Origin of the sequence: Paenibacillus antibioticophila (assembly GCF_000455265.1) — a bacterium.
In the GTDB taxonomy this organism is placed as follows: domain Bacteria; phylum Bacillota; class Bacilli; order Paenibacillales; family Paenibacillaceae; genus Fontibacillus; species Fontibacillus antibioticophila.
The window spans coordinates 1-54978 of sequence record NZ_HG005144.1; the positions used below are offsets into that span (position 1 = coordinate 1).

The window sequence follows — 54978 nt, forward strand, 5'->3', positions numbered from 1 at the left end:
GAAGGTAAATTATCTGGTATTAGCTACCGTTTCCGGTAGTTATCCCAGTCTTACGGGCAGGTTGCCTACGTGTTACTCACCCGTCCGCCGCTAACTCTCAGGAGTGCAAGCACTCCTGAGAGTCCGCTCGACTTGCATGTATTAGGCACGCCGCCAGCGTTCGTCCTGAGCCAGGATCAAACTCTCCAATAAAGTGTTTGACTTGCTCATTTCAAAACTGACGAGAATTATTCATTCTCTATTTAATACTCACTCGTTGTTCAGTTTTCAAAGATCAACTCGCGATGTTTAATCGCTTCATTTCATCACCGCGCTGTCTCAGCGGCGACTTTTATAATATACCATACTTCATTCGGTTTTTGCAAGAGTTTTTTCAGAAGTTTTTTCTCCTCTGTGATCATCCTGCAAGAACCGCATGTTCTGCAAAAAAAGCGGAACGTTTGATAATTTACCACATGCCCGCCTATGAAGTCAAATCCAATTATATCCTATTGTTTATTTAATGTGAACTACCCTCTTCGGGCATATTTAGACAATTCCTTGGAAGGCGCAAAGCGGGCGTACATCCGAAAGACGGTTTTATAACGATTAGCAATAGCGCGGCGAATATCTTGGTCTAGCCGCTGGTCGCTCAGATCCAGCAGCATCTCATCCAATTCCTTACGAAGAACATAATCGAGCTCCTTGCATTCTTTATCATTAAACATCATTCCCAGCATAACCACACAGCTCCTCTTTCGACGAAATAGCGATTGTAACAGGATATAGGCAGCATCAATTAGCGCTCGTATGCACTCGCATGTATGTACTCTTGGGTAATGATTAACCCGTTACCTTTCCCAATAAACCTGTTTCCATAGAACCGCTTTACTGTTATGCTCACTTTCTGGAAATTTTATGACTCCCTATTTCATTAAATTGTAAGTAATCACACTTTCGATCCCCGCCGCAAGCAAGAGAAGGATCACAATCCAGAACGCCCCTCGTACCGCTGAAGCAAGAAAGCCGCGCCATACCACACTTTTCTCCCTCTCTTCTCTTGCACCTCCTAATTCCCCCAGCCATTTCAGAACCATATAACCAAACTGCATTCCGAATCCGGCCGCAATGATAATTGCAGGAATCTCGATAATCCCATGCGGCAGCAGGCCATAAAATATTAAATGAAACACATCCTCACCCTGGCGCCCTAGCTCTGATACCAGGTAACCGATCACCATTCCGTTCATGACCAGGAACAGTACCGGATACACGCCGAACAACGCACCTAGGAAGATAACAGCGACCGACTTTATGGCATTATTGAGGAAAATAAATTTAAAGAAACCCTGCTCCGGAGAGGGTGACTCCGATAGTCTCTGGCTATGCTCCTGCATTTGCTCAATCGCCGGATTGACCCACCGTCCAATAGTCTCGGCACCTGCAGTACCAATGATGACACCTGCCGCGAACAGTATTAACGCAGTCAGCATCATTTTCCGATACCGATGCAAATCCTTCATAAAGTAGCCAAACGAAAGCTTCATAAATAAATCCTCCAATTCATTCTTCAGGGTCATATTTCAAATTAGTACGAGCATAAAGTAGTACAAGCGGATCCATCAAATCCACCAATTCAATCTTAATGAATGAGGGGGCAACCATCCATGAACAATTTCTTCTACGTCCTTAACGGGAAGAAGATCAAACGGTATTTCTTCGTTTTTGCTGCGGCCCTATTTGCGGCCGGAATTATCTATGTGGAGAAGAATCATGTCACCGTATTCTCCGAGGAGAGCAGCGGTGCAGCGATCTACAGTATTTCCACCGAGAAAAAAGTTATCGCCCTCACCTTCGATATCAGTTGGGGAGATAAACGAGCCGAGCCGATCCTTAAGGTATTAAAAGACAAGAATATTAACAAGGCAACCTTCTTCTTATCTTCTCCTTGGAGCAAGAGTCACCCGGAGCTGGTCAAGGCGATTCAGACCCAAGGCTATGAGATTGGGAGCCACGGTCATAAACATACGAATTACAGCGAACTGAGCGATGAAGAGATTAAGAAGCAATTAACCGCCGCTCATACTATTTTAACCGATGTAACTGGAAAAGCACCTATGCTCCTGCGACTCCCGAACGGGGATTTCGATAAGCGCGTGCTGAAGACTGCCGACGAGCTGGGTTATACAGTCATCCAATGGGACACCGATTCACAGGACTGGATGAATAAAGGCGTAGATACGATTGTCAAAAGGGTCGTGAGCAAGGCGCATCCCGGCGATATTGTCCTGATGCACGCCAGTGATTCCGTGGAGCAAACCCACGAAGCATTGCCCCTCATTATTGATCAGCTTCGGGAAAAGGGCTATGAGTTCGTCACCGTCAGCGATCTTCTTCAAGAAGCCGGTGTAAGCGGTTCTCAGGTGCGTGACCAGGCCTGGCTTCAGCAGCAGCTGGATATTGCCTCAGGGATGTAAAGGTAAAAAAAGAGCCGGCTTCATGGAGGATACCCCTCATTTGCCCGGCTCAAATGCATTTCATTCATTTACCAACCCCTGCTGCCGCGGGGGTTTATATGTATTTTGCGGCTTAAGCACACGATGGAGAATCAAGATTTGGTAAGCATTGCAGGCAATAAGCGGTGCGGCGATCCATAATGTAGCCTGGTCAACGCCAATCTTCAGTACACCGACAATTTCAAGTATTGTAAAGGCGGTCATGAAGAACAGTGTTGGAATCCATGCGGAGCTATGGGTCATCTTCACCTTGAAATAAGCAACCCCAACAGCAATAACAAGCAGGATCACCCCAAAGATGATATCTGACGTCCCCTTTCCCTCCCGGCCGACAAACAGTCGAAAAAACATCAATTCAAGCCACGCCAGCACAGCAAGCCCCAGCTGTATATATTGCCAGGTTCTGCGGGAGAATACACCATTGCCCATGTAATTAAGCATCAGATAGGCAAAAAATCCCATCTGGGAATACACGCTGACCATAGCGCCAACCCCAAGCAGCACGGCGATATTCACGAGAATGTCTGTCGCTCCGTTCATATCCAAAGTGTCGGTCCATTGCATAAGCAGGCCAACAATCAGCGATCCCGCCGCCCCTACCGCTAACGTCGTCCAGAATAAGTACATCCAATTTTTCAAGTTCAAATGTCACACCCCCACTAAAGAAATATTTTACCAATGATCCCGTTAAAAAACCATGGGGGCGAAAGGATAAATCTTTTTCTGCAGCCGCATAATAACCACAGTGACGATGAGCGAAAGGAGGATTGAACCATGAAAAGACTGCGCTTAAGCAGGTTCTGGTTCATTTGCATACTTGTATTATCTATCATGCTGACAGCCTGCGGCTCTGACCAAGGAGGCTCTTCTTCTTCCCAAGGTGGACTTGGCTATAAGGATACAAAATCCATGGTTATCGATATTTTAAAGACGGAAGATGGCAAGCGGGCCATTTATGAAGCGTTAAGCGGGAGCAACAGCGTGTCCGGTTCAGCCAATCACGATCAGAATAATTCGGAATCCGGCAATTCAGAGGACAGCTCCAAGTCAGGTGAATCCTCAGGAGGCTCGGAATCCGGCAGCGGGCAACAAAGCGGGTCAACGCTTGGGGTACGCATGATTCTGCCCGGACAGTCCTCCGATCAGATCCGTATGGCCGTCAAGGAGACCATAACTTCCCCGGAGTATAAGGCTGAGTTGGAGAAGATTATGACGGATCCGCAATTCGCGGGTGATTTTGCCAAGGCCGTTAATTCCCAGAGCAAGCAGCTTCATATGGAACTGATAAAGGACCCGACCTATCAAAAGTCCATTGGAGAGATCATGAAATCACCGGAGGTCATGAAGATGTTTCTTGACTTGACGAAAACTTCGGACTACCGTAAGCAAACTATGACAGTTATGCAGGAAGCCATGCAGAGTCCTCTGTTCAAGATGGAGGTCATGGAGCTTCTAAAGACGGTCGTGCAGCAACAGTTGCTGCCGAATGTTGAGAAGCAGCCGAAGTCCGGTGAGAAGGAGGGAGGACAAGAGGAAGATCAGGGGCAGTCCGGCGGAGGCAGCGGCGGAGAAAACGAACAGGATCAAGGTTCTTGATTTAGTTAAAGTTAAAAAGAAGACTGCTCCGTTAAGGATCAGTCTTCTTCACATTTGGCGATGACTTTGAGTGCTGCCTCAGTATACATCTGCCCCGCACCTGATTCCGCCTTATAGACAGAGGGAGAAAAATCAGGCTCGGAAGGATGATTATCCGGCGCCCCCAATGGCACTTGAGCAAGCAGCTCCGTCTGCAGTGTCTCCGCCAGACGAGCCCCGCCGCCTCTGCCGAACACATAGTCCCGCTTGCCGCAGCCTCCGCACTCATAGTAAGCCATATTTTCAACTACACCAAGCACCTCATGATCGGTCTTGAGAGCCATCGCCCCTGCCCTAGCAGCTACAAAGGCTGCAGTAGCATGAGGCGTGGTGACGATAATCTCCTTGCTGTGCGGAAGCATCTGATGGACATCAAGAGCAACATCCCCTGTTCCGGGCGGCAAATCGAGAAGCATATAATCCAGCTCCCCCCAAGCAACATCTGCGAAGAATTGATTGAGCATTTTGCCCAGCATGGGTCCCCGCCAGATCACAGGATTATTGTCCTGAATAAAAAATCCCATGGACATCACCTTCACCCCGAAACGCTCCACCGGAATAATTGCGCCATCCTCGACCTGAGGTACAGTCTCGATTCCCATCATGTCAGGTACGCTGAATCCATAAATATCCGCATCGATCAAGCCAATCCGCTTCCCCATACGGGCCAGCGCCACTGCAAGGTTAACAGAGACCGTGGATTTTCCCACGCCCCCCTTGCCACTGGCGATTGCGATAAACTTCACTCCGGAGTCAGGGTCAAGAATTGACACGTTCTCTAACCCGGCCGCATGTCCCTTGGGCTGTGTTTGCGCCTGCTCCCTAGCAGCAGTGGCAGTCGCGTTCAGATCTTGTCCAGCCTGTTCGCGTTCCAAATCAGAGGCCTCCCGGAAACGAAGATGAATATCCTTAATCCCGGCATCCGCAAGTCTTGCGCGAATCTGCTCCTCTACAAGCCGCCGGCTGTTGCCTTCCTTATCCAGACATACGACGGTAAGCGATATCCGCTCCTCCTTGATCATGATATCCCGGATCCATTGCATCTCAACCAGGCTACGCTGCAAAGAAGGCTCAGCGACTGGACGAAGTATGGCCTCAAGTTGCTCCCTTGTCATCAATAACAGCACCTCGACTTTATCGTTATCCTCATAAGGACTCTATGATGAGTTATTATATCATTTCTTGTCAGACTGTGCCGAGGTTCCGCTGCGTTCTCCGGAAGTATATCTCAGGATTCCTTGGTATATCGAGGCGGCCACCTTCTGCTGATAAGATTCATTGCCCAACAGCGATGCCTCCTCCGGATTGGATAGGAAGCCGACTTCGACAAGCGCAGCTGGGATCGTCACGGCTTCCAGAATGTAGACCGACTTATCGGACTGCTTGGCTACCCGGTCCGTATTCTCGAGATTACGTCTCAACTCTTCCTGAATCAGGTCGGCCAGCGTAGGGCTGTCGCCATGATTGGGGTAATAGAAGGTTTGAGCTCCACGCCAGCGCGGCGAAGGGATGCTGTTCATATGAATACTGATAAATAGCCGAGCCTGCTGCTCTTCAATGAACCTCACCCGCCGCTTGAGATCCTCCGTCTTTCGATTCTTATAGCCCTTTGTACCCGAATCAGCCAAATCCCGATCCTCTTCCCGGGTCATCACCACAATAGCGCCTGCCTGTTGCAGATAATCCCGTAAATATAAAGACACCGCGAGATTAATGTCCTTCTCGATCACTCCCTGCTCACTGACAGCCCCGCCATCCGCTCCTCCATGACCGGCATCCAGCACAATCGTCTGACCGGCAAGCGGCAGACTCCAATATTGGGATACACGTTGCGCAGGCACCTCATAGAGGGCCAGGCCAATTAATAAGCCGATAAGGCCGAGCGCGATAAATCCCTTCTGAATATGTCCAAAATGAATCCACAGTTCCGGCTTGTGTTTGGAGCCCATAAAAAAGCCACCTCCGTCCCATAATGACATTAATCATCATATGGGACGAGGTGGACAAATATACCGGGTTCACCGGACTTAGATAACGACTTGATGACTCATGCCCTCGATCAGTACCCGAGCCACTTCTGGACGGGTAAACTCAGGCGGCGGGCAGATGCCCTCCCGAAGCAGCCCTCTTACCTTAGTTCCGGACAAGGTCATATGATCCTCCTTCGGATGCGGGCAGGTTTTGCTGGAGGCCATGTTCCCGCATTTCGTGCAGAAGAAGCTGTGTTCAAAAAATAATGGCGAGATTCCCAGCTCCTCCGGTGTAAAGTTCGAGAAGATTTCCTGCGCTTCATAAGTGCCATAATAATCGCCGACTCCGGCGTGATCCCGTCCGACGATAAAGTGGGTACAGCCGTAATTTTTGCGAACCATAGCATGGAATATAGCTTCTCTAGGTCCCGCATAACGCATGGCCGCCGGAAAGACACCCAGAAAAGTACGATCTGCAGGATAATAATGATCCAGCAACACAAGGTAACTCTTCATACGCACATCAGCCGGAACGTCATCCGACTTCGTCTCTCCCACAAGCGGATTCAGGAACAGTCCGTCCACAATCTCCAGCGCGCTCTTCTGGATATATTCATGAGCCCGGTGAACCGGGTTGCGGGTCTGGAAACCGACAACCTTGTTCCAACCCTTCTCGGCAAAAATTTTCCGCGTCTCTGCCGGGTCATAATAGAACTCGCCAAAGCGATCAGGCTTCGGACGGTTCAGTACAGTTACCTCCCCGCCAACATAGATCGGCGAGCGTTCCAGCAATTTCTTCACTCCGGGATGCTCATTGTCATCCGTCTTAAACACATGTACCGCCTCTTCAAGCGGATCGACACGATAAACATCGGCAACCTCCAGCAAGCCGTAAATAACTCCGTCCTGCTCGCCCGTTAAGGCCACTTTCTTGCCCGGAGTTAGCGAAGCGGACTGCTCCTCACTAACCGATAAAGTAATCGGAATGCTCCATACGGTTCCATTAGCCAGACGCATGTTCTTGACTACAGATCGATAATCCTGTTCTGTCATAAATCCGGTCAATGGCGAGAAAGCGCCGACACCGATGAGATCTAGATCGGAAATAGCCCATGGCGTAATCGCAATGGCTTCCAGCTCCGCAGCTTCCCTAAGCAGTCGTTCACGTTCATCCCCGGAGGCCAGTCTGTTAATCAGCTTGCCTCCGTGTGGTAAGATTGCCGTCATGGTTGTCTCTCCTTTATTTATGAAGTCCGCATTCTGTCTTGTCAGAGCCTGACCAGCGTCCTGCTCTTGGATCCTCGCCAGGCATGACCTGACGTGTGCAGTATTCGCAGCCAATGCTTGGATAATTGCGGTCATGCAGCGGGTTATAAATGACATTATTATCGCGGATATATTGCCAAACATCCTCGCTGGTCCAGCCTGCGATCGGATTGAATTTAACCAGCCCGAACTTGGTGTCATATTCAATCTTCTTGGCATTTGCCCGGGTAGGCGCCTGATCTCTGCGAATTCCTGTAATCCATGCATCATATTGAGACAAGATCCGGGTTAAAGGTTCAACCTTGCGAATGTTGCAGCAGGCATTAGCGTCTGACTTCCATAGCTCATCGCCGAATTGCTGTGCCTGCTCCTCCGGGGTAATCTTCGGGGATACGCGCACAAAGGCTAATTCATAGCGATTCGCGAGGGCATCCCGAGTATCATAGGTCTCTTTAAAGTGAAAGTCCGTGTCCAGATAGAATATATCTGTCTTGGGGCTAATCTTCTGCAGCATATCTACAAGTACCACATCCTCAGCGCCAAAGCTGCATGCAAAGGTAATGTTCGGAAATGTCCGGATCGCCCATGCAATGATCTCCTCCGGGGATGCGGTTTCCAGTTCTTCCGCCTTAGTGCGAATAAGGTCTTCCTTTTCAAGCAAATTCATTATCGACCCTCCATCTCCTTGAATAGCATGATAGCATATAAAACCGACTAAACAGATTAGAATTATAGTTTATAGTATAGTGGTTTACCGCTGTAAGTCAATAAAAAAGACCCGACATTTGAAATGTCAGGTCTTATCATTTTGTTGCAAATGATTATTCTGCAATCGTTATAGCCTTCGTAGATGTATCACCGATCTCAGCCATATCGTCCAAAGCCGCTTCTACAAGGGCATGGAAATTATTCGAAGAGGTTGTAGCGCCAGTAATGACATCTACGTCACCGATCAATTGCTTATCGATCAGTTGTTGTTCAAGCTCGGCTGTATATTTCTCAGGATAAGTTCCGGATTGCGGCTCCATCGCTGCTTTATATTCTGCGTTTTCTGTTTTCATCGCGCCTTCTTCATTCACATAATCAAAATTCACAGAATCAATCTTATGGTCCTTGATTACCAATTCGATAAACGGCTTCCAGCCATGTGCGTCGAATGCATCAGCCTCTACCTTGTAGGTACCATCTTCATACAGGTTCACCACTGCATCGCTTGTATCGCCGGTCTTTGCTTTTTCAAGCGCTGCGGCAGCAAGCTCGTTGAAGTTTCTGGAGGAATGCGTTGCACCGGATACTACATCCACTTTATCCGCAGACTGCACACTTACCAGATTCTCTCCGAGCTTATCGAATGCTTCACGAGGAGTCATTTTATTGACATTCTCAAACGCCTTTGAATAGTTCTCGTCATTGGTTCTCAAGTCACCGTTTTCGTTCGTGTAATCGTAGTAGGCCTTCTCCACCTTACCGTCTTTCACAGTAATTTCTACGTAAGCTATCCAGTTGCGAACATCCTTACGATCGTAGATGCCCTTGTAAGTACCGTCTACATACGTACCTGCGCTTGTCTCTGTCGTGGCAGGTGGATTGGCACCGTTATCCGCGCCATCAGCAGCATTGTTAGTTGCTTTATTGCCGCCGCAGGCTGTCAGTGCAGCCATAAGCAATACTACCGTGCTAATCAAGATCGCTTTCTTCATGTTTTATCCCCCATTGAATAAAATTGTTGATATTGGAAGTTTATCACCAGTTATTCTAATCGTATGTGAAAATAATCACCTATTATGTGAAAAAATGCTCATTGTATACATAAAAAACCTCCGTGCCAAAATTGGCCGGAGGCTCTGCATTCCTGTGGTCCAGGAATATTAACGTTTCGAGAATTGTGGTGCGCGACGAGCGGCTTTGAGACCGTATTTCTTACGTTCCTTCATACGTGGATCACGAGTCAGGAAGCCCGCTTTCTTCAGAGCAGGACGGAATTCAGGGTCAGCCTTCAGCAATGCACGGGAAATACCGTGACGGATTGCGCCTGCTTGACCAGAGATACCGCCGCCATGAGCGATTACGATTACATCGTAGTTGCCCAATGTTTCAGTCAGGTTCAAAGGTTGTTTAACGATCAGTTTGAGAGTTTCCAAACCGAAATATTCGTTGATATCGCGTTTATTGATGACAATGCGTCCTTCACCCGGTACAAGGCGAACACGAGCTACCGAATGTTTACGACGACCTGTCCCATAGTATTGTACTTGTGCCATGAAACTGTCCTCCCTTTTAATTATCCGCGAAGTTCGTAAACTTCAGGTTTTTGTGCTGCATGTGGATGCTCTGTGCCGGCATAAACTTTCAGTCTGAGCTTCATCTTCTCGCCTTGACGAGTCTTAGGCAGCATACCGAATACAGCAGATTCAAGTACACGCTCAGGTTTTGTATTCAAAAGATCCTTGGCTACAGTAACTTTCAAGCCGCCTGGATGCAGGGAGTGACGATAGTACTTCTTGTTCTCCAGCTTCTTGCCAGTCAAAGTAATCTTCTCAGCATTGATGATGATAACGAAGTCACCGCCATCAACGTGTGGAGTAAATTGTGGTTTGTGCTTGCCGCGGATCAGAGCAGCGGCTTCACTTGCCAAACGGCCAAGTGTCTTGCCTTCGGCATCAATAATGTGCCAATTGCGCTCAACTTCGTTTGGCTTCGCCATATAGGTGGTACGCATGTAAAGATCCTCCTTCATTCTCGTCCGAAATGGTTCATGGATGCGAGTCTCAAGCCGATGTAACAGCTGGATTGCCCGCGTTCACACTTTATCTTCGATCGTTGTCATATTCGTAGTTAGGTAGTTCTCAGTTCTTGCAATGCGGTCTTCTCAACTGGGGGCCGTGGGATAGCCGTCAAGAAAACACAACTTATATTTTACAGTAACGAACGCACTTCCGCAAGTATTTTTAATCAAAAAGATCCCCAAACACGTCCAGCACATTTTTCTTCTTTTTATGCTTAGGATAGCCTTTATAATTCTCCTTATAGTTGCGATCCTGAGGGTATCCCTGATTCTGCGGATAGCCTTGGTTTGGCGGATAGTTTGGATGCTGCTGCTGATGTCTAGGGTCCATCTGTTGACCATATCCGTCATATCCCCGGCTTTCTTCCCATTCTCGATAAGACGGTCGAATATCATTGATCTCCTTGAGCAACTTCTCCAGTTCCCCGCGGTCCAGCCAGACTCCTTTACAATCAGGGCATACATCAATCAATACTCCGTCCTTCTCAACCTCACGCATCCGGACATCATTGCATACTGGACATTTCATGAGCTCGTCCTCCGTTAATTAGAATAATTTTGTTCTTGTACTAATTACGAAGAAACTCAGCTGCGGTTGCAGCATTTTACTCATCGTCCTCGTGATCTTCTGTATCGGTCCATTCGGATTGCTCAGATGCCGGCGAGCTGAAATCATATTCCACATTCCATAGCATAAGACCCTTGCTCTCTGCCGTCGGTCCAGCGGCTGCGCGATCTTTCGCCGCAAGGATGCTTTTCATATCCTCCGGGGTCCGTTTGCCCTCTCCCATCTGAAGCAACGTGCCCACAATAATACGCACCATATGCTGCAGAAAGCCATTCCCTGTCACATATAGGTGAATGACTCCCTGCTCATGACTTCCTGCCGCAAGCTCGCTCTGCTCGACCTCAAGGCGCGCCTCAAGGATAGTCCGAACATGGCTCGTCTTCGTGGAGTGTCTGGAGGCAAAGGAGGTGAAGTCATAGGTTCCAACGAGGTGCTCCAATCCCTGACGCATCGCCTCCACGTCAAGCTTGCCGGGATGGTGCAGCTGATATCTCCTGACAAAAATATCAGGGACACGGTTCCCGTTGATCGAATAACGATACGTCTTCCGCTTCGCTGAACGTCTGGCGTGGAACTCCAGCGGCACCTCGATGATTTCGATTATTCTTATGTCTTCCGGAAGACGGCCATTCAGGGCAAGGCGCCATCTCTCCAGCGGAATAATAGAATTCGTATGAAAGTGAAACACCTGTGCCCTGGCATGAACGCCGGCATCCGTACGTCCCGAGCCATGGATCTTGATCGCTTCTCCCGTCAATTGAAGCAAAGCATGCTCAATCGCATCCTGTACCGTATTTCCTCCTGGCTGCGTCTGAAATCCGTAATAGGCCGTGCCGTCATAGCTGACCGTTGCCAATAAATTGCGCAAGCAAATTCACCCCCGCATTCCTATATAGGTTGAACTAATACCTTTTACGTTTAGAGGGCAACGTGTAGAGTGTTCTTACGATCGCTGTTGTTCGCGGATTTCTCTGATTGAACTAAGATATGATACGGTAGAAATCCACTCGCAAAGGCGAACGCTTCCGCTTCTTCAGCACACTCCACACTTTTGCCCCTTTCTACGTAGTTTTTAGTTCAACCTATATAGTTAACTATTCATACAATAAAATAACAAAAAACTCTCTACGGCCAAGCCTTTAGCGGCAAGCCGTCAGAGAGTTTAACGTTGCTTAGGGATCCTCCCCTAATTAAGCACGGTCTACCAATTCCAAGTAAACCATAGGGGCGGAGTCGCCGCGGCGTGGTCCAAGCTTCAGGATACGAGTGTATCCGCCTGGACGCTCGGAGTAGCGAGGTGCAATTTCCGAGAACAGCTTCTGGATTGCATCCTGCTGACCGTCGATTGATTCGCGGCGCACATATGCAGCCACTTGACGACGAGCATGCAGATCTCCACGCTTAGCCTTGGTGATCAGCTTTTCAGCGATCGAGCGAATTTCCTTCGCTTTCGCTTCCGTTGTTTGGATGCGTTCGTATAAGAACAGGTCGGTTACCAGATCACGGAACAAAGCTTTACGCGCACTGGAATCGCGGCCCAACTTTTGATATGCCATGAGTTTTCCCTCCTTCGCTAGAACGATTCAAGCAGGATTATTCTTCCGTACGAAGACCCAAACCAAGCTCTTCAAGCTTCTCTTGAACTTCCTCCAAAGACTTGCGACCAAGGTTGCGCACCTTCATCATATCTTCTTCCGTCTTCGTGGTCAGTTCTTGTACCGTGTTAATTCCGGCACGCTTGAGGCAGTTATAGGAACGAACGGAGAGATCGAGCTCTTCAATCGTCATTTCAAGAACTTTTTCTTTCTTGTCTTCTTCTTTTTCGACCATGATTTCCGCGTCCTTCGCTTCGTCCGTTAACCCGACGAACAGGAAGAGATGCTCGGTCAAAATCTTGGCACCGAGACTTACCGCTTCTTCAGGTCTGATGCTGCCATCGGTCCATACTTCAAGCGTCAGCTTGTCGTAGTTGGTCACTTGGCCAACACGTGTATTTTCTACTACGTAATTGACGCGAGCAATCGGGGTATAGATCGAATCGACAGGAATGACACCAATCGGTTGATCATCCCGTTTATTCCGATCTGCCTGAACATAACCACGACCGCGGCCGGCATAAATGCGCATGTGAAGTCTGGAGCCCGGCTCCAAGGTTGCAATGTGAAGATCCGGGTTCAAAATTTCGACATCGCTGTCCGCACGGATATCTCCCGCCGTAATGACGCCTTCGCCTTCCGCATCGATTTCGAGAATCTTCTCTTCATCGGAGTGGATTTTGAGCGAAAGTGCCTTCAGGTTCAGAATGATTTCCGTGACGTCTTCCATTACACCTGGAATGGTCGCGAATTCATGCAGAACACCATCGATTTGGACCGAGGTTACCGCAGCACCCGGTAGAGAAGAGAGCAAAATCCGGCGAAGCGAGTTGCCCAGTGTCGTGCCATATCCACGCTCAAGTGGTTCTACTACAAATTTCCCATAGGTGCCGTTATCGCTAACTTCTACGGTCTCGATTTTCGGCTTTTCGATTTCTATCACGAAAGTACCCCTCCTTCAAACGTCGTTCCTTACAAACGGTCATGTGATTCTTGAAGTCTATCATGTAGTATGCCTAAACAACCATTGTTACCAATTATGATGTTGTTATACCACACTAGAGGCGGCTTCAATTATACACGACGGCGTTTTGGAGGACGGCAACCGTTATGAGGAATTGGAGTCACGTCTTTAATCATGTTTACTTCAAGGCCCGCAGCTTGCAAGGAGCGGATAGCGGCTTCACGGCCGGCTCCAGGACCTTTAACCATAACTTCGACGCTCTTCATGCCATGTTCCATAGCGGCTTTTGCAGCCGATTCCGCAGCCATTTGAGCGGCGAACGGAGTCGATTTACGGGAACCCTTAAATCCAAGACCGCCGGAGCTTGCCCAGGAAATTGCGTTACCGTGCGGATCCGTAATGGTGACGATCGTGTTATTGAAGGTGGAGCGGATATGTGCCACACCGGATTCAATATTTTTACGGTCACGACGTTTTGTACGTACGACCTTTTTTGGTTTAGCCATTGTCTGTTATCCCTCCTTCTTATTTCTTCTTGTTCGCTACTGTACGACGAGGACCCTTACGAGTACGAGCATTCGTCTTAGTACGTTGTCCGCGAACAGGCAAGCCGCGACGATGACGAACACCGCGGTAGCAGCCAATTTCAATCAGACGCTTAATATTTAAGGAAATTTCACGACGCAGGTCACCTTCAACCTTAACCGTTTTGTCGATCGTTTCGCGTAGTTTGCTAACCTCATCTTCCGTCAAATCACGAACACGAGTGTTCGGACTGATGCCTGTCTCGGACAGGATTTTCTGGGAAGTCGTTTTACCGATTCCGAAAATGTAAGTCAAGGCGATCTCAACGCGCTTATCACGTGGCAAATCCACACCAGCTATACGTGCCATTTTACGCTACACCCCCTTCTTTAACCTTGTTTTTGTTTGTGTTTCGGATTTTCGCAAATCACCATAACATTGCCTTTGCGACGAATGACTTTGCATTTTTCGCAGATAGGCTTCACAGAAGGTCTTACCTTCATGTTGATTACCTCCTAAAAGTTTTACGAATGTAAAACTAGCTTCGAAAGCCTTTGCTTAGTTTAGCGGAGCAAATTCTCTTCGTAAGGATCAGCTCTGCTTTACGAATGTAAAACCCGTATTGGGAGCACATTTAGATGTTCTAAATTACTCAACCTGAATATCATAACACATATTTATTCCAAATGGTATTGGAATCTATTTACGATACGTAATACGACCTTTAGTTAGGTCATAAGGCGACAATTGAACAACAACTTTGTCTCCTGTCAGAATCCGGATAAAGTGCATACGCAGCTTGCCGGATACATGAGCAAGAATTTGATGTCCGTTTTCCAGTTCTACTTTAAAGGTAGCATTCGGCAACGGCTCAATAACCGTACCTTCGACTTCAATTACATCTTCCTTGGCCACTGTCATTCCCCTTTCTCTTCGGCATTGGAGCCCTCAGCCTGACGAAATGCTTGAACCGCGTAACGCAGCTTGGCATTTGTCACTCTGCCGCTCTCTTGCAAACTATGAACAACTTCGCTGCTGATCATCGGCTGGAGGTTAAGGTGCTGAATGTTTTTACGTTTAGGTTGATCGAATTTGCGTTTGTCTCCGTCTGCAATGAGGACGAATTTCTCATCCACAATTCCGACGATCACATAAACCGCTTCAGCATCTCTGCCCTTTAAAGCTTTCACCAATTGACCGATCTGCGCCTCTGTGCTGTGCTTCAAGCTCATCACCTACGCATCCAGTTTAGTGAAAATCTCAAGACCATCCGGCGTAACTGCTACTGTATGCTCAAAATGAGCGCACAGTGATCCGTCAACCGTTACCACAGTCCAATTATCTTCCAACGTTCTTACGTACCGTTTACCGGCGTTAACCATCGGCTCGATTGCCAGTACCATGCCAGGCTTAAGCCGTGGCCCCCGATCCGGACTTCCGTAGTTCGGAATTTGCGGCTCCTCATGCAGATCCTTGCCGATCCCGTGACCGACATATTCCCGCACGACGGAGAATCCCGCATCCTCAATGAACTGCTGGATCGCATGCGAAATAGTATACAAGCGTACATCAGGTTTGACCAGTGCCAGACCGGCATAGAGGGAGCCTTCAGTCACATCCAGAAGCCGCTGGGCTTCTTCGGATATTTGACCTACCGGATATGTCCAAGCCGAGTCTCCATGGAAACCACGGAATTCCGCACCGATATCAAGCGTGATGATGTCGCCTTCGTTCAATTTGCGTTTGCCGGGAAAACCGTGTACCAATTCTTCATTGACTGAAGCACAGATGCTAGAAGGAAAACCGTTATATCCCTTGAAAGAAGGCACCGCATGTTGACTGCGAATGAATTTATCGGCGATCTGATCGAGTTCCCCCGTCGTAATTCCCGGCTCAATCGACTTAGCAATCAGTCTGTGCGTTTCCGCTACAATTCGTCCCGCTTCGCGCATAAAGCCCAGTTCCGTTTCGGATTTACAAATGATCATTACACCTAACCTCGCAGTATGGACACGATTTCTTCTGAAACCGCTCCGATTTCCTGTTCTCCATCTACTTGACGCAACAGGCCCTTATCTTCATAAAACTTGAGGAGAGGTGCCGTTTTGTTGATATATTCGTCCAGCCGTGTTCCTACGCTCTCTTCGTTATCATCGGAACGTTGGTACAACTCACCGCCGCACTTATCACAAACACCTTCCTGAACAGGAGGATTGAAGATCACATGATAAGTAGCTCCGCAAGCTTTGCAAAGGCGGCGCCCGGTCAGACGAGCCAGCAGCTTGTTACGGTCTACCTTCAGGTTGATGACATGATCCAGCTTCTTTCCTAATCCGCCAAGCAGTTCCTCCAGCGATTCCGCTTGCGAAAGGGTTCTTGGAAAACCGTCCAATAAGAAACCTTTTTCGCAATCGGACTGCTGCAGACGTTCGCGAACAATACCGACTGTTACATCATCAGGCACCAGAAGTCCTTGATCCATGTATTCCTTCGCCTTGAGCCCCACAGGGGTTCCCTGCTTGATGGCCAGACGAAACGCATCCCCGGTAGAGATGTGCGGAATACCGAACTGGTTCACAATGACTTCTGCTTGTGTCCCTTTCCCTGCTCCAGGAGGCCCCATGAATAGAATGTTCATGTCTATCACTCCCTCCAGATTACAATCCATTTCAAGAAACATAACAATAGGCGCCAGGAGCGATCTCTTGCGAGCTCAGACCTGGTACCTATCGCTTACTTATTAATAAAGCCTTTGTAGTGACGCTTGATCAACTGGCTTTCAATCGTCTTCATCGTATCAAGTGCAACCCCGATCACGATCAGAATCGAAGTACCGCCGATCTGTACACTTTGAGGCAGGTTAGCCAAAGCTCCCAAGCCTACAGGAAGTACGGAGATCGCTGCAAGGAACAACGCGCCTGTCATGGTCAAACGAGTCAATACCTTGGTCAGGTATACCTCGGTTGTTTTGCCAGGACGGATTCCCGGAATATATCCGCCGTTCTTCTTCATGTTCTCAGCCATCTGCTGCGGATTCATCTGTACGAAGGTATAGAAGAATGTGAAGCCGATGATCATGACAACGTAGAGCACCATGCCTAAAGGCTGGCTGGTGGACAGATGCTGGGTAATCCATTGTGCCCAGTTCATATGCGCCCAGAAGCTGGCGAGGACAACCGGGAATTGCAGCAGCGATACAGCGAAGATTACCGGAATAACGCCGGCTGCATTGATTTTCAATGGAATATGCGTATTTTGTCCGCCATACATTTTGTTGCCCACAACACGCTTGGCATATTGCACCGGAATTTTCCGGATCGCCTGTTGAATGTAGATTACGCCGATGACAATCAACACACACACAAGAAGAATTCCGATCGATTTGACCACATTCATGAAGGTTTGGCCTTCAATAATGAATTCTGACATCGCAATCGTCTCAATATGGCCTGGAATACCAGCCACGATCCCGGCGAAGATAATCAGCGAGATTCCGTTGCCGATTCCCTTTTCCGTAATCTGCTCACCGAGCCACATCAGGAACGAAGTACCTGCTGTCAATACGATAGCAATCACCAGATAATCGGCAAAGGTAGCATTTGGTACCATTTCGATGTTATACATGCGGTTAAAGCCGATCGAAGTTGCAAAAGCTTGAATCAACGCAAGCACAACTGTACCGTAACGGGTAACCTGAGCCATTTTCTTCTTGCCGTGTTCTCCTTGCTTCGCCCATTCCGCAAACTTCGGAATGACGTCCATGGAGAGGAGCTGAACAATGATGGAAGCCGTGATGTATGGCATAATCCCGAGGGCAAAAATCGAGAAGTTCTTCAGTGCGCCGCCCGAGAAAGTATTCAGAAGCCCGAACAAGTTTTCAGCACCAGCGTTGCTGGAATTCTGAAATACGGAAGCATCCACACCAGGAACCGGAACGAAGGAACCGATCCGGAAAATAATGAATACGAACAGGGTGAATAGGATCCGGTTACGGAGATCCTGAACGTGCCAAATGTTCTTCAACGTTTTAAACATTAGATCACCTCGGTTTTACCGCCGGCAGCCTCGATTTTCTCTACCGCAGATTGAGAGAACTTATTCGCTTTAACTGTCAGCTTGACAGTTACTTCGCCATTGCCAAGGATCTTGATTCCGCTCAGCGCGTTCTTCACGATTCCTTGTTCGAACAACAGTTCAGGAGTTACTTCCGTACCCGCAGCAAAGTTGTTAAGTTCTTCGATGTTCACAATCGCGTACTCTTTCCGCGTAGGATTGTTAAATCCGCGTTTTGGCAAGCGACGATACAACGGGTTTTGTCCGCCTTCGAAGCCCGGACGTACACCACCGCCGGAACGAGCATTTTGACCTTTATGGCCACGTGTAGATGTTTTACCCATGCCGCTACCAGTACCGCGTCCAACACGCTTACGCTCATGACGGGAGCCTGCAGCTGGGGAGAGCTCATGTAACTTCATCGTTCGTTGCACCTCCTTATTAGATGTTGATTCACTGAGTAGTACAGTGACTATTCAGTGATTTCTTGAACAGAAACCAGGTGGCTTACTTGATTAACCATGCCACGGATGGCTGGGTTATCGTTGTGAACCACGGACTGATTGATTTTGCGAAGTCCCAAAGTTTTTACGGTAGTACGTTGGTTCTCCGGACGACCGATCAAACTACGCACGAGGGTAATTTGCAGTTTAGCCATGAGATTCCCTCCTTAACCGAGAAGTTCTTCGACGGTTTTACCGCGCAATTTCGCAACATCCTCAGCACGCTTCAGACGGGACAAGCCCTCCAAAGTCGCATTGACCATGTTGATGGAATTCGAAGAACCCAGTGATTTTGTCAAAATGTCGCCTACGCCTGCCAGCTCAAGTACCGCACGAACAGGACCGCCTGCGATAACCCCGGTACCTTCGGAAGCCGGCTTCAACAGCACGCGGCCTGCACCGAAATGTCCGGTAACAAGGTGAGGAATAGTTGTTCCTACAAGCGGAACATGCACAAGATTCTTCTTGGCATCTTCAATTCCTTTACGGATCGCATCAGGAACTTCGCCAGCTTTACCGATACCAGCGCCAACCCAGCCTTTGCCGTCACCGACAACAACAAGTGCGCTGAAGCTGAAACGACGTCCGCCTTTTACTACTTTAGCTACGCGGTTAATATTTACAACTCTTTCTGTCAGTTCTAAAGTGTTAGGATCTACACGCAAGTCGTTAACCTCCTTTTTAAAATAATATTAGAATTCAAGACCTGCTTCGCGAGCTGCATCAGCCAATGCTTGAATCCGTCCATGGTACAAGTATCCTCCGCGGTCAAAAACAACAACCTTCACGCCTTTTTCCGTAGCGCGCTTAGCAACCAGTTCTCCGACTTTACGTGCGGATTCGACATTGCCGCCATTGTTGATTTCGCTGCTGATTTCCTTGTCAACTGTCGACGCGGATACCAGGGTTACACCCGCTACATCATCGATCAATTGAGCATAGATATGTTTGGAAGAACGGTATACGTTCAATCTAGGACGTTCAGCCGTTCCTTGGATTTTCTTACGTACACGCAAATGTCTTTTCAGACGTGCTTTGTTCTTATCGCCTTTTGTAATCATGACTTCCATTTCACTCCCTTCGGTTTACCTTCACGCCATGCGCGGCCGTACAAGTCAAGAAGCAAGAAGAAGCAGCCTTCGATGATCAGGCTTATTTCTTCTTACCAGCTTTACCTTCTTTACGGATGATACGTTCGCCTTCGTACTTAATCCCTTTGCCCTTGTAAGGTTCAGGTGCACGAACCGCACGGATATTCGCAGCGTACTCGCCTACGCGCTCTTTATTGATTCCGCTCACGATGATTTTCGTGTTGGATGGAACTTCAAACGTAATCCCAGCTTCCGGCGTGATTTCAACCGGATGAGAGTAGCCTACGTTCAGAACCAGTTTCTCACCGGATTTGCTGGCACGGTAACCGACACCAACAAGCTCGAGAGTCTTGGTGAAGCCTTCGGTTACTCCGCTCACCATATTGTTCACTACGCTACGGGTTGTACCGTGCAGGGAACGATGTAATTTATTGTCGGAAGGACGCTCGACAAGGATTTGGTTGTCTTCAACCGAAACCTTCATGTCCTTGTGAAGCTCACGGGTCAAAGTGCCTTTAGGGCCTTTTACCGTAATGACACTATTATTAAGTGTGATATCCACACCACTTGGTACTGTAATTGGTTTGCGACCAATACGAGACATTTGCTGCACCTCCTTGTTTTGTGACGTTAATTACCAAACGTAGCAGACAACTTCGCCGCCGGCTTTCGCCTGACGAGCTTCCTTGTCCGTCATAACTCCCTTGGACGTGGAGACAATCGCGATTCCCAAACCGCCGAGTACACGAGGAACTTCATTGCTCTTCGTATACACGCGAAGGCCAGGCTTACTGATTCTCTTAAGTCCAGTAATAACGCGCTCATTGTTCGGGCCGTATTTCAGGAAAATACGAATCAACCCTTGTTTGTTGTCATCGATATATTCTGCGTCACGAATGAAACCTTCACGCTTCAGAATTTCAGCGATTTGCTTCTTAATCGTGGATGCAGGCAGTTCTACTGTTTCGTGGCGAACCGTGTTCGCGTTACGAATACGAGTAAGCATATCTGCAATAGGATCAGACATAGTCATTAGTGTAAACCTCCTTCCCGTTGTTGATGGATTACCAGCTTGCTTTTTTCACGCCAGGAATCTGGCCTTTATAAGCTAATTCACGGAAACAAATTCTGCAAATTTTGTACTTTTGCAATACCGAATGTGGACGACCGCAACGCTCGCAACGGGTGTAAGCCCGTACTTTGAATTTCGGAGTGCGTTGCTGTTTAACTTTCATCGAAGTTTTTGCCACTTAGCCTGACACCTCCTAAATAGTATCGGAGAAAAAATGATTCTTATTTCGCAAAAGGCATTCCGAGTCCGCCCAGCAATTCGCGGGATTCTTCGTCGGTCTTAGCCGTAGTTACGATAACGATATCCATACCGCGCACTTTATCAACCTTGTCATACTCGATTTCCGGGAAGATCAATTGTTCCTTCAAACCGAGTGTATAGTTACCGCGGCCGTCAAATGCTTTCGTCGATACGCCTTGGAAGTCACGAACGCGTGGAAGCGTTACGTTGAACAACTTGTCGAGGAAGTAATACATACGCTCACCGCGCAACGTTACTTTCACACCGATCGGCATATTCTCACGAAGCTTGAAGCCTGCGATCGACTTCTTCGCACGAGTGATAACCGGCTTTTGACCAGAAATCAACTGCATGTCGTTCACAGCGGAATCAAGTACTTTCGAGTTGGCAACAGCGTCGCCTACACCCATGTTGATAACAACCTTCTCGACTTTAGGCACTTGCATTACAGTTGTATAGTTGAATTTTTGAATCAAAGCAGGTGTAACTTCGTTCAAAAAACGTTCTTTCAATCTTGCCATGAATCATGGACCTCCTTTCTTCTCGTTCCTGGATTAATCGATCACTTCTCCGGATCTCTTCGCAACGCGAACCTTCTTGCCGTTGTCCAATACCTTGTAACCGATACGGGTTACTTTTCCGCTCTTAGGATCAACGTGCATAACGTTCGATACGTGAATCGGAGCTTCCTTTTCGATGATGCCGCCTTGCGGGTTGAGTTGGTTCGGCTTCTGGTGTTTCTTCACCATGTTCACACCTTCAACCAGCACGCGGTTTTCACGTGGATAAGCAGCGATAACGCGGCCCTTCTTGCCTTTGTCCTTACCGGAGATCACGATAACGTTATCGTCCTTCTTGACATGCAGCTTGTTGTTGTGGGATTCCAGAACTTTTTTCAATCTTGGCATTTCACTTACACCTCCTGTTTCGTCGGCTTATTAAACAATCCCCTTACGCCGGGGCGTATTAGATAACTTCCGGAGCCAAGGAAACGATTTTCATGAAATCTCTGTCGCGCAGTTCACGAGCAACAGGTCCGAAAATACGAGTACCGCGTGGGCTCTTGTCTTCTTTCACTACCACCGCTGCGTTCTCATCAAATGCGATGTAAGAACCGTCTTTACGGCGAACTGAACGCTTTGTGCGAACAACAACCGCTTTGACTACATCACCTTTTTTGACAACGCCCCCTGGTGTTGCTTGTTTCACAGAGCATACGATCAGGTCACCGATTTGAGCCGTGCGACGACCCGTACCGCCCAGAACACGAATACACATCAATTCCTTCGCGCCGGAGTTGTCTGCAACTTGCAAACGTGTAAATGGTTGAATCATGGAAAGTTCCTCCTTTCAGTCTAAGCTATCCTGCTATTAGATGATTACTGCTTTCTCAACGATTTCAACGAGTCTCCAACGCTTGTCTTTAGACAAAGGACGAGTCTCAGCAATCTTCACAGTATCACCGATTTGCGCAGTGTTGTTCTCATCATGCGCTTTGAATTTCTTCGTATACTTAATGCGTTTGTGGTACAGATCATGCTTCTTATAGGTTTCAACAGCAACGACGATTGTCTTATCCATCTTGTCGCTGACGACTTTACCAATTTGCACTTTACGGCTGTTGCGCTCTTCGCTCATGGTTAGCCTCCTTCCTGGACTTAGGCGCTTTGCTTCACGCTGCGCGCGTTAATTAACTGATGATCCCAAGTTCTCTTTCACGTAATACGGTTTTAGCACGAGCTATTTCCTTACGCACATCGCGGATCCGAGTCGGGTTGTCAAGTTGGCCCGTAGCCAATTGAAAACGAAGGTTAAAGAGTTCTTCTTTAAAGCCTGCGACTTTTTGTTCAATCTCAGCAGTGGTTAAGTTGCGAAGTTCATTAGCTTTCATTTGCTTCACCACCCAATTCTTCACGTTTCACAAACTTCGTTTTGATCGGCAGTTTGTGGGCGGCAAGACGCATAGCTTCACGCGCGATTTCCTCCGGTACACCGGCAAGCTCGAACATGATCTTACCAGGCTTCACAACTGCGACCCATTTTTCTACGTTACCTTTACCGCTACCCATCCGGACTTCAAGAGGCTTTTGAGTAATCGGCTTGTCAGGGAAAATCTTAATCCATACTTTACCGCCACGCTTGATGTAACGAGTCATCGCGATACGCGCTGCTTCGATTTGACGGTTCGTAATCCAAGTAGGCTCCAAAGCTTGCAAGCCGTATTCACCGAAGTTCAATTCAGTGCCGCCTTTAGCTTGGCCTCTCATATTACCGCGTTGTTGCTTGCGGTGTTTTACACGTTTAGGTACCAACATGATTAGTTGCCTCCTTCCTGAACAGCTTGTTGTTTCTTAGCCGTAGGAAGAACCTCTCCACGATAGATCCATACTTTTACGCCGATACGTCCATAAGTCGTATGAGCTTCTGCCGTACCGTAATCAATGTCGGCGCGGAGCGTATGAAGTGGAACAGTTCCTTCACTGTAGCCTTCTGTACGAGCAATTTCAGCACCGCCGAGACGACCGCTGACTGCTGTCTTAATCCCTTTTGCTCCCGAACGCATTGTTCTTTGAATCGCTTGTTTCAGCGCACGACGGAAAGAAACACGACGTTCCAGTTGTTGTGCAATGCTTTCTGCGACAAGAATCGCGTCAAGATCAGGGTGTTTGATTTCGGAAATGTTGATGTGAACTTTTTTGCCGCCAGCGATCTTAGTGATCTCATTGCGGAGGTTTTCAACTTCCGAACCGCCTTTACCGATTACCATACCCGGCTTTGCAGTGTGGATAGTCACGTTCACGCGACTTGCCGCTCTCTCGATCTCAATACGAGATACAGCGGAGTCTTTCAATTTATTTTTCAAGTATTCACGGATTTTCACGTCTTCAAGCAGAAGATCACCAAAATCTTTGCCTGCGTACCATTTCGATTCCCAATCACGGATAATACCTACCCGCAATCCGACCGGATTTACCTTTTGGCCCACACGTTTTCCCTCCTTATTTTTCGGATACCACCAAAGTAATGTGGCTGGTGCGTTTGTTGATCCGGCTTGCACGTCCCATTGCACGAGGGCGGAAACGCTTCATTGTCGGACCTTGGTTTACGTAAGCCTGTGTAACAACCAATTTATTTACATCCATAGAATAGTTATGTTCAGCATTGGCAATCGCCGAGTTCAAAAGCTTCTCCACAATCGGGGAAGCCGCCTTTGGCGTGTGGCGGAGAATCGCGATCGCGTCGCCAACTTGCTTGCCGCGGATCAAATCGACAACGAGTTGAGCCTTACGCGGGGCGATGCGCACTTGATTTGCAGATGCTTTAGCTTCCATGTGTGTTACCTCCTCTCAAACGAAGAACTTATCGTTATTAGCGTCTCGTTTTCTTATCGTCGTCCGTATGACCTTTGTAGGTACGCGTTGGAGCGAACTCACCCAACTTGTGTCCAACCATATCCTCAGTCACATAAACCGGAACATGCTTGCGGCCGTCATATACACCGAACGTATGGCCAATGAATTGCGGGAAGATGGTGGAACGACGGGACCAAGTCTTGATCACGACCTTCTTGTTCGAAGCGTTCACTTCTTCCACTTTCTTGAGCAGGTATCCATCGATAAATGGACCTTTTTTAAGACTGCGACTCATTTATTTATCCTCCCTTCGTTACGCTGCTTGAATCCTCAGTTCATCCCCTGCCGCGAAGCGATCCGCTAAGCGCGGATTACTTCGTGCGGCGGCGAACGATATATTTATCGGATGCTTTACCTTTTTTACGAGTCTTGTAACCAAGGGTCGGTTTGCCCCAAGGAGACAATGGAGATTTACGTCCGATCGGAGCGCGGCCTTCACCACCACCGTGAGGGTGATCGTTAGGGTTCATGACGACACCGCGAACTTCAGGACGTTGTCCGAGCCAACGGCTGCGTCCGGCTTTACCAATCTTGATGAGCTCGTGGTCACCGTTGCCTACAGCACCGATAGTAGCGCGGCAAACTTTCAGAACCTTACGAACTTCGCCAGAGGAAAGGCGGATCGTTACATACTTCTCTTCTTTACCCAGCAATTGAGCTTCTGTGCCGGCAGCACGGACCAATTGTCCGCCTTTACCAGGCTTCAACTCAATGTTGTGGATTACTGTACCTACAGGAATATTTTCAAGCGGCAATGCGTTACCGATTTTGATGTCGGAACCCACGCCAGACTCGATTACGTCGCCAACCTTCAGGCCTTTAGGAGCCAGGATGTAACGTTTTTCACCGTCTGCATAATGGATCAAAGCGATGTTGGAAGTCCGGTTCGGGTCATACTCGATTGTAGCAACGCGGCCTGGAATTCCATCTTTGTTCCGTTTGAAGTCGATGATGCGGTATTTACGCTTATGTCCGCCGCCATGGTGACGAACCGTAATTTTACCTTGGTTGTTGCGGCCAGCTGTTTTGCTCAGCGGAGCCAGCAAAGATTTCTCCGGTTGATCCGTGGTGATCTCTTCGAATGTCGATACGGACATACCGCGTCTCGCCGGAGATGTCGGTTTGAACTTTTTGATAGGCACTAGATTTCCCTCCTTACTTTAACGATTTTTATACCGATTCAAAGAACTCAAGCGGCTTGCTGCCTTCCGCCAAAGTAACGAACGCTTTCTTCCATTCCGGAGTATATCCGAAGTGACGTCCGTAACGTTTAGGCTTGGCAGGTACACGCAAGGTATTTACATTGCTCACTTTTACATTAAAGATCGCTTCTACAGCTTTCTTGATTTCGGTCTTGTTAGCTTTGATGTCTACTTCGAACACATATTTCAGTTCGTTCATGTAGTCAGCCGTACGTTCCGTAATCACCGGACGCTTGATAATATCACGAGGATCTTTCATTACGCGAGCACCTCCTCTACCTTCTGAACTGCTTCCTTCGTAATGATCAGCTTGTCGTGCGAGAGCACATCAAGAACATTAATGCCGTCAGCCGCTACGAATTTCACACCCGGAATGTTACGAGCGGAAAGCGCCACGTTATCATCATAAGAAGGAGCTACAACGAGAGCTTTACGATCAACCTTCAGGTTGTTCAAAATCGCTGCGAATTCTTTCGTCTTAGGAGCGTTCAGAGCCAATGCATCCAATACGATGATGTCCTGATCGATCACTTTTGCGGAAAGAGCCGATTTGATCGCCAAACGACGTACTTTCTTCGGCAATTTGTAGGAATAGCTGCGTGGAGTTGGTCCGAATACCACACCACCGCCTACCCATTGTGGAGAGCGGATAGAGCCTTGACGAGCACGACCCGTACCTTTTTGCTTCCAAGGTTTACGACCGCCGCCACGAACTTCAGAGCGTCCTTTTACTTTATGGGTACCAAAACGCAGGGAAGCGCGCTGCATAACGACTGCTTCATGAAGAACATGAGTATTAGGTTCGATACCGAATACTGCGTCGTTCAGCTCAACTTCGCCAACTTGGCTACCACTAACATTAAATAGTGCTACTTTTGGCATTTGTTGTTCCTCCTTTCTTTCGTCAATTATTTCTTAATGGTTTGTTTTACTTTTACAAAGCTATTTTTAGGACCAGGGATCGAGCCTTTTACAAGCAGAACATTACGTTCTACATCGACCTTCACCACTTCAAGGCGTTGAATCGTAACCGTTTCGCTGCCCATGTGTCCTGGAAGGTGCTTGCCCTTCGGAACGCGGTTCGCTTGAATCGAACCCATGGAGCCCGGTCTGCGATGATAACGGGAGCCGTGCGACATAGGACCGCGGCTTTGTCCCCAACGCTTGATGTTACCTTGGAATCCTTTACCTTTGGAAATACCCGTTACGTCAACAAATTCGCCCTCTGCAAAAATATCGACCTTGACCTCTTGGCCAACCTCGAATCCTCCCAGATCAACACCGCGAATTTCGCGAACGTAGCGCTTAGGAGCAGCACCAGCCTTTTTAGCATGGCCTACTTCAGGTTTGTTAGCTCTCGCTTCCTTCTTATCGGAGTAGCCGAGCTGGATCGCTTCGTAGCCATCGTTCTCCAGGTCTTTCTTTTGAAGAACTACGTTGCCACTAGCTTCGATAACCGTTACAGGAACTACGTTCCCTTCCGGAGTAAATACTTGAGTCATTCCAAGCTTTTTCCCTAAGATACCTTTCATGTTGACACCTCTTTTCCTTTCCTATTCCATTACATAATGGGATTACAATTTGATTTCGATATCTACACCGGACGGCAGGTCCAAGCGCATCAAGGCATCCACAGTTTGTGGAGTCGGATTAACAATGTCGATCAGACGCTTATGAGTGCGTTGCTCGAATTGCTCCCGGGAATCCTTGTACTTGTGTACCGCGCGGAGAATAGTAATCACTTGCTTCTCGGTTGGCAGCGGAATCGGTCCGGAAACACCTGCACCCGAACGTTTTGCTGTTTCAACGATTTTCTCTGCGGATTGATCAAGAATTCTGTGGTCGTAAGCTTTCAAACGAATACGAATTTTTTGCTTTGCCATTTTAGTCCCTCCTTCTATCGCCCAATTTAGTATCGGACATACTCCGTGAAAATTTTCTGACCACTCTCCCATGGCAAAGGGGCCGGGTGTGTCAGTAACCTCTCACATCATCGCACAGTCACAGAACAACATTCATTATTATATAGAAAAGCCCGGCCCATAGCAAGTGATTTTTTAAATTGTTTGCAGCAGGGATTTGCTGAGATAAATGCGTTCCCTGGAGATGATGTGACGACTACCTTCTATATAATAAGGGCCATCTCAATAGATCCTGGATCTAGCGAGACGGCCTCTTTCTATACGAATGTGACAGCAATCGATATAAAGCAAACTAATGATGCTGCGTGCGAGGGTAACATGTGAATTCTTAGATTTAACTAAGTTCTACCAAGGGAGAAATCCGCTCACAAAGGCGACCGCTCCGCTTCTGCAGCAACCTTCACACTCATACCCTTATTACGCAGGTTATTGAACTCGGCTTTGCATGTGCCGGATGGCACTGCCCCCCTCTTTATGACGCTAATGCATTTACAAACAGAATACGGACAATACCCTATCTCCATCGGATAGGTGCCTGTATTTACAACTAAACTTACATAGCAAGAACTATCCCAGGCAGATTCTGCAAAATCCGCCAAGTTATCAATCCCCCATCGCACCGTGCGCAAATCTCAGCGCGGGGTGTTTCGCAACATGATGTGGTCGTTCGACCACACGCAATACGTATCACACGCATGCAGTGAAAAAGCTTACCTTAAAATCAGTGGAAATGGTAGAAATACGGATATAGTGAAATTTTTGAGCTTAAAGTTGAGTAAACCATGGATTTTTCAAGTTACTGGAGATCTAAGGCAAGTTTTTTCACTACAGGTAGGTTCGAGCGCCGAACGGAGAATGTAAGGGAAGAAATTTCACTAAATTCGCGCCATTGCGACCGAATCGTAAGAACATTACTCTACGCAGTTATGTTTATCTTTATCTTCAATAAGAAGGCAGATTGTTATCTAGCGAGACAGCCTTTTTACTATTGAGAAATACTGCTGTAACGGAGTAGAGTAATGTGCTGAAGAAGCGTCAGCGTTCGCCTTTGTGAGCGGATTGCTGCCTCTTAGCGATCTTATTCAATCAAAGCAATCCGATGACAACAGCGATCGTAAGAGCATTACTCTACGCAGCCCCCCCTAACAGTATCTCTTCTATATAAAACTGCTGTCTCAACAGATCATAACTGGCTCGATATCCGGTTAAGCCGCTCAGCCGATTCAGCTACCGTTGCCGTTGAAATTCCGATTCCTTCTATTGTATAGATCAAATCCTGTATTTGAGCCTCTAGCATACTTACCTCATGGACACTGTTCTGAGTGGAAGCCAGGATATGCCTGAACATCTCGCCGCTTTCGCCTGAATGACTCATTCCCTGATCTGCCAGATGCCGCACCTCTTCTATTTCATCCACTACTTGTCCCGTCATATCCACGGACTGACGAATAAGGGCTGCAATCTGTACAACCGTCAGCTTCGCTTCTTCGGAGAGCTTATTGACCTCTTTAGCCACAACAGCAAACCCTCTGCCTTGTTCACCTGCTCTTGCCGCTTCAATAGAAGCGTTTAATGACAGCAGCTTGATCTGACTGGCGATCTCTTCTACAGCGAGAACAACATTCCGAATCTTGCCGGACGACAGATTCAGCTCCTTAACGGCTGCTTCCATAGCTTCCATCCTGAAATGAATTTCCTGAATATGCTCTTGCAATCGGGACAAAATTTGTCCGCCTTGCTCGGCTTGCTCCTGAGCAAGCTGAGAGGCTTCCGAGGATTTCCGGATCGCTTGATTCACTTCATTCCCGCTTGAGACGAGCTCTTCCACTGCAGCATTCGTGGAAAGACTTAAATCCTCCAGCTCCTCACTGAAGGTGCTGATTTTATTTTTAAGCTCGCTTTTCACTAGCTCGTATTGCTGCTCTTTTTCCTTGATATTTTCTCTTTCATAGGCTTCTAGCACAAGTTGCTGCTCCACGCTGAATAGCTTGGAGATGGTTTTGATCATGTCCAGCAGCTGCGCCTCATCCTTCACCTCATTATGCAGCATTTGCAGAAATGCATTTTGCAAGTTCTGAAATGCAGATAGATACCACTTGGGCTCCAGCCCGATACGCTTATGCACCTTTGCAATCTGCAGCCGCTTTTCCACAAATTCATCATCTATGTCGGAGGAGAACATCTCCAGCAGATGCCGCTTCAAAGTGAGCTTAAGCCGCTCAATCGTACTATGACTGCGGATCATTTCCTCCAATTTGGATACCTCGAGGATAGATTGATAGAACACATCTACAATCCCGTCAATGCGTCGTTCCACCAAGGGCTGCATCAATCGCAGAATTAGAACGTCCTTTTCCCCGAAATGAATCATTCTTAATTGCTCCCCAATTTCAGACTGACTGTCGGGCATTATAAGAGTATTATTATGCACAAGAGAATTTGGACTATCTGAAATCGCTGGCTGTGAATCCGCAGACTTACTTTCAGAAGATGATGAGTGCAGCATTGAAAACGGCCATTTCATTGCGATCAACCTTCTCTCGAATAGTTAAATTTTTAAATACTCTTTCGAGAGGATTATACAAATGAAAATTACCATTGTAAAGAAATTTTCAGCATGATTCGACATTATTCCGCAATACTCTCCGCGGCGCAAAAAAGCCCGCTCGAATGAGCGGGCTTTTTGAATAAGACAAGTCTTATTTGCTGATGGTAACAACGGCGCCAGATCCAACTGTACGTCCGCCTTCACGAATGGAGAAGCGAGTTCCTTCTTCGATCGCGATTGGGCTGATCAGTTGTACTGTAACCTCGATGTTGTCGCCAGGCATAACCATTTCAGTACCTTCAGGCAGGTTGATAACACCTGTTACGTCAGTTGTACGGAAATAGAATTGTGGACGGTAGCCAGTGAAGAAAGGCTTATGACGTCCGCCTTCTTCTTTAGTCAATACGTATACTTGAGCGGAGAACTCAGTATGCGGATTAACGGAAGCCGGCTTAGCCAATACTTGACCGCGTTCGATTTGGTTACGGTCTACACCGCGGAGCAATGCGCCGATGTTGTCGCCCGCTTGAGCGGAATCGAGCAATTTACGGAACATTTCAACGCCTGTAACGACGGATTTCTTAGTTTCTTCCTTGATACCAACGATTTCGATTTCATCGCCGACTTTAACAGTACCGCGTTCTACACGACCCGTAGCAACTGTACCACGGCCAGTGATGGAGAACACGTCTTCGACAGGCATCAGGAACGGTTTGTCCACTGGACGCTCTGGAAGAGGGATGTACTCGTCGATGATTTCGAACATTTCAACGATTTTCTTAGCCCAATCGCCATCAGGGTTTTGAAGAGCTTCACGAGCGGAACCTTGGATGATTGGAGTATCATCACCAGGGAATTCATATTCGTTAAGCAGGTCGCGAACTTCCATTTCAACGAGTTCGATCAGTTCAGCGTCTTCAACCATGTCGCATTTGTTCAAGAATACAACGATGTAAGGAACGCCTACGTTACGGGACAACAGGATGTGCTCGCGAGTTTGCGGCATTGGGCCGTCAGCTGCGGATACAACCAGGATTGCTCCGTCCATTTGAGCAGCGCCGGTGATCATGTTTTTAACATAGTCGGCGTGCCCTGGGCAGTCAACGTGTGCATAGTGGCGGTTAGCGGATTCGTATTCTACGTGGGAAGTAGAAATTGTGATACCGCGTTCGCGCTCTTCTGGAGCTTTGTCGATTTGGTCGAATGCGATAGCAGCACCGCCGTAAGTTTTAGACAATACAGTCGTAATGGCTGCAGTCAGAGTAGTTTTACCATGGTCAACGTGACCGATTGTACCGATGTTAACATGCGGTTTTGTACGTTCGTATTTAGCCTTTGCCATTTTAAACATTTCCTCCTTAAAATATGGATTGTTATGTTGGACTAACCAGGGAGCCGGAGCTCTTTAAGAAGATCAAGCCCCCGGTCAGCAGATACTAATATTATTCTCCGCCTTTGTGCTTAGACACAATTTCCTCGGCGATGGTTCTAGGAACTTCTTCATAGTGAGACAGCTCCATCGAGAACACGCCGCGTCCTTGTGTACCGGAGCGCAGAGTCGTCGAGTAACCGAACATTTCGGAGAGAGGCACCTTCGCACGGATAATTTGAGCGCCACCACGGGAATCCATACCTTCGATCCGTCCGCGGCGGGAGTTCAGCATACCCATAACGTCACCCATGTACTCCTCAGGAACCGTTACTTCAACCTTCATGATTGGCTCAAGCAATACAGCTTGGCACTTTTCCTTAGCAGCTTTAAGCGCCATGGAACCGGCGATCTTAAACGCCATTTCACTGGAGTCAACGTCATGGTAGGAACCATCAACGATGGTTGCCTTAACGTCTACCAATGGGAAGCCTGCAAGGACACCGTTCTTCATGGCTTCTTCGATACCTTGTTGCGCAGGAGCGATATATTCTCTCGGTACGGAACCGCCGACAATCTTACTTTCGAACTGGTTACCGCTTCCTGGCTCCAATGGTTCAAATTCAACCCATACGTGACCGTATTGACCACGACCACCGGATTGACGCACGAATTTACCTTCGACGCGAGCAGGAGCCTTGAACGTTTCACGATAAGCAACCTGAGGTTTACCTACGTTTGTCTCAACCTTGAATTCGCGGCGCATACGGTCGATGATGATATCCAGGTGAAGCTCACCCATACCTGCAAGGATCGTTTGGCCAGTTTCTTCATCAGTATGAGCACGAAGCGTAGGATCTTCTTCAGTCAGCTTGCCGAGGGCAACGCCCATTTTATCCTGGTCAGCTTTTGTCTTAGGTTCAACGGCGATTTCGATAACCGGATCAGGGAAGTTCATGGATTCGAGAATAACCGGAGCCTTCTCATCACACAGTGTATCACCTGTTCCCGTATCTTTCAAACCTACAGCTGCTGCGATATCACCCGAATAAACTTCGGTGATTTCTTTACGGCTGTTGGCGTGCATTTGCAGAATACGTCCGATCCGCTCACGCTTGCCTTTTGTTGCATTCAGCACATACGAACCGGATTGCAGAATACCGGAGTACACGCGGAAGAACGTCAGCTTACCCACGTAAGGGTCAGTCATAATCTTAAATGCCAACGCGGAGAATGGCTCTTCGTCAGAGGAGTGACGCTCTACTTCGGAACCGTCTTCCAGATGACCCTTGATGCTTGGGATGTCGATCGGAGCCGGCAGATAATCTACAACAGCGTCCAATACTAGCTGAATCCCTTTATTACGGTAAGAAGAACCGCAGACTACAGGGAAGATCTTAACATCTACTACACCTTTACGAAGAGCTGCTTTCAGTTCTCCAACAGTGATTTCTTCACCTTCAAGGTATTTCATTGTTAATTCTTCGTCAAGCTCTGCAACCTTTTCTACCAACTCCGCACGAAGTTCTTCAACCTTCGCTTGGTAATCGGCAGGAATTTCGGTTTCTTCGATGTTTTGACCCAGGTCGTCTTTGTACATATACGCTTTTTGCTCAACAATGTCGATAATACCGACAAAGTCGCTTTCTGCACCGATCGGCAGTTGGATTGCAACTGCGTTCGCTTGCAGACGCTCGCGCATATCATTGACAACGTTCAGGTAGTCCGCACCGATGATATCCATTTTATTAACATAAGCGATCCGAGGAACGCTATACTTGTCAGCCTGTCTCCAAACAGTTTCTGACTGAGGCTCAACGCCTTCTTTCGCACTGAAAACGCCTACTGCCCCGTCCAATACACGTAGGGAACGTTCAACTTCAACAGTGAAGTCAACGTGCCCCGGGGTATCGATGATATTTACGCGGTGACCCTTCCAGGAAGCGGTAGTAGCAGCGGATGTAATCGTAATCCCGCGCTCCTGCTCTTGCTCCATCCAGTCCATTGTTGCAGCACCCTCGTGAACTTCCCCGATTTTGTGCGTAATGCCTGTATAGAACAAAATACGTTCCGTTGTAGTTGTCTTACCGGCGTCAATATGCGCCATGATCCCGATGTTACGTGTATTTTTCAAGGAGAACTCTCTTGCCATGGATTTGTCTCCCTTCAAAATATAAATTTAGAATGTAAAACCGAATCCTACCAGCGGTAGTGTGCGAACGCTTTGTTCGCTTCGGCCATCTTGTGCGTATCTTCGCGTTTCTTAACAGAAGCGCCTGTGTTGTTGGATGCATCGATGATCTCAGCAGCCAAACGCTCTTCCATCGTCTTCTCACCGCGGTTGCGGGAGTAGTTCACGAGCCAACGTAATCCCAAGGATGTACGTCTTTCCGGTTTTACTTCGATAGGCACTTGGTAGTTGGCACCGCCCACACGACGAGCCTTAACTTCCAATACAGGCATGATATTTTTCAAAGCTGCTTCAAATACTTCCATAGGGTCATTCCCGGTACGTTCTTGAATCAGGTTGAACGCATTATACAGAATGCTTTGAGCAACTCCACGTTTACCGTCGAGCATGATGCGGTTGATCAAGCGAGTAACAAGCTTGCTGTTATACACCGGATCCGGCAACACATCTCTCTTCGTAACTGGACCTTTGCGTGGCATAGTTATCCCCCTTTCAGTAATAATCCAAACCTTGTTCGGTTCAATAAACTAATGTTGGCATTAGCTTAGGATTTTATTTCTTGGCTTTAGGACGCTTAGCACCGTATTTCGAACGAGCTTGCATACGGTTGTTAACGCCTGCTGTATCAAGTGCTCCACGTACGATGTGATAACGTACCCCTGGAAGGTCCTTGACCCGGCCACCGCGAATCAATACAACGCTGTGCTCTTGCAGGTTGTGACCGATACCTGGAATGTAAGCCGTCACCTCTACACGGTTCGTCAAGCGAACACGGGCATATTTACGAAGTGCGGAGTTCGGTTTCTTAGGAGTCATTGTACCTACACGTGTGCACACACCGCGTTTTTGCGGGGAGCTCAGATCAGTAGCCTCACGCTTCAAGGCGTTAAAACCTCTTTGCAATGCTGGCGACTTGGACTTGTACACTTTGTCTTGACGTCCTTTACGGACGAGCTGGTTAATTGTTGGCATGTTGTTGCCACCCCCTTCCTCAATATTCATGTTTCCTTATAAACCACTTTTTTAAGCCCACAGACCCAGGCGGTTCATAAAAGAACAAATGAAAAGTTTTTGCCAGAGGGATAGACCCCTTGCTGCAAAAACAGTTCTTTCAGCTATGGTTTTACGATTGCCGCCATTGCCGCCCCGACCTCAATCCCGCAAGCCTTGCCGAGATTGTGCATCGTATCCACCAGCGTCAGCTTGACGCCGCACTGATTACAAAGCGCAATGATCTTCGATGTCAGGCGCGGATCTGCATCTTCTGCCACATATACTTCTTCAGCGAGACCAAGCTCGACCATTCGCATCGTCTGCTTGGTGCCGATCTTGATATGGGCATCCTGTAGTCCTTTATCATTAGACATACGCATTGTCCTCCAAAGCACAGGGTGTACACGAACTCACGCACTTTGATATATTATCACTCCGGATAGGCGATGTCAAGCAGATTATTGAAAGAGAATCTTCATTCATATCTTATTAGAATAGCTCTCATTTCTCTCGAAATTTTGATTTTTCATAATTAAAAGGAATGCTTGTCCCAACGACCACATCTTCGATCTTATCGATTATTAGCCAATCGTCCATATTGCCTTGATGGTCAAAGGCGAGAGGCGGATCGATTCTCTGCACGTCTTCGAATTCAACAAGGCATAAACACTTTTTGCGCCATCGCTCTTTTTGCTTCTCGGTTAAGTTTAACTTGCTTTGATTGTCGCTTAACGTTTTTATAATTTCATCTTCTGTCAGCTTTACATAGTTTTGAACGGTTTTCACCTTAGCAAGTGCAGTAATAAGTGCTGATCCCTTCTCCATAAAATAAATGCTTTCCCCTTCATGCACTCGGCTATGCGGAATTTTACGGCCAGCCGCACCTCTTACAATCATTGTTTTTGTTCCGGACAGAATTTTATCCAGTACACGCTCACCCAATTTCCCCGCATTATCACAGTACACTAAATGTACCATACTTTTCATTCCTCACTTTCATAGCCTAAATGTTCTGATTTTGCATTTTCTTCACGACTGGAAGCCATACTTCGGATCGGTAATCCGCAGCTTGTTGATCCCCGTTGGTGTATATCTCAACGTCCGGGGCATCGGCATATTCATAGCCGGAGGTGGGAAGCCACTCGGTAATAATCCGTCTTTGCATATCCTGCATAGTATGAGGCAGCGGTCCAACACACTCAAAGATCGCCCAAATCCCTGCCGGAACGATCGTCTCACACATGCCCTCCGGTGCAGGTGAATTGGTAGCTGCAGCAATGTAGTAGTCCATCTTTTCTCCGTTCATACAAGTACTGACGCCCAGGATACTGAAAGGAGGCTGATCCATCATTTCCACGAGCCTCATAAGATTTCCATCCTGCGCTACCTGTTGCCAGAGTTGAGGGATCTTGGAAAAATTCTCCTCCAGGTTTACATCCATGCTTTCTTTTACGCCTACGATACGAAATGCCTCTTTCTTCTCAATCCTGTATTCCATTTCCGTCTCTCCCTTAATTGAAACTGAGATGCGAATTCTTGGAAACGCCTTGAGTGGCGTGCCCTCGGTACGTGCAGTGGAGGGGGCAGTGCCATGCAGAGTCTGAAATGCCCGATTAAAAGAGGTTGGAGAGTCGTAGCCATATTTCAGCGCCAGATCAATAATCTTGATGTCGCTAGTCTGCAAATCAAAGGCGGCGGCTGTCATCCTTCTCCTGCGAATATATTCGGATAAGGGAATGCCTGCTATGTAAGAGAACATTCGTTGAAAATGAAAGAATGAGCAACAGGCAATTTGCGCTATTTTCTCAAAACCGATCTCCCCATCCAGATTGTCTTCGATATAATTGAGTGCTTGATTCAAACGTCCAATCCATTCCATTCTTTTCGCTCCTACTTTCAATTTTAGTGCTCCCTCTTTCGCACTGCCTCTCATTCTCTGTTCGAAAATGCGAGTTCAACCGTATTAAAGGAGGAATAAAACCACGAGACTAATTGCAGCCATCGCGGAATAAATGAACTTGTTCATTCGATACACTCTCAAAGAACCGAAGCCTTCGAATGGATATACAGGAAGCAGTTTATAGATCAATAAGATACTGCCTAGCCGATACAGATATGACGTGAACTCCAGATCCGTCCATACCCATTTGGACAGGGCAACGGTCAGAAGTAGATAGATCCAGCCCATGACGGCACCACCGCCCACGATCCACCGAAACCTGGAAGTATTCTCGTATTTCTCGGGAATCCAGTTGCCTAGCATAGGAAAGACTCCGCCGAGAATCGGCACTAGCAAGGGAATTATAAATCCGCAGTTTGTCAGACGAAAGTTCCATCGGTGCTCCGAGATCAACCCAATCCGGGTAAAAAGAAGCTCCCCTATCAGTAATGCCCCATAAGCGAGCAAGAACCAACCCAGGTGAAGCTGCCTGTTCAGCAATAATGCTGTGCAAACCATGATCAGATTTAAAAGTATGTAAGTGGCGATCTGCAATAAATTAGAGTCTGCCCTTTTCTTGACCGGTACCGTCCTTGCAGCCAAATATAAATCCATGCCATAAGCAAACGCAGTCGGCGTTGATTTTAACACGGACACTAGCCCTCTTATTCCTAACAATCTTCGTAGTTCCATATAAGTGACTCTTGCAAACCCGCTTTTCTCAAGCGCTCGCCAGGACCCGGCATTCTCATCCTTCACTTGTGCCGTGATAAAGGTACAACCTAGCTCCCAGAATCGTTTTGTTGCTGCTTTGTACAACTGGCTTGCTATTCCTCTTCCTCGACAAGCAGGATCAACAAATCCGGCACTGAAATCTCCAATCAGTACTCCTTGCTCCCCTTTTAGAAGCTTCAAGATCACAGCACCAACAATCTTTTCTCCTTCAATTGCAACTATAGCTTCTTTGGGCAGCGATATGAACAGGCTCTCTAAGCTGCTGAAGGCTCGTCTGCCTAATTGCTGAACAGTCTTGGCTTCATCCTCCCTCATGATTCGGATCTGCGTTGCTGATTTATTCTCTGAAAGGGTTATTGCCACTGTCATGACCTCACTCCTCCTTGATCAATAATTCACATGATCCTATCTATTAATTCTGCTTAGAGAAGCATATTCCTTTTGGAGCCCGGCCATTCCAGATAACAATGCTCCCTATTACTGAATCGCATATAAAAAAACCGGCATAGCACTGACTCAAGTCAGGCTATGCCGGCCGGCTATATTCTATTACCTACTCCACGGACACCGGTTCCAGATTCTCTTCGTTTGTCTCCTGATCCTCCGGACCTTCGAATTGAACGCTGCGGTAACGGTTCATCCCCGTACCCGCAGGGATCAGCTTACCGATAATGACGTTCTCTTTCAGGCCGAGCAGTTTATCCACTTTGCCTTTGATCGCGGCATCGGTAAGCACGCGTGTCGTTTCCTGGAAGGAAGCGGCGGAAAGGAAGGAATCTGTCTCGAGCGAAGCTTTGGTAATCCCGAGCAATACCGGTTTGGCCACAGCAGGCTCTTGACCGGACAGAATCGCATTCTTGTTAGCAACTTCATATTCATACAGATCGACGAAGGATCCCGGCAGAAGCGGCGTATCCCCAGCATCAACGATGCGGATTTTACGCAGCATTTGCCGTACCATAACTTCGATATGCTTGTCGTTGATTTCTACGCCCTGGTTCCGGTATACGCGCTGAACTTCCTGAAGGATATAGTTCTGCACGCCGCGGATGCCCTTGATGCGCAAAATTTCTTTCGGGTCAATGGAACCGTCAGTGAGCTCGTCGCCCGCTTCGATCTCCTGCCCTTCGCTTACGCGCAGGCGGGAACCATAGGTAACGGAGTACACCTTCGTTTCCGCTTCGCCTTGAACCTCGATTTCGCGACGGTCCTTCGCTTCGCGGATTTCCTTAATGACGCCGTCAATTTCACTGATTGTGGCTTGACCTTTCGGGTTCCGGGCTTCAAAGAGCTCCTGAATCCGCGGCAAACCTTGAGTGATATCGTCTCCGGCAACGCCACCGGTATGGAACGTACGCATGGTGAGCTGAGTTCCCGGCTCCCCGATGGATTGCGCTGCGATGATGCCGACAGCTTCACCAATCTCAACGTGCTTGCCGGTAGCCAGATTGCGGCCGTAGCACTTCTTACATACCCCGTGACGAGCACGGCAGCTAAGCACAGAACGGATTTGCAGTTTTGCGACACCAGCATCGACAATTTCATGCGCCTTGTCGGAGTCGATCAGTTCATTGCGGTGAATAATGATTTCACCTGTTTGCGGATGCTTGATCGTTTCAAAGGAATAACGTCCTTCGATACGGTCGTACAGATCCTCGATAACTTCCTTGCCGTCTTGGATAACGCTGACGGTGAAGCCTTTATCCGTTCCGCAATCCTCTTCACGAACGATCACGTCTTGCGCTACGTCAACGAGACGGCGAGTCAGGTAACCCGAGTCCGCAGTACGGAGCGCCGTATCGGCAAGACCCTTCCGGGCACCGTGCGTCGAGAGGAAGTACTCGAGGACGGTAAGTCCTTCACGGAAGTTCGATTTGATCGGGAGCTCGATGATCCGGCCGGACGGGTTCGCCATCAGACCGCGCATACCGCCCAGCTGGGTGATCTGCGATTTGTTACCCCGTGCCTTGGAATCCACCATGAGCATGATGGAGTTGTACCGATCCATCGATTTCATGAGCACATCGGTAATTTGATCCTTCGCTTTAGACCAGATATCGATAACACGGTCATAACGTTCTTCATTCGTGATCAGACCGCGACGGTATTGCGTCGTAATAACCTGAACCTTCTCATCAGACTGGCGCAGAATCTCTTGCTTCTCGTCAGGAACGATAACGTCGGATACGGCGATACTAACGCCGGCGCGTGTCGAATACGTGAAGCCGGTTTGCTTGATTCTGTCAAGAATAACAGAAGTTTCGGTGGTATGGTAGATCTCGAAGCAACGCCCGATGATCTCACCGAGGTACTCTTTACCCACGCCGCCAGCTTGCGGAGCTTCCATAATGCGCTCGACAACATTAGCGCCTTTGCCATGAATAAAGTATTTATCCGGAGTGCCCTGGAACAGGTTAACCCGGGTAGGTTCATTGATGTACGGGAAGCTTGCCGGGAAGATTTCGTTGAAGATAATTTTCCCTACCGTTGTAATCAAGAGTGCTTCCTGTTGTTCCGGAGTAAAGCCCGTCTTGTTAAGCGCCTTGGCCGGAATAGCCACCCGAGCATGCAGCGATGCCGTTCCGCGTTGGTATGCGGAGAAGGCTTCGTTCACAGAGCCCAGGATCATGCCTGCGCCAAGAGCGTCCTTGTTATCCATCGTCAGGTAGTAGGATCCAAGAACCATATCCTGTGAAGGAGTAACGACCGGCTTGCCGTCCTTTGGATTCAGAATGTTGCCCGATGCCAGCATCAGAATACGTGCCTCAGCTTGAGCCTCAGCGGACAACGGTACGTGCACGGCCATCTGGTCACCGTCGAAGTCGGCGTTATAAGCCGTACATACGAGCGGATGCAGACGGATGGCGCGGCCTTCAACCAGAATCGGTTCGAACGCCTGGATACCAAGTCTATGCAGCGTAGGGGCACGGTTCAGAAGCACCGGATGCTCCTTGATGACTTCCTCGAGCACATCCCATACCTCTGGGCTGACGCGTTCTACTTTACGCTTCGCGCTCTTAATGTTATGGGCAAGGCCTTTGTTGACCAATTCTTTCATAACGAATGGCTTGAACAATTCAAGCGCCATTTCCTTAGGCAGACCGCATTGATACATTTTCAGGTAAGGACCTACGACGATAACGGAACGACCGGAATAGTCAACCCGTTTACCGAGCAGGTTCTGCCGGAAGCGGCCTTGCTTACCCTTCAACATATGGCTGAGGGATTTCAGCGGACGGTTGCCTGGGCCCGTTACCGGACGACCGCGACGGCCGTTATCGATCAGGGCATCCACAGCTTCCTGAAGCATCCGCTTTTCATTCTGTACGATAATGTCTGGCGCGCCAAGATCCAGCAGGCGCTTCAAACGGTTGTTCCGGTTGATGACGCGGCGATACAGGTCGTTCAGGTCAGATGTCGCAAAACGTCCGCCATCCAGCTGTACCATCGGACGCAATTCCGGTGGAATAACAGGCAGTACGTCAAGGATCATCCACTCTGGCTCATTGCCGGAGCTCTTGAAGGCTTCGATAACCTCAAGACGTTTAATCGCACGGTTACGGCGTTGGCCTTGCGCCGTGCGCAGCTCTTCCTTCAGGAAGTCCAGTTCCTTGTCGATATCGAGATCCTGAAGCAGCTTCTTCACAGCTTCAGCCCCCATACCGGCCTGGAACCCGTATCCGTACTTTTCACGATAGCTGCGATATTCCTTCTCGGACAGAAGCTGTTTTTTCTCCAGCGGAGTCTCGCCTGGATCAGTTACTACATAAGATGCAAAGTAAATGATCTCTTCCAGGGAGCGCGGAGACATATCCAGCGCCAAGCCCATCCGGCTCGGAATACCTTTGAAATACCAAATATGAGATACCGGAGCAGCCAGTTCGATATGGCCCATGCGCTCACGGCGCACCTTTGCTCTGGTTACTTCGACGCCGCAGCGGTCGCAGACAACGCCTTTATAACGGACACGCTTATATTTACCGCAATGACATTCCCAGTCCTTTGTCGGGCCAAAAATCTTTTCACAGAACAGGCCTTCTTTTTCTGGCTTCAATGTACGGTAGTTGATCGTTTCCGGTTTCTTCACTTCTCCGCGGGACCACGAACGAATTTTGTCTGGGGAAGCAAGCCCAATTTTCATAAACTCGAAGTTGTTGACGTCCAACAAGGAGCACCCCTCCTTAACCAAGTCCTGATATTGACACTATCCGGCAATATTCGTTGTTCGGGCAGTGCCTTACGGCACCACCCGCCACAACTATTTATTCTACTCCGACTTCAGCACCTTCCAGATTCAAGCTCAGCTTGTCTCCGGATGCATCGTCTTCATCGTCGATCTCTTTCATCTCGATCTCTTCTTCGTTCTCGGTCAGGATCTTCACATCCATACCCAAGCTTTGAAGCTCCTTGATCAAGACTTTAAACGACTCCGGCACACCAGGTTCTGGCACATTCTCGCCCTTGACGATCGATTCGTAGGTTTTCACCCGACCAACCACGTCATCGGACTTGACGGTCAAAATCTCTTGCAGCGTGTAGGCCGCGCCATAGGCTTCCAGCGCCCATACTTCCATCTCCCCGAAACGCTGTCCGCCGAACTGGGCTTTACCACCCAGCGGCTGTTGCGTAACGAGCGAGTAAGGACCTGTGGAACGGGCATGGATCTTATCATCAACCATGTGCGCCAGTTTGATCATGTGCATGACGCCAACCGTCACTTCACGCTCAAATGGTTCGCCAGTCCGGCCATCATACAGGACGGTCTTACCGTTACGCTGCATGCCGGCTTCTTCCATGGTATCGAATACGTCATATTCATTAGCTCCGTCAAATACCGGCGTTGCCACGTGAATACCGAGCTTGAGTGCAGCCATACCCAGATGGATCTCGAGCACCTGGCCAATGTTCATCCGCGACGGTACCCCGAGCGGGTTAAGAACGACTTGCACAGGCGTGCCATCCGGCATGAACGGCATATCCTCTTCTGGAAGAATACGGGCTACAACCCCTTTATTACCATGACGTCCGGCCATCTTATCACCCTCGGAAATCTTACGTTTTTGGGCAATATATACACGAACCAGTTGATTCACGCCTGGAGGCAGCTCGTCACCGTTCTCCCGGGTAAATACCTTCACGTCAACGACAATGCCATCTGTACCGTGCGGTACGCGAAGCGAAGTATCGCGAACCTCGCGAGCCTTCTCTCCGAAGATCGCATGCAAGAGGCGCTCTTCTGCTGTAAGCTCGGTTACGCCCTTCGGCGTTACCTTGCCCACAAGAATATCACCGGCTGCAATCTCGGCCCCGACGCGGATAATGCCGCGCTCATCCAGGTTGCGGAGCGCTTCTTCACCGACGTTAGGAATATCGCGGGTAATCTCTTCCGGTCCAAGCTTAGTATCGCGGGCTTCGGATTCATATTCCTCAATGTGAATGGAGGTATATACATCTTCCTTCACCAGCTTCTCGCTGAGCAGGATCGCATCCTCGTAGTTGTAGCCTTCCCAAGTCATGAAGGCAACGACAACGTTGCGTCCAAGCGCTAATTCGCCCATTTCGGTCGAAGGCCCGTCCGCGAGGATGTCCCCCTTCTTGATGACGTCGCCGCGTTTAACGATCGGACGCTGGTTGATACAAGTACCTTGGTTCGAACGCATAAATTTGTGTAATTTATGTTTAACGATATCGCCCTTGACTTCCTTGCCGTCAATCTTCTCGACACGGCGAAGCCAAATCTCGTTCGCAGCGGAGCGTTCAATGATTCCGTCGTATTTGGAGACAATACATACGCCCGAATCCTTGGCCGACTTATGCTCCATCCCCGTACCTACGAGAGGCGCCTTAGGAATAAGCAACGGTACAGCCTGACGCTGCATGTTCGATCCCATGAGCGCACGGTTGGAGTCGTCATTTTCAAGGAACGGAATCAGCGCAGTAGCGACAGACACCACTTGCTTCGGCGATACGTCCATGTAGTCTACACGGTCGCTCGGCATCGTCAAGATGTTGTCGGACTGCTTGTTGTACCGGACGATGACATTCTCGTCACGGAACGTATCATCTTCATTAAGCACCGCGTTGGCCTGTGCAATAATGTAATTATCTTCTTCATCCGCTGTCAGATAAGCGATTTGATCAGTAACCTTGCTCGTATTCGGATCAACCCAACGATATGGAGCTTCAATGAAGCCATATTCGTTAATGCGTGCGAATGTCGAGAGGGAGTTGATCAGACCGATGTTCGGACCTTCCGGCGTCTCGATCGGGCACATCCGGCCATAGTGAGAGTGGTGAACGTCACGCACTTCAAAGCCTGCGCGCTCCCGTGTCAGACCGCCAGGTCCAAGTGCAGACAGACGGCGCTTATGCGTCAATTCCGCAAGCGGGTTCGTCTGGTCCATAAACTGCGACAACTGGGAGCTTCCGAAGAACTCCTTGATCGAAGCAATTACAGGACGAATATTAATCAAGGCTTGAGGCGTGATCACATTCGCATCCTGAATGGACATTCTCTCACGGACTACACGCTCCATCCGGGACAGACCGATACGGAACTGGTTCTGCAGAAGTTCGCCTACAGAGCGCAGTCTGCGGTTGCCCAGGTGGTCGATATCATCCGTGCTGCCAATGCCATGCAAGAGGTTCAGGAAATAACTGATCGAGGAAATAATATCAGCAGGTGTAATATGCTTCACCGACTTATCGATATTACGGTTGGCAATAACCTTAACGACCTTGCCATCCTCAATCGGAGAGAACACGTCGATGGTTTGCAGCGGAACTTCATTCGCATCGAGCACTCCGCCGGCTACGTGATAATCCTTGAAGCCAACCGAAGTATCAAGCTGCGTCAAAATCTGATCCAGCAGACGCCGATCGACCATTTGACCGGCCTCGGCGATAATTTCGCCAGTAGTCGTATCGATCAAGCTTTCAGCCAGACGTTGGTTGAACAGACGGTTCTTGATATGAAGCTTTTTGTTGATTTTATAGCGGCCAACATTAGCCAGATCATAACGTTTAGGATCAAAGAAACGCGCGACAAGCAAGCTCTTGGCGTTGTCCAGTGTCGGCGGTTCACCCGGACGCAGGCGCTCATAGATTTCAATCAACGCCTTCTCCGTTGAATCGGTGTTGTCTTTGTCCAGCGTATTGCGAATATATTCATCATTACCGAGGAGATCCAGAATCTCCGCATCGGTTCCGAATCCAAGCGCACGAAGCAGAACGGTGACCGGAATTTTACGGGTGCGATCGATCCGGACATAAATAATATCCTTCGCGTCCGTCTCCAGCTCCAGCCAAGCGCCGCGGTTAGGAATTACGGTTGCTGTATAGGTCTTCTTGCCGTTCTTATCTACTTTAGTGCTGAAATAGACGCTAGGAGAGCGAACCAACTGGCTGACAATAACCCGTTCAGCACCATTAATAATGAACGTGCCTGTTTCCGTCATCAGCGGGAAATCTCCCATGAAAACTTCCTGCTCTTTGACTTCGCCCGTTTCCTTATTAATGAGCCGGACCTTAACTCGAAGCGGCGCCGCATAGGTAACATCGCGTTCTTTCGCATCATCTACCGTATACTTTGGCTCTCCAAGACTGTAATCGATAAACTCCAGCACCAGATTCCCAGTGAAATCCTGAATTGGCGAGATATCTTGGAACATTTCCCGAAGGCCTTCTTCCAAGAACCACTCATACGATTTCTGCTGGATTTCGATCAGGTTCGGAACTTCGAGTACCTCGTTAATTCGTGCATAACTTCGCCGAGTGCGTCGACCATATTGAACAAGATGTCCTGCCAACTTATACTCACCCCTCATGTCTACTCACTTTAAAAATACATTGCGAACCTCTGTTTGTGACCTTATAATAGACCATACAGAAGATTCGTCCCACAAATAAAGAAAAGCCCTTATCGAATGCTTTCGAAAAAAGAGCACCATTATCTGTGTCATTTCCAGTCTGATGTCTCCCGGCATTCAGTAGATTTACACGAAATGTACATATTATACGTCAATTGATGTCTATTTATACATCCTGAGAATAATAACTCTTGACATTTCAGTCTGCTAAAGCCACCGAGAGTATCCTAATACTGACATTTTATAATAATACCACAACCGAAGGGCCGGGTCAAATCTTTTTTTCAGCTCTAAAAATCCGGTAGCCTTTATCCTTGGTAACCTCTTCTACATCACCGAACAAAGACTCCAGCTTCTCCTTGGCAGATGGAGCGCCCTGCTTCTTCTGAATAACAATCCACAGCGTTCCTCCCGGCAGAAGTCTTTCATAAGCCCCTTCAAAAATAGCATGCACCGTACTCTTTCCTGCGCGGATAGGCGGATTTGTAAGCACCATATGAAACCGCTCTTGACCTAATCCCTCAAACAGATCACTCTGTAGAATTGTAACGTTGGTTATTCCATTAACCGAAGCATTCTCACGCGCCAACTCCACTGCCCGGCTGTTCACATCAATCATGGTCACATGGCCGCTCTCTCCGGCAAGCCGCGCCGCCGTCAGGCCGATCGGACCGTAGCCGCAGCCGACATCAAGCACGCTCGCCCCCGAAGGAACATCGATTGCTTCAATCAATACCTTGCTGCCGTAATCAACGCCATTCTTGGAAAAGACTCCGGCATCGCTGACGAATCGATAGGTTTGTCCCCGAAGCACCGCATCCCATAATTTGCGGTTATGAGAGGCAGAAGGATTATTGGAATAGTAATGGTCAGCCATCGATAATGAACCCTCCATCTTGTCATTATTCAGAACCTTCTCGGTGCTGAATAGTTGACTTTTTGAACACGCACTTATAAACAAACCCCTTGAATAAATTCAAGGGGTTTGCCTTCATATAGAAGAATTATTTTACTTCTACGCTTGCGCCTGCTTCTTCCAATTTTGCTTTCACAGCTTCTGCTTCTTCTTTGCCAACTTTTTCTTTCAGTGGCTTTGGAGCGTTGTCAACCAGGTCTTTTGCTTCTTTCAAGCCCAGGCCGGTGATTTCGCGAACTACTTTGATAACGTTGATCTTGGACGCGCCTGCGTTAGTCAGGATTACGTCGAATTCGGATTGCTCAGCAGCTGCTTCTCCGCCGCCGCCGCCACCTGCTACAACTACTGGAGCTGCTGCAGTTACGCCGAATTCTTCTTCGATTGCTTTTACGAGATCGTTCAGTTCAAGAACGGTCATCGCTTTAATGGCTTCCAAAATGCTCTCTTTACTCATGATAGAACCTCCGTTATTTTGAATTTGATTAATAGTTTAGACTGCTGTCAGCGAGGCAAGCTTATGCGCTTGCGCTGCCTTCTTCTTTCTCTGCAACGGCTTTGACTGCCAGTGCCAAGTTGCGGACTGGAGCTTGAAGCACGCTGAGGAGCATCGAAAGGAGACCTTCGCGGGAAGGAAGATCCGCCAGTGCTTTAATTTGGTCAACACCGACTACACGGCCTTCAACCACGCCACCTTTAATTTCCAAAGCTTCATTCTTCTTCGCGAAATCGCTCAGAATTTTAGCCGGAGCTACTGCGTCTGTCGCGCTGAATGCAATGGCCGTAGGACCTGCAAGCACTTCGTCCAGCTCGGTAAGTTCCGCAGCTGCAGTTGCGCGGCGAACGAGCGTGTTCTTCAGCACTTGGAATTCCACGCCAGCTTCACGAAGCTGCTTACGCAGTTCGGTCACTTGGGAAACATTCAGACCGCGGTAGTCTGCCACTACAGTCGTTGCGCTCTCGCGCAGCTTAGCAGTTACAACGTCAACGGCTTCTTGTTTTGCTTGAATCACTTTAGCGTTTGCCAACCTGTACACCTCCTGATAGATTTCCCGGCTTTCTTCATGTCATGAAAAAAGCCTCCGCAGAATCACGAAGGCCTGAAGAATCATTAATTGCAACGACTGCAATCAACAGATATTCTATCACAACACCTCGGTAGGAAATTAAGCCATCGGCACCTACTGTCTACGGTTATCATATTCAAATGAATTTGTCGCATTAAACAACTTGTTCAGTTTACAGGGATTCCAAAACTTTGTCAATCCCCTAACCCGCTCTTTCAAGCGGTATTATTTGTAAACTGCAGTGTTAACACGAGCGCTAGGACCCATTGTCGAAGAAATCGCAATGTTCTTCAAGTATACGCCCTTCGCAGCAGCTGGTTTTGCACGATTCAATGCATCGATGAGAGACTTGAGGTTCTCATTCAATTGCTCGGCAGTAAAGGATACTTTACCGATTGGTGCATGAATTTGTCCAGCCTTATCCAGACGGTACTCGATTTTACCTGCTTTGATTTCTTGAACAGCCTTAGCTACGTCAAACGTAACTGTACCTGCTTTAGGGTTAGGCATGAGGCCCTTACCACCGAGCAGACGGCCCAGTTTACCAACTTCGCTCATCATGTCCGGTGTTGCTACGCAGACATCGAACTCGAACCAGCCTTGTTGGATTTTGTTGATCATGTCTTGATCGCCTACGTAATCAGCGCCGGCCGCTTCCGCTTCCTTCACTTTTTCACCTTTGGCGAATACCAGAACGCGTTGTGTTTTACCTGTGCCATGCGGCAGTACAACAACACCACGAACGGCTTGGTCTTGCTTACGAGGGTCTACGCCCAAACGAACTGCCGCTTCAACGGTTTCGTCGAATTTTGCAGTTGCTGCCTTTTTCACCAGTTCAACGGCTTCGGCAGGCTCATAAGTAGCTTCGCTGTCGATCAGCTTGGCTGCTTCAAGATATTTCTTACCGTGTTTAGCCATGTAATTCGTCCTCCTTTGTGGTATTAGCGGAATATCCTCCCACCAGAGCAACTTCAGTTGCAAGTTCTTGATGTTCTTCTAAGTTGCTTGTACGCCAAGAACTAGTCTTGGATCGTGATGCCCATGCTGCGAGCAGTACCTTCAACCATGCGCATAGCCGATTCAACGGATGCTGCGTTCAGGTCAGGCATTTTTTGCTCCGCGATTTGACGAACAACGTCGCGTTTCACGGTAGCCACTTTCTTCTTGTTCGGTTCACCGGAACCCTTCTCGATCTTCGCTGCAACGCGAAGCAGAACGGCAGCCGGAGGAGTTTTGGTGATGAACGTAAAGGAACGGTCTTCAAACACCGAAATTTCAACCGGAATGATCAAACCTGCTTGATCGGCTGTACGAGCATTGAACTCTTTACAGAATGCCATGATGTTGACACCTGCTTGACCCAGTGCCGGACCTACCGGAGGCGCAGGATTCGCTTTCCCTGCAGGAATTTGCAGTTTAACAACTTTGATTACCTTTTTTGCCATGTGAGACACCTCCTTGCCCTAGTAGTGGTAGACGGAGCCTGGGCTCCTCCCACGTAAAAACCCTAAGAAACCTTTAGAAGCAGCTCAAATAATCATCTGACTTTTGAGCAATTACTTATATTTTTTCCACCTGAGTGTAGTCCAGCTCAAGCGGGGTTTCTCGTCCAAACATGTTGACGTGAACCTTGAGCTTGCTTTTGTCGACCAGAATTTCCTCGATCGATCCGACAAAATTGGCAAACGGGCCAACTTTGATACGCACGGATTCTTTCAAATCGAACTCGATGACAGGCTTTGGCTCTTCCATGCCCATATGCTGCAAAATCTGTTCTACTTCTTCAGGAAGCAGAGGTGTGGGCTTGGAGCCAGAACCTGTAGAGCCGACGAATCCCGTAACCCCAGGTGTATTGCGAACAACATACCAGGAATCGTCCGTCTGGATCATTTCAACCAAGACATATCCGGGGTAAACTTTACGCATGACGGTCTTTTTCTTACCGTCCTTGTTTACCACTTCTTCTTCCATAGGAACAAGAACGCGGAAAATCTTGTCTTCCATGCCCATAGACTCGACACGCTTTTCCAAATTGGCTTTGACTTTGTTTTCATACCCGGAATAGGTATGAACTACGTACCATCTTTTTTCCATCTCAAGCCACCTGTGGACCCTTCTTAAATAATCGCATTGATCACAGCGGAGATGCCGATATCAAGTACCCAAAAATAAATCGCGACAACAGTAATTGTACCAAGCACAATCAGCGTGTAATTGGTCAGCTCTTTACGATTAGGCCAGCGAACCTTTTTAAGCTCAGCCCAGCTTTCAGAGAAAAAAGAGATCAACTTCTTGAAACTTTTTTTCATGCGCGACTACACCTCCAAAGACTATCTGGTTTCGCGATGAGGAACTTGCTCGTTGCAAAACTTGCAAAATTTCTTCATCTCCATGCGGTCGGGGTGGTTACGCTTGTTTTTCGTTGTCGTGTAGTTTCTTTGTTTGCAGTTCGTACAAGCCAACGTAATTATTACCCGCATGATGTGCACCTCCCGAAGACATTCCTGATTAAGAAAGTCTCATTGTTTAAACCTAAAAATGAAAAGCACAAATTTAGGCCTACCTAAAACACTTTATCACATGCCCTAACCCGTGTCAACGAGCCAAAGCAAGCTTTCCGTTTCGTTAAATAGAGGTGTTTCTGGAATCTTCTCCGGGATGACTCTCCCCCGACCTGCAAGGCCTGCCCGCTGTCAATGCGTACTTGTTCTATTATAGCACAGCTAAGCCGGGGCTAAACCTATTGCCGATACCTTCATACCGGCTGCTATTCTTCCGATAATACGCTGTAAGATTAAAACATAACCTACTACGCAAAAGGAGCTCTAACATGAAGAAAAGGTTCTTGCTTATCCTTCTGGCACTGATGTGCCTCGTTCCATCTGTTACCCTAGCAGCGGAAAGACCCTCCGCCAATGTGAAAAACAAGGTTCTTCTGGAAGCGCAAAGCGGTGTCTCTTACATACCTGCACGAGCTTTAAACGGCTTTTCAGGAATCGAGGTTATCTGGTCTGCTTCGTCCAAAAGGGCTGAGTTCATCCAGGGAGCTGCCCGACTCTCCCTCACTGTCGGTGAAAAAACTGCTCTTATTAACGAATCCCCGCTCTCGCTTTCGAATGCAGCCTTTGTAGAGGAAGGTACCGTATACGTTCCGCTCAAGCTTGTATTGGACAAGCTTGAGCTCTCGGCAGCATGGAGTAGGAGTACAGCACCTCTATCTGTCACCCTCACCGGCGGAGAAGAAAAGCTTGTGCTGCCGGCTGTCACACGGACTCCAAGCTCGGCTGCCAAGAAGGCCGTCAAGCAGGAGCAAAAGACCTTTAAGGTATCCAAGAAATCATTTACAGTCCAAATTGTAACAGTGGATCTCATGCATCCGGATGTTCGGCTAAATGTCGTTCTTGTCGGCGATGAGATCGGAAAGGTTGAGGATCTGAGCAGCATGGCGAAGCGAAGCAAGGCTGCGGTCGCCATCAACGGAACCTTCTTTGATGCCTACACGGAGAGCGCACATAAGGCACCCTATGGCTACATCGTAACCGGCGGAGAATTAAAAATGAAGGCGGGCGGAGACCGGCGGACTATTTTCACTTATGACACCAACATGCTGGCGGGCATGATCCCCGGGCCGGACTTCACCGACGCTTTTGAGCAAGGCTCTATCGAAGGCGCCATTCAAGCCGGTCCGCGGCTTGTGAAGGACGGAGCGGTTGCTGTGGATGTTGTGGAGGAAGGGTTCCGGGATCCGAAGATTCTAACGGGCGGAGGCGCAAGAAGCGCGCTTGGCATCACCAAGAATCACGAGCTGTTATTCGTCACCTCCAGCGGAGCAACAATCCCGCAGCTCGCGGAAATTATGAAGCAGGCCGGTGCTGTACAGGCCATGAATTTGGATGGAGGAGCCTCAAGCGGACTCTATTATAACGGAAAGTATCTCACAACACCCGGAAGAAAGATCAGCAATGCGCTCATCGTTACACTTCAATAAGAATCAAAAAGAGACGGTAGGGGAGTCCCCGCCGTCTCTGTGCTTTCTTTTTTACATAACCAATAAGTTCAAATACCCATATCACGATCTTCCAGATAACGTTCAAGCTTCCGCTTGACTCTCTGAAGGGCGTTATCGATTGATTTCACATGGCGCTTAAGATCTACGGCAATTTCCTGGTAGGACCTGCCATCAAGATAGAGCATCAGCACCCTGCGCTCAAGATCACTAAGAATCTCGGACATCTTGTCTTCAAGCCCGATGAATTCTTCCTGGTTAATAATAAGTTCTTCCGGATCACATACGCGCGAGCCGCAAATTACATCCAGCAATGTGCGGTCGGACTCTTCATCGTAAATCGGCTTGTCCAGCGAAACATAAGAATTTAGCGGAATGTGCTTCTGGCGCGTTGCCGTCTTGATCGCGGTAATGATCTGACGGGTGATGCAAATCTCTGCAAACGCTTTAAACGAGGCCAGCTTGTCCCCCCGAAAATCCCGAATCGCCTTATATAGGCCTATCATCCCTTCCTGGACGATATCCTCCCGATCAGCACCGATGAGAAAGTATGACCTGGCCTTAGCTCGCACAAAGCTACGATACTTGTTAATCAAGTATTCCAATGCTTCACTATCACCATTACGTACAGCTTCTACAATGTCCTCATCGCTCAGGACTTCATAGTCGAACCTAACCCACGTCTCGAGGTTGACACTCACCACTTAATCCCTCCGGCTGCAACGCACGGTGCCCCGTCACTCAGTCAAGTAATACGAACAGTATATATGATGGTCCATACCAGCGTCAACCAAAAAAGTACCAAAAGATGTAAAGTCGAAACTTGTCAAGAGGAAATGGGCATAATTGGGCAAGGGTCTTATTCCCTGCGCCATCGCTCAAACATGGTTCTCATATCGGGACTAAGCTTCGAATCGATGGTGTTCCGTCCCGAGTTGCTGCGCCGTTCATTCAGCTTGATTTGGACGTCCCTCTCGCTTTGCTCTACCTGAGTCAACAGCTCCTTGGCCGAAACTCGCAGCGCCCCCTGGCCGAAGATAACATGCTGCTCGACCATATCACTCGTGGCAACATAGATTTGCCGGCGGCGGTGGGACAGCTCGCCTACCAGCCGTTCAATGCATTCGTCTGCAGTCTCTTTTTCCTTGGTGAAATAGATGTCGACCTTGTATTGAGCAAAGGACTTGCCGAGACCAGGCACCCGATAGGCGTCAAATACAACAATAACCTTCCTGCCCGAAAAGGCCTGATAGTCGGCCAGACGCTCCAGCAGACGGTCCCGTGCCGCCTCCAGATCGTACTTGGATATGGAGGACAGCTCCGGCCAGCCACCGATCATATTATATCCATCGACCAGCAGACAATCGCGCAGATCGCGCATATAGCGTTAACCTTCGCCGCGTCGTCTGCGCAGCACTTCATACATCACTACCCCTGCTGCAACCGAAGCATTCAGGGAGTTCAGTTGACCGCTCATCGGCAGCTTCAGCAGCACATCACAGGTCTCGCGCACCAGACGCCCCATTCCTTTATTCTCATTCCCGATCACGATTGCCGCAGGACCTGTGAAAATCTTCCCTCCGCCGTAGATCTCTTCTTTGGCTGCAACATCGGTCCCGACGATCCATACACCGGCTTCCTTCAACTGCTCCATCGTCTGCACAAGGTTCGTTACCCTGGCCACAGGCACATATTCCACAGCCCCGGCTGATGTCTTGGATACGGTAGCGGTAACTGCTGCCGAACGGCGCTTCGGAATGATTACGCCATGCACGCCAGTGCACTCTGCTGTACGAAGAATCGAACCCAGATTGTGCGGATCTTCAATTTCATCAAGAATAAGCAAAAAAGGAACCTCTCCCCGTTCGGAGGCCCGGGCCAGCAGGTCCTCAACTTCAGCGTAGGCATAAGGAGCCGCTTGAGCGACAACGCCCTGATGCTGAAGGCCCGGGGCCATCTGATCCAGCTTGCGCTTGTCCACGAACTGAACGATGATCCCCCGGTTCTTTGCTTCCGAAATAATCGGCTGGGTCAGATGCTTCTGCGCACCCTCGGCGATCCAAATTTTATTGATGGTGCGGCCTGCTCTCAATGCCTCCAGCAACGAGTGCTTGCCTGCAATCCACTCTTGATCCTCCATATAAATCCTCCTGATCGATATTCATGTTCATTTATTCGTTATCCGTGCTTAATACCGTTTCATGCATCACTTTTGTCCTGATGCCTCATAGCGCTCGAAGCCCAGAGCGATTAACGAGCGAAGCCGGTCATGATCTCCCGAATAATATAAAAATCCGATTAACGCTTCAAATGCCGTTGCATGGCGATAATCGAGTACATTTGCATTTTTGGGGACAGTGCCGGATTTGGCGTTGCGTCCCTGGCGGACGATGTCCTGCTCCGTCTCGGTCAACTCCGGCTCCAACAGGGACAGGATGGTCGCCTGCGCCTTGGCGGAGACGTAGCTCGTGGAGCGCAGATGCAGTTGGTGCGGCCGGAGATTTGGCCGCGCTATCACATGCTGGCGGACGGCGACCTCATAGACGGCGTCCCCGATATAGGCCAGCGCGAGCGGCGGCAGCAGCCGCGCTGGCTTGGACGGCGGCTCCGGGAACCAGAGCGCCGCATCGGCGCCGCTCATACCGCTGGCGCCGCCTTCTGCACCCGGGCCCATCATTTGCGCCGCCATCTCATGCCCTGCGGAGTATCCTCCAGCAGGATGCCCTGCTCCTGCAGGAGATCGCGGATCTCGTCAGCCCGGGCCCAGTTCTTCTGCTTCCGCGCTTCCACCCGCTCCGCAATCAGCGCTTCGATCTCTTCGTCAAGCAGCTCCGGCTCTGCCTCGCCAGCAGCGACCCGCAGCACGCCGTTCATCTCCGCAAACAGCTCTGCCGCCGCCTTGAGATCGGACGCCTTCACTTCAGCCTGCGCCAGCAGGCCATTGACCTCGCTAACCCAATCGAACAATGCTGTAATTGCATCCGGCGTGTTGAAATCATCCTGCATTTTGGCATGAAACATGCTGCGGATCGCTTCCAGCTTCTGTGTCCATTCCGGGGTTGCGGCTGCGGCATCATTCATTGCCTCCGCCTCTCGCAGCCGGTAATGCAGGTTGCTGGCCGCATTGGAAATCCGCTCCGCCCCGCGCACCGCTTGAAGCATCGTTTCTTCCGTAAAGTTAAGCGGGTTCCGGTAATGCGTCGACAGCATGAAGAAGCGTATCGCTTCCTTCGCATACTGACTGCGCAAATCCTTTACAAGTACACCGTTGCCCAGCGATTTCGACATTTTCTCCTCGCCGATCTTAATATACCCGTTATGCATCCAATAGTTCGCAAGCGGCTTGCCGGTGACAGCCTCGGATTGGGCCGCCTCACATTCATGGTGCGGAAATTGCAAATCCTGACCGCCGCCGTGAATGTCCAGCGTATCGCCGAGCAAATGACGCGACATCGCCGAGCACTCGATATGCCAGCCGGGACGTCCTGGTCCCCACGGGCTTTCCCAGAAAATCTCGCCCGGCTTGGCAGCCTTCCACAGCACAAAATCCTCCGGGCTCTCCTTGCGATCATCCACATCAATCCGAATGCCGAATTGAAGCTCTTCAATATTCTGGCCGGAGATCTTGCCGTAATCCGCGAATTTCTTCGTCCGGAAGAAGACGTCGCCTCCATTAGGGTAAGCGTAGCCCTTGTTCTCCAGATCACGGATAAATTCGATGATCAGCTCCATGCTCTCGGTTACGCGCGGGTTCGCCGTCGCACGGGGAATACCCAAGCCTTCCAAATCCTCGTAGTACGCTCCGATGAAGGTCTCCGCGACCTCCGGCACCGACGCCCCCATCTCTTCCGCTTTGCGGATCAGCTTATCATCCACGTCTGTAAAATTGACGACGTAATTTACCTTGTAGCCCTGATTCTCCAGGTAACTGCGCACCACATCAAAAAAGATCATTGGTCTCGCATTCCCAATATGAACATAACCGTATACGGTCGGTCCGCATACATACATTGATACTTGTCCCGGCACCTGACTTTGAAATGTCTCTTT

At 48.7% G+C, this 54978-nt stretch carries 70 protein-coding genes, 1 rRNA gene and 1 other annotated feature (1 of these 72 only partly in view); of the genes, 3 read left to right on the top strand and 68 right to left on the bottom strand.

The features are described 5' to 3' along the window. The 3 genes from TX85_RS24125 to TX85_RS24135 form a co-directional block, all read right to left on the bottom strand. Positions 1-192, bottom strand: a 16S ribosomal RNA gene (locus TX85_RS24125); the annotation flags it as partial. Positions 193-509: 317 nt separating this feature from the next. Then, complete coding sequence (locus TX85_RS24130; protein WP_044482486.1) at positions 510-719, bottom strand: hypothetical protein; 210 nt, start codon at positions 717-719, stop codon at positions 510-512. Between the two features lie 186 nt (positions 720-905). After that, positions 906-1526: a stage II sporulation protein M gene (locus TX85_RS24135; RefSeq protein ID WP_044482487.1), complete on the bottom strand. Its 621-nt coding sequence runs from the start codon at positions 1524-1526 to the stop codon at positions 906-908. A 120-nt stretch (positions 1527-1646) separates the two neighbouring features. Between TX85_RS24135 and pdaB the strand changes: the two genes are divergently transcribed. Beyond that, entirely contained in the window at positions 1647-2456 is an 810-nt protein-coding gene (gene pdaB / locus TX85_RS24140; protein WP_044482488.1) for a polysaccharide deacetylase family sporulation protein PdaB, read from the top strand. Positions 2457-2516: 60 nt separating this feature from the next. Here the strand turns inward: pdaB and TX85_RS24145 are convergent, their stop codons facing one another. Beyond that, a complete protein-coding gene (locus TX85_RS24145) occupies positions 2517-3140 on the bottom strand; it encodes a KinB-signaling pathway activation protein (protein WP_044482489.1) in 624 nt (207 codons plus the stop codon). A 129-nt stretch (positions 3141-3269) separates the two neighbouring features. On the opposite strand from TX85_RS24145, the gene gerD reads away from it, so the two are divergent. Then, positions 3270-4091, top strand: a complete 822-nt coding sequence (gene gerD, locus TX85_RS24150; RefSeq protein WP_044482490.1) for a spore germination lipoprotein GerD — start codon at positions 3270-3272, stop codon at positions 4089-4091. A gap of 38 nt (positions 4092-4129) precedes the next feature. Here the strand turns inward: gerD and TX85_RS24155 are convergent, their stop codons facing one another. From TX85_RS24155 to rpmG, 59 genes are all read right to left on the bottom strand, one after another. After that, positions 4130-5248: an Mrp/NBP35 family ATP-binding protein gene (locus tag TX85_RS24155; RefSeq protein WP_044482564.1), complete on the bottom strand. Its 1119-nt coding sequence runs from the start codon at positions 5246-5248 to the stop codon at positions 4130-4132. Positions 5249-5305: 57 nt separating this feature from the next. Next, positions 5306-6079 carry an N-acetylmuramoyl-L-alanine amidase CwlD gene (gene cwlD / locus TX85_RS24160; protein WP_044482491.1) on the bottom strand — a complete coding sequence of 258 codons (774 nt, stop codon included), beginning with the start codon at positions 6077-6079 and terminating at the stop codon, positions 5306-5308. A gap of 78 nt (positions 6080-6157) precedes the next feature. Next, positions 6158-7327, bottom strand: a complete 1170-nt coding sequence (gene sat / locus TX85_RS24165) for a sulfate adenylyltransferase (protein WP_044482492.1) — start codon at positions 7325-7327, stop codon at positions 6158-6160. A gap of 13 nt (positions 7328-7340) precedes the next feature. Beyond that, on the bottom strand, positions 7341-8033 hold the full coding sequence (locus TX85_RS24170; protein ID WP_044482493.1) for a phosphoadenylyl-sulfate reductase: 693 nt from the start codon (positions 8031-8033) through the stop codon (positions 7341-7343). Positions 8034-8187: 154 nt separating this feature from the next. Beyond that, positions 8188-9066: an FMN-binding protein gene (locus TX85_RS24175; RefSeq protein ID WP_044482494.1), complete on the bottom strand. Its 879-nt coding sequence runs from the start codon at positions 9064-9066 to the stop codon at positions 8188-8190. A 168-nt stretch (positions 9067-9234) separates the two neighbouring features. Beyond that, positions 9235-9627: a 30S ribosomal protein S9 gene (rpsI, locus tag TX85_RS24180; RefSeq protein ID WP_044482495.1), complete on the bottom strand. Its 393-nt coding sequence runs from the start codon at positions 9625-9627 to the stop codon at positions 9235-9237. Positions 9628-9647: 20 nt separating this feature from the next. Beyond that, positions 9648-10085: a 50S ribosomal protein L13 gene (rplM, locus tag TX85_RS24185; protein WP_044482496.1), complete on the bottom strand. Its 438-nt coding sequence runs from the start codon at positions 10083-10085 to the stop codon at positions 9648-9650. 229 nt (positions 10086-10314) lie between these two features. Next, positions 10315-10680, bottom strand: a complete 366-nt coding sequence (locus TX85_RS24190) for a TFIIB-type zinc ribbon-containing protein (protein ID WP_044482497.1) — start codon at positions 10678-10680, stop codon at positions 10315-10317. Positions 10681-10756: 76 nt separating this feature from the next. Then, positions 10757-11587, bottom strand: coding sequence for a tRNA pseudouridine(38-40) synthase TruA (truA, locus tag TX85_RS24195; RefSeq protein WP_044482498.1), 831 nt, complete (start codon positions 11585-11587; stop codon positions 10757-10759). A 322-nt stretch (positions 11588-11909) separates the two neighbouring features. Next, positions 11910-12275, bottom strand: a complete 366-nt coding sequence (rplQ, locus tag TX85_RS24200; protein WP_044482499.1) for a 50S ribosomal protein L17 — start codon at positions 12273-12275, stop codon at positions 11910-11912. Between the two features lie 37 nt (positions 12276-12312). Further along, positions 12313-13257: a DNA-directed RNA polymerase subunit alpha gene (locus TX85_RS24205; protein WP_044482500.1), complete on the bottom strand. Its 945-nt coding sequence runs from the start codon at positions 13255-13257 to the stop codon at positions 12313-12315. 131 nt (positions 13258-13388) lie between these two features. After that, positions 13389-13784 carry a 30S ribosomal protein S11 gene (gene rpsK, locus TX85_RS24210; RefSeq protein ID WP_018753969.1) on the bottom strand — a complete coding sequence of 132 codons (396 nt, stop codon included), beginning with the start codon at positions 13782-13784 and terminating at the stop codon, positions 13389-13391. A gap of 19 nt (positions 13785-13803) precedes the next feature. Further along, positions 13804-14172 (bottom strand): 30S ribosomal protein S13, encoded by a 369-nt coding sequence (gene rpsM, locus TX85_RS24215; protein ID WP_044482501.1) that lies wholly within the window; start codon positions 14170-14172, stop codon positions 13804-13806. Between the two features lie 20 nt (positions 14173-14192). After that, the gene (rpmJ, locus tag TX85_RS24220; RefSeq protein WP_003333770.1) at positions 14193-14306 is read right to left on the bottom strand and encodes a 50S ribosomal protein L36; all 114 of its coding nucleotides are present in this window, start codon (positions 14304-14306) and stop codon (positions 14193-14195) included. Between the two features lie 196 nt (positions 14307-14502). Next, a complete protein-coding gene (gene infA, locus TX85_RS24225) occupies positions 14503-14718 on the bottom strand; it encodes a translation initiation factor IF-1 (protein WP_006212898.1) in 216 nt (71 codons plus the stop codon). 2 nt (positions 14719-14720) lie between these two features. Beyond that, on the bottom strand, positions 14721-15035 hold the full coding sequence (locus tag TX85_RS24230; RefSeq protein WP_044482502.1) for a KOW domain-containing RNA-binding protein: 315 nt from the start codon (positions 15033-15035) through the stop codon (positions 14721-14723). A gap of 3 nt (positions 15036-15038) precedes the next feature. Beyond that, complete coding sequence (gene map / locus TX85_RS24235; RefSeq protein WP_044482503.1) at positions 15039-15791, bottom strand: type I methionyl aminopeptidase; 753 nt, start codon at positions 15789-15791, stop codon at positions 15039-15041. 5 nt (positions 15792-15796) lie between these two features. Continuing rightward, complete coding sequence (locus TX85_RS24240) at positions 15797-16441, bottom strand: adenylate kinase (protein ID WP_044482504.1); 645 nt, start codon at positions 16439-16441, stop codon at positions 15797-15799. A 95-nt stretch (positions 16442-16536) separates the two neighbouring features. Next, entirely contained in the window at positions 16537-17838 is a 1302-nt protein-coding gene (gene secY, locus TX85_RS24245) for a preprotein translocase subunit SecY (RefSeq protein ID WP_044482505.1), read from the bottom strand. Beyond that, the gene (rplO, locus tag TX85_RS24250; RefSeq protein ID WP_044482506.1) at positions 17838-18278 is read right to left on the bottom strand and encodes a 50S ribosomal protein L15; all 441 of its coding nucleotides are present in this window, start codon (positions 18276-18278) and stop codon (positions 17838-17840) included. Before rplO ends, secY begins: the two co-directional genes overlap by 1 nt. A 50-nt stretch (positions 18279-18328) precedes the next feature. Further along, positions 18329-18514: a 50S ribosomal protein L30 gene (rpmD, locus tag TX85_RS24255; protein WP_044482507.1), complete on the bottom strand. Its 186-nt coding sequence runs from the start codon at positions 18512-18514 to the stop codon at positions 18329-18331. Between the two features lie 12 nt (positions 18515-18526). Beyond that, complete coding sequence (rpsE, locus tag TX85_RS26435) at positions 18527-19024, bottom strand: 30S ribosomal protein S5 (RefSeq protein WP_044482508.1); 498 nt, start codon at positions 19022-19024, stop codon at positions 18527-18529. A 27-nt stretch (positions 19025-19051) separates the two neighbouring features. Next, entirely contained in the window at positions 19052-19420 is a 369-nt protein-coding gene (rplR, locus tag TX85_RS26440) for a 50S ribosomal protein L18 (RefSeq protein WP_081671879.1), read from the bottom strand. A gap of 91 nt (positions 19421-19511) precedes the next feature. Then, positions 19512-20054, bottom strand: coding sequence for a 50S ribosomal protein L6 (gene rplF, locus TX85_RS24270; protein WP_044482510.1), 543 nt, complete (start codon positions 20052-20054; stop codon positions 19512-19514). A gap of 30 nt (positions 20055-20084) precedes the next feature. After that, positions 20085-20483: a 30S ribosomal protein S8 gene (rpsH, locus tag TX85_RS24275; RefSeq protein ID WP_044482511.1), complete on the bottom strand. Its 399-nt coding sequence runs from the start codon at positions 20481-20483 to the stop codon at positions 20085-20087. A 31-nt stretch (positions 20484-20514) separates the two neighbouring features. Then, positions 20515-20700 (bottom strand): type Z 30S ribosomal protein S14, encoded by a 186-nt coding sequence (locus TX85_RS26160; protein WP_009226651.1) that lies wholly within the window; start codon positions 20698-20700, stop codon positions 20515-20517. 43 nt (positions 20701-20743) lie between these two features. Beyond that, complete coding sequence (rplE, locus tag TX85_RS26445; protein ID WP_044482512.1) at positions 20744-21283, bottom strand: 50S ribosomal protein L5; 540 nt, start codon at positions 21281-21283, stop codon at positions 20744-20746. A 33-nt stretch (positions 21284-21316) separates the two neighbouring features. Then, positions 21317-21670 (bottom strand): 50S ribosomal protein L24, encoded by a 354-nt coding sequence (gene rplX / locus TX85_RS26450; protein ID WP_081671875.1) that lies wholly within the window; start codon positions 21668-21670, stop codon positions 21317-21319. A 58-nt stretch (positions 21671-21728) separates the two neighbouring features. Continuing rightward, on the bottom strand, positions 21729-22097 hold the full coding sequence (gene rplN / locus TX85_RS24290) for a 50S ribosomal protein L14 (RefSeq protein WP_044482513.1): 369 nt from the start codon (positions 22095-22097) through the stop codon (positions 21729-21731). 36 nt (positions 22098-22133) lie between these two features. Further along, positions 22134-22400 carry a 30S ribosomal protein S17 gene (gene rpsQ / locus TX85_RS24295; RefSeq protein WP_044482514.1) on the bottom strand — a complete coding sequence of 89 codons (267 nt, stop codon included), beginning with the start codon at positions 22398-22400 and terminating at the stop codon, positions 22134-22136. 52 nt (positions 22401-22452) lie between these two features. Then, complete coding sequence (gene rpmC / locus TX85_RS24300; RefSeq protein WP_044482515.1) at positions 22453-22653, bottom strand: 50S ribosomal protein L29; 201 nt, start codon at positions 22651-22653, stop codon at positions 22453-22455. Then, positions 22643-23077, bottom strand: coding sequence for a 50S ribosomal protein L16 (gene rplP, locus TX85_RS24305; RefSeq protein WP_044482516.1), 435 nt, complete (start codon positions 23075-23077; stop codon positions 22643-22645). Before rplP ends, rpmC begins: the two co-directional genes overlap by 11 nt. Before the next feature lie 2 nt (positions 23078-23079). Continuing rightward, entirely contained in the window at positions 23080-23748 is a 669-nt protein-coding gene (rpsC, locus tag TX85_RS24310) for a 30S ribosomal protein S3 (protein WP_044482517.1), read from the bottom strand. Positions 23749-23761: 13 nt separating this feature from the next. Next, positions 23762-24094, bottom strand: a complete 333-nt coding sequence (gene rplV / locus TX85_RS24315) for a 50S ribosomal protein L22 (RefSeq protein ID WP_044482518.1) — start codon at positions 24092-24094, stop codon at positions 23762-23764. A gap of 37 nt (positions 24095-24131) precedes the next feature. Then, positions 24132-24410 carry a 30S ribosomal protein S19 gene (gene rpsS / locus TX85_RS24320; protein ID WP_044482519.1) on the bottom strand — a complete coding sequence of 93 codons (279 nt, stop codon included), beginning with the start codon at positions 24408-24410 and terminating at the stop codon, positions 24132-24134. 76 nt (positions 24411-24486) lie between these two features. Next, entirely contained in the window at positions 24487-25317 is an 831-nt protein-coding gene (rplB, locus tag TX85_RS24325) for a 50S ribosomal protein L2 (RefSeq protein WP_044482520.1), read from the bottom strand. Between the two features lie 28 nt (positions 25318-25345). After that, positions 25346-25636 (bottom strand): 50S ribosomal protein L23, encoded by a 291-nt coding sequence (gene rplW / locus TX85_RS24330; RefSeq protein ID WP_044482521.1) that lies wholly within the window; start codon positions 25634-25636, stop codon positions 25346-25348. Next, positions 25636-26259 carry a 50S ribosomal protein L4 gene (gene rplD, locus TX85_RS24335; protein ID WP_044482522.1) on the bottom strand — a complete coding sequence of 208 codons (624 nt, stop codon included), beginning with the start codon at positions 26257-26259 and terminating at the stop codon, positions 25636-25638. The genes rplW and rplD overlap by 1 nt, the downstream gene beginning before the upstream one ends. A gap of 26 nt (positions 26260-26285) precedes the next feature. Then, on the bottom strand, positions 26286-26909 hold the full coding sequence (gene rplC / locus TX85_RS24340) for a 50S ribosomal protein L3 (RefSeq protein ID WP_044482523.1): 624 nt from the start codon (positions 26907-26909) through the stop codon (positions 26286-26288). 42 nt (positions 26910-26951) lie between these two features. Beyond that, complete coding sequence (rpsJ, locus tag TX85_RS24345) at positions 26952-27260, bottom strand: 30S ribosomal protein S10 (protein ID WP_009226637.1); 309 nt, start codon at positions 27258-27260, stop codon at positions 26952-26954. Between the two features lie 1222 nt (positions 27261-28482). Further along, positions 28483-29823, bottom strand: coding sequence for a protoglobin domain-containing protein (locus tag TX85_RS24350; RefSeq protein ID WP_081671876.1), 1341 nt, complete (start codon positions 29821-29823; stop codon positions 28483-28485). A 175-nt stretch (positions 29824-29998) separates the two neighbouring features. Then, positions 29999-31189, bottom strand: a complete 1191-nt coding sequence (gene tuf, locus TX85_RS24355) for an elongation factor Tu (protein WP_044482524.1) — start codon at positions 31187-31189, stop codon at positions 29999-30001. A gap of 100 nt (positions 31190-31289) precedes the next feature. Next, positions 31290-33368, bottom strand: coding sequence for an elongation factor G (gene fusA / locus TX85_RS24360; protein WP_044482525.1), 2079 nt, complete (start codon positions 33366-33368; stop codon positions 31290-31292). Between the two features lie 47 nt (positions 33369-33415). Continuing rightward, positions 33416-33886, bottom strand: a complete 471-nt coding sequence (gene rpsG, locus TX85_RS24365; RefSeq protein WP_044482526.1) for a 30S ribosomal protein S7 — start codon at positions 33884-33886, stop codon at positions 33416-33418. Between the two features lie 73 nt (positions 33887-33959). After that, positions 33960-34379 (bottom strand): 30S ribosomal protein S12, encoded by a 420-nt coding sequence (gene rpsL / locus TX85_RS24370; RefSeq protein ID WP_009226633.1) that lies wholly within the window; start codon positions 34377-34379, stop codon positions 33960-33962. A gap of 143 nt (positions 34380-34522) precedes the next feature. After that, positions 34523-34774 carry a ribosomal L7Ae/L30e/S12e/Gadd45 family protein gene (locus tag TX85_RS24375; RefSeq protein WP_044482527.1) on the bottom strand — a complete coding sequence of 84 codons (252 nt, stop codon included), beginning with the start codon at positions 34772-34774 and terminating at the stop codon, positions 34523-34525. A gap of 127 nt (positions 34775-34901) precedes the next feature. Continuing rightward, on the bottom strand, positions 34902-35387 hold the full coding sequence (locus TX85_RS24380) for a hypothetical protein (protein WP_233500856.1): 486 nt from the start codon (positions 35385-35387) through the stop codon (positions 34902-34904). A gap of 16 nt (positions 35388-35403) precedes the next feature. Continuing rightward, entirely contained in the window at positions 35404-36279 is an 876-nt protein-coding gene (locus TX85_RS24385) for an AraC family transcriptional regulator (protein WP_044482529.1), read from the bottom strand. Positions 36280-36363: 84 nt separating this feature from the next. Beyond that, positions 36364-37443, bottom strand: a complete 1080-nt coding sequence (locus tag TX85_RS24390) for a GNAT family N-acetyltransferase (protein ID WP_044482530.1) — start codon at positions 37441-37443, stop codon at positions 36364-36366. 184 nt (positions 37444-37627) lie between these two features. Continuing rightward, a complete protein-coding gene (gene rpoC / locus TX85_RS24395) occupies positions 37628-41242 on the bottom strand; it encodes a DNA-directed RNA polymerase subunit beta' (RefSeq protein WP_044482531.1) in 3615 nt (1204 codons plus the stop codon). A gap of 94 nt (positions 41243-41336) precedes the next feature. Beyond that, the gene (gene rpoB, locus TX85_RS24400; protein WP_044482532.1) at positions 41337-44882 is read right to left on the bottom strand and encodes a DNA-directed RNA polymerase subunit beta; all 3546 of its coding nucleotides are present in this window, start codon (positions 44880-44882) and stop codon (positions 41337-41339) included. A gap of 331 nt (positions 44883-45213) precedes the next feature. Beyond that, on the bottom strand, positions 45214-45819 hold the full coding sequence (locus tag TX85_RS24405) for a class I SAM-dependent methyltransferase (protein WP_044482533.1): 606 nt from the start codon (positions 45817-45819) through the stop codon (positions 45214-45216). 127 nt (positions 45820-45946) lie between these two features. Further along, the gene (rplL, locus tag TX85_RS24410) at positions 45947-46312 is read right to left on the bottom strand and encodes a 50S ribosomal protein L7/L12 (protein WP_044482534.1); all 366 of its coding nucleotides are present in this window, start codon (positions 46310-46312) and stop codon (positions 45947-45949) included. Between the two features lie 61 nt (positions 46313-46373). Next, the gene (gene rplJ, locus TX85_RS24415) at positions 46374-46883 is read right to left on the bottom strand and encodes a 50S ribosomal protein L10 (RefSeq protein WP_044482535.1); all 510 of its coding nucleotides are present in this window, start codon (positions 46881-46883) and stop codon (positions 46374-46376) included. Positions 46884-46918: 35 nt separating this feature from the next. Continuing rightward, positions 46919-47067: a sequence feature (ribosomal protein L10 leader region), on the bottom strand. Positions 47068-47147: 80 nt separating this feature from the next. Next, on the bottom strand, positions 47148-47840 hold the full coding sequence (gene rplA, locus TX85_RS24420) for a 50S ribosomal protein L1 (RefSeq protein WP_044482536.1): 693 nt from the start codon (positions 47838-47840) through the stop codon (positions 47148-47150). 101 nt (positions 47841-47941) lie between these two features. Then, positions 47942-48367, bottom strand: a complete 426-nt coding sequence (rplK, locus tag TX85_RS24425) for a 50S ribosomal protein L11 (RefSeq protein ID WP_044482537.1) — start codon at positions 48365-48367, stop codon at positions 47942-47944. 115 nt (positions 48368-48482) lie between these two features. Next, a complete protein-coding gene (gene nusG, locus TX85_RS24430; protein WP_044482538.1) occupies positions 48483-49016 on the bottom strand; it encodes a transcription termination/antitermination protein NusG in 534 nt (177 codons plus the stop codon). A gap of 23 nt (positions 49017-49039) precedes the next feature. Next, positions 49040-49231, bottom strand: a complete 192-nt coding sequence (secE, locus tag TX85_RS24435; protein WP_044482539.1) for a preprotein translocase subunit SecE — start codon at positions 49229-49231, stop codon at positions 49040-49042. A 21-nt stretch (positions 49232-49252) separates the two neighbouring features. Beyond that, entirely contained in the window at positions 49253-49402 is a 150-nt protein-coding gene (gene rpmG / locus TX85_RS26170) for a 50S ribosomal protein L33 (RefSeq protein ID WP_071784256.1), read from the bottom strand. A 350-nt stretch (positions 49403-49752) separates the two neighbouring features. Here rpmG and TX85_RS24440 point away from each other — a divergent pair, with 350 nt between their 5' ends. After that, complete coding sequence (locus tag TX85_RS24440) at positions 49753-50910, top strand: phosphodiester glycosidase family protein (protein ID WP_044482540.1); 1158 nt, start codon at positions 49753-49755, stop codon at positions 50908-50910. 68 nt (positions 50911-50978) lie between these two features. Here TX85_RS24440 and sigH read toward each other — a convergent pair whose 3' ends face one another. The 5 genes from sigH to cysS form a co-directional block, all read right to left on the bottom strand. Continuing rightward, positions 50979-51632 carry an RNA polymerase sporulation sigma factor SigH gene (gene sigH / locus TX85_RS24445; protein ID WP_374705707.1) on the bottom strand — a complete coding sequence of 218 codons (654 nt, stop codon included), beginning with the start codon at positions 51630-51632 and terminating at the stop codon, positions 50979-50981. A gap of 155 nt (positions 51633-51787) precedes the next feature. Next, entirely contained in the window at positions 51788-52309 is a 522-nt protein-coding gene (locus TX85_RS24450) for an NYN domain-containing protein (RefSeq protein WP_044482542.1), read from the bottom strand. Positions 52310-52315: 6 nt separating this feature from the next. Further along, complete coding sequence (gene rlmB, locus TX85_RS24455; protein WP_044482543.1) at positions 52316-53068, bottom strand: 23S rRNA (guanosine(2251)-2'-O)-methyltransferase RlmB; 753 nt, start codon at positions 53066-53068, stop codon at positions 52316-52318. Positions 53069-53134: 66 nt separating this feature from the next. Further along, positions 53135-53569, bottom strand: a complete 435-nt coding sequence (locus TX85_RS24460; protein WP_044482567.1) for a Mini-ribonuclease 3 — start codon at positions 53567-53569, stop codon at positions 53135-53137. Between the two features lie 32 nt (positions 53570-53601). Then, positions 53602-54978, bottom strand: the 3' portion of a protein-coding gene (gene cysS / locus TX85_RS24465; RefSeq protein ID WP_044482544.1) for a cysteine--tRNA ligase. It continues 36 nt past the right edge of the window; 1377 of the gene's 1413 nt are visible here — the last part of the coding sequence; its start codon lies off the right edge, out of view — the gene reads right to left on this strand; it ends in the stop codon at positions 53602-53604.

What these genes read in the sequence shown, in the direction of transcription:
- TX85_RS24130 (WP_044482486.1), bottom strand. Translation starts at nt 719, where the DNA reads ATGCTGGGAATGATGTTTAATGATAAAGAATGCAAGGAGCTCGATTAT.
- TX85_RS24135 (WP_044482487.1), bottom strand. Translation starts at nt 1,526, where the DNA reads ATGAAGCTTTCGTTTGGCTACTTTATGAAGGATTTGCATCGGTATCGG.
- pdaB (WP_044482488.1), top strand. Translation starts at nt 1,647, where the DNA reads ATGAACAATTTCTTCTACGTCCTTAACGGGAAGAAGATCAAACGGTAT.
- gerD (WP_044482490.1), top strand. Translation starts at nt 3,270, where the DNA reads ATGAAAAGACTGCGCTTAAGCAGGTTCTGGTTCATTTGCATACTTGTA.
- cwlD (WP_044482491.1), bottom strand. Translation starts at nt 6,079, where the DNA reads ATGGGCTCCAAACACAAGCCGGAACTGTGGATTCATTTTGGACATATT.
- sat (WP_044482492.1), bottom strand. Translation starts at nt 7,327, where the DNA reads ATGACGGCAATCTTACCACACGGAGGCAAGCTGATTAACAGACTGGCC.
- TX85_RS24170 (WP_044482493.1), bottom strand. Translation starts at nt 8,033, where the DNA reads ATGAATTTGCTTGAAAAGGAAGACCTTATTCGCACTAAGGCGGAAGAA.
- TX85_RS24175 (WP_044482494.1), bottom strand. Translation starts at nt 9,066, where the DNA reads ATGAAGAAAGCGATCTTGATTAGCACGGTAGTATTGCTTATGGCTGCA.
- rpsI (WP_044482495.1), bottom strand. Translation starts at nt 9,627, where the DNA reads ATGGCACAAGTACAATACTATGGGACAGGTCGTCGTAAACATTCGGTA.
- rplM (WP_044482496.1), bottom strand. Translation starts at nt 10,085, where the DNA reads ATGCGTACCACCTATATGGCGAAGCCAAACGAAGTTGAGCGCAATTGG.
- TX85_RS24190 (WP_044482497.1), bottom strand. Translation starts at nt 10,680, where the DNA reads ATGAAATGTCCAGTATGCAATGATGTCCGGATGCGTGAGGTTGAGAAG.
- rplQ (WP_044482499.1), bottom strand. Translation starts at nt 12,275, where the DNA reads ATGGCATATCAAAAGTTGGGCCGCGATTCCAGTGCGCGTAAAGCTTTG.
- rpsK (WP_018753969.1), bottom strand. Translation starts at nt 13,784, where the DNA reads ATGGCTAAACCAAAAAAGGTCGTACGTACAAAACGTCGTGACCGTAAA.
- rpsM (WP_044482501.1), bottom strand. Translation starts at nt 14,172, where the DNA reads ATGGCACGTATAGCTGGTGTGGATTTGCCACGTGATAAGCGCGTTGAG.
- rpmJ (WP_003333770.1), bottom strand. Translation starts at nt 14,306, where the DNA reads ATGAAGGTAAGACCTTCTGTGAAGCCTATCTGCGAAAAATGCAAAGTC.
- TX85_RS24230 (WP_044482502.1), bottom strand. Translation starts at nt 15,035, where the DNA reads ATGAGCTTGAAGCACAGCACAGAGGCGCAGATCGGTCAATTGGTGAAA.
- map (WP_044482503.1), bottom strand. Translation starts at nt 15,791, where the DNA reads ATGATCATTTGTAAATCCGAAACGGAACTGGGCTTTATGCGCGAAGCG.
- TX85_RS24240 (WP_044482504.1), bottom strand. Translation starts at nt 16,441, where the DNA reads ATGAACATTCTATTCATGGGGCCTCCTGGAGCAGGGAAAGGGACACAA.
- secY (WP_044482505.1), bottom strand. Translation starts at nt 17,838, where the DNA reads ATGTTTAAAACGTTGAAGAACATTTGGCACGTTCAGGATCTCCGTAAC.
- rplO (WP_044482506.1), bottom strand. Translation starts at nt 18,278, where the DNA reads ATGAAGTTACATGAGCTCTCCCCAGCTGCAGGCTCCCGTCATGAGCGT.
- rpmD (WP_044482507.1), bottom strand. Translation starts at nt 18,514, where the DNA reads ATGGCTAAACTGCAAATTACCCTCGTGCGTAGTTTGATCGGTCGTCCG.
- rplR (WP_081671879.1), bottom strand. Translation starts at nt 19,420, where the DNA reads ATGATTACAAAAGGCGATAAGAACAAAGCACGTCTGAAAAGACATTTG.
- rplF (WP_044482510.1), bottom strand. Translation starts at nt 20,054, where the DNA reads ATGTCTCGTATTGGTCGCAAACCAATTACAGTACCAAGTGGTGTGGAT.
- rpsH (WP_044482511.1), bottom strand. Translation starts at nt 20,483, where the DNA reads ATGACTATGTCTGATCCTATTGCAGATATGCTTACTCGTATTCGTAAC.
- rplE (WP_044482512.1), bottom strand. Translation starts at nt 21,283, where the DNA reads ATGGCAAGATTGAAAGAACGTTTTTTGAACGAAGTTACACCTGCTTTG.
- rplX (WP_081671875.1), bottom strand. Translation starts at nt 21,670, where the DNA reads ATGCCAAGATTGAAAAAAGTTCTGGAATCCCACAACAACAAGCTGCAT.
- rplN (WP_044482513.1), bottom strand. Translation starts at nt 22,097, where the DNA reads ATGATTCAACCATTTACACGTTTGCAAGTTGCAGACAACTCCGGCGCG.
- rpsQ (WP_044482514.1), bottom strand. Translation starts at nt 22,400, where the DNA reads ATGAGCGAAGAGCGCAACAGCCGTAAAGTGCAAATTGGTAAAGTCGTC.
- rpmC (WP_044482515.1), bottom strand. Translation starts at nt 22,653, where the DNA reads ATGAAAGCTAATGAACTTCGCAACTTAACCACTGCTGAGATTGAACAA.
- rplP (WP_044482516.1), bottom strand. Translation starts at nt 23,077, where the DNA reads ATGTTGGTACCTAAACGTGTAAAACACCGCAAGCAACAACGCGGTAAT.
- rplV (WP_044482518.1), bottom strand. Translation starts at nt 24,094, where the DNA reads ATGGAAGCTAAAGCATCTGCAAATCAAGTGCGCATCGCCCCGCGTAAG.
- rpsS (WP_044482519.1), bottom strand. Translation starts at nt 24,410, where the DNA reads ATGAGTCGCAGTCTTAAAAAAGGTCCATTTATCGATGGATACCTGCTC.
- rplW (WP_044482521.1), bottom strand. Translation starts at nt 25,636, where the DNA reads ATGAAAGATCCTCGTGATATTATCAAGCGTCCGGTGATTACGGAACGT.
- rplD (WP_044482522.1), bottom strand. Translation starts at nt 26,259, where the DNA reads ATGCCAAAAGTAGCACTATTTAATGTTAGTGGTAGCCAAGTTGGCGAA.
- rplC (WP_044482523.1), bottom strand. Translation starts at nt 26,909, where the DNA reads ATGAAAGGTATCTTAGGGAAAAAGCTTGGAATGACTCAAGTATTTACT.
- rpsJ (WP_009226637.1), bottom strand. Translation starts at nt 27,260, where the DNA reads ATGGCAAAGCAAAAAATTCGTATTCGTTTGAAAGCTTACGACCACAGA.
- TX85_RS24350 (WP_081671876.1), bottom strand. Translation starts at nt 29,823, where the DNA reads ATGAAATGGCCGTTTTCAATGCTGCACTCATCATCTTCTGAAAGTAAG.
- tuf (WP_044482524.1), bottom strand. Translation starts at nt 31,189, where the DNA reads ATGGCAAAGGCTAAATACGAACGTACAAAACCGCATGTTAACATCGGT.
- fusA (WP_044482525.1), bottom strand. Translation starts at nt 33,368, where the DNA reads ATGGCAAGAGAGTTCTCCTTGAAAAATACACGTAACATCGGGATCATG.
- rpsG (WP_044482526.1), bottom strand. Translation starts at nt 33,886, where the DNA reads ATGCCACGCAAAGGTCCAGTTACGAAGAGAGATGTGTTGCCGGATCCG.
- rpsL (WP_009226633.1), bottom strand. Translation starts at nt 34,379, where the DNA reads ATGCCAACAATTAACCAGCTCGTCCGTAAAGGACGTCAAGACAAAGTG.
- TX85_RS24375 (WP_044482527.1), bottom strand. Translation starts at nt 34,774, where the DNA reads ATGTCTAATGATAAAGGACTACAGGATGCCCATATCAAGATCGGCACC.
- TX85_RS24380 (WP_233500856.1), bottom strand. Translation starts at nt 35,387, where the DNA reads ATGAAAAGTATGGTACATTTAGTGTACTGTGATAATGCGGGGAAATTG.
- TX85_RS24385 (WP_044482529.1), bottom strand. Translation starts at nt 36,279, where the DNA reads ATGGAATGGATTGGACGTTTGAATCAAGCACTCAATTATATCGAAGAC.
- TX85_RS24390 (WP_044482530.1), bottom strand. Translation starts at nt 37,443, where the DNA reads ATGACAGTGGCAATAACCCTTTCAGAGAATAAATCAGCAACGCAGATC.
- TX85_RS24405 (WP_044482533.1), bottom strand. Translation starts at nt 45,819, where the DNA reads ATGGCTGACCATTACTATTCCAATAATCCTTCTGCCTCTCATAACCGC.
- rplL (WP_044482534.1), bottom strand. Translation starts at nt 46,312, where the DNA reads ATGAGTAAAGAGAGCATTTTGGAAGCCATTAAAGCGATGACCGTTCTT.
- rplA (WP_044482536.1), bottom strand. Translation starts at nt 47,840, where the DNA reads ATGGCTAAACACGGTAAGAAATATCTTGAAGCAGCCAAGCTGATCGAC.
- rplK (WP_044482537.1), bottom strand. Translation starts at nt 48,367, where the DNA reads ATGGCAAAAAAGGTAATCAAAGTTGTTAAACTGCAAATTCCTGCAGGG.
- nusG (WP_044482538.1), bottom strand. Translation starts at nt 49,016, where the DNA reads ATGGAAAAAAGATGGTACGTAGTTCATACCTATTCCGGGTATGAAAAC.
- secE (WP_044482539.1), bottom strand. Translation starts at nt 49,231, where the DNA reads ATGAAAAAAAGTTTCAAGAAGTTGATCTCTTTTTTCTCTGAAAGCTGG.
- rpmG (WP_071784256.1), bottom strand. Translation starts at nt 49,402, where the DNA reads ATGCGGGTAATAATTACGTTGGCTTGTACGAACTGCAAACAAAGAAAC.
- TX85_RS24440 (WP_044482540.1), top strand. Translation starts at nt 49,753, where the DNA reads ATGAAGAAAAGGTTCTTGCTTATCCTTCTGGCACTGATGTGCCTCGTT.
- TX85_RS24450 (WP_044482542.1), bottom strand. Translation starts at nt 52,309, where the DNA reads ATGCGCGATCTGCGCGATTGTCTGCTGGTCGATGGATATAATATGATC.
- rlmB (WP_044482543.1), bottom strand. Translation starts at nt 53,068, where the DNA reads ATGGAGGATCAAGAGTGGATTGCAGGCAAGCACTCGTTGCTGGAGGCA.
- TX85_RS24460 (WP_044482567.1), bottom strand. Translation starts at nt 53,569, where the DNA reads ATGAGCGGCGCCGATGCGGCGCTCTGGTTCCCGGAGCCGCCGTCCAAG.